The following is a 57,671-nucleotide window of genomic DNA, read 5'->3' on the forward strand; positions in this document are numbered from 1 at the left end:
GCCGACAAATCCAGCGAATGACATCACCAAGAGCGAGTCTGTCGAGTAGCAGGTCAGACCGGCCCCGGAACCACCACCACTATCCTCAATGTCGAGTAGGTCGCCGTCCTGCTGGCCCCGTCCCGCTGGCCGAGTAGGTTCTGCGCCCTTGCTCGAGCAGGTCGCCGTGTCGTTGGTCGACTAAGTTGCCCGTGGACGTATCGAGACCTGTCGTGCCTGCCCCTGACTTCCGCGCTGCCACTGGCCCGCGTCGCCCCCGCGCATTGCGGCAAAATGTGGGTGCGAAACTCCCACACCCACGATTTGCCGCAACGCGAGGGCCGCCGGAACCGCCACGCGGGACCTGTGGAAAATCCCTGCAGCCTCGGCAGGATTGCCCTACCGTCTTTGCTATGCGAATTTTCCCTCGACAGCGCGCACGCGCCGTGACCGGGATGCTCGCGGTCGCCGCGTGCGCACTACTGCTGACCGGATGCGCACAGCCAAGCCCCGTCGTCACGCCGCACACCACCTCGACCGTGAAGCCGCTCTTCGCCTCCGACGCGGACGCCCTCGCCGCCGCCACGAAGGCCTATGCCGCGTATCTGAAGATTGCCGACCAGATATTTATGGACGGCGGGGTCAATGCAGATCGGTTGACAACCGTTGAGACGGGGGAACAGCTGAAGGCAGATCTCCGCGGCTTTGCCAGCGTTGAGAAAGACGGAATTCACAGTTCAGGCGGGACCACATTCGATCAGGTGAAGTTGCAACAAAATGACGCCGATGCCGTGGTGGTGTACGTGTGCGAGGACGTCTCTGGAGTCGACGTCATCGATCATGAGGGTAAATCGCTTGTGAGGAATGATCGGCCGAACCGAGTCCTCTATGAGGCCACTTTTGACGGGAGTGCTGGTGCGAATACTGGGCTCCTTTTGTCCCTTAAGCGGCCATGGGGAGACAAGTCGTGTTGAGCATCTCGACTGCGTTGACTGTCTTGCTGCTCGGCAGCGCTCTCATGAGCCCCGTCGGATCCGAAGCTCACAGTTTGGATCCGTGCTCTTTCCTGGAATCGCAGACAACGGGCTGCCCCGAAGCAACCGCCCAAATCAACAACGGCGGCGTAGACGTCTCGGCGTCGAAGGGCACGCCTGGCAGCGGAAGCGGGTCCAGCGCGGGCAAGGGCACGGGCAAGGCAGCCGACGCACCGCCGCCTCCTCCGCCGCGACCGCCGAACACCAGGGAGCCGCGCGACTACTACACGGTCACGCTTCCGGTGAACATCTCCGACCTCGTGAACTTCAAACCGGCGCCCGGTGTCGACCACATGGAGCCGAACGGGTGGATGATCGTCGGCCTCGACACCAACTTCTACGCCACGGCGCAGTCTCAGGTGCTGAGCGGCGAGCTGCTCGGCCAACAGGCATCCGTGCGTTTCACCCCGGTTGGGTATCGCTGGAGCTACGGCGACGGCCAGGCTGCGAGTCTCAGCACGCGCGGTTCCACTTGGGCGGCCCTGGGCATCCGCGAGTTCGACCCAACCCCGACCAGCCACGTCTACACGCAGCCGGGCGGCTACGACATCGACCTCACCGTTTACTTCACCGCCGAGTACCGATATGCGGGCGCAATCTGGGTGCCGGTGGTCGGAACCCTCGCAGTACCGGCGAACCGATTGCACGCCATCGCGGGCGACGCGAAAACGGTGCTCGTCGAGCGCGATTGCAGCGTGCCTCCACGCGGCCCGGGATGCTGATGCCGGGGCGAGGGAGGCTCTAAGTCTTCCGTCGGGACGCTCACAGCACGCGCAAATAGAATGTTCAGGTTGGCGATGGATGCTAGCAGCGCTTGGAAGGAGCAGCACCACATGACCGACATTCCACAGGACCCGAACGAGGGCTCCACACCAGCAGAAGACGCAGCCCAAGCGGGAATCCCCGCCGAGACTTCTCCCGCGACTGCAGCGGAAACTCAGGGTCAGGCTCCCGAGCAGACCACGCCGAGCCCAGATGCCCCAGAGCAGGCAGCACCCATCGCCGCAGAGGGTGCACAGGCAGAGGCCACAGGGGGCGTAGTGCGGGCAGAGGCCGCAGCGCAGCCCGCGCAGACCCAGTCCACTTCAGAACAGCCAACCGCGGCCCAATCCACTTCAGAACAGCCAACCGCAGAACTTCCGCCGGCAATGGCCGAGGCAGCAGCCCCAACGAGCCCCGCCGGACCGCCCACCGGATCCGGCCCGGCACGCAGTTGGGCAGCTCCCGCACCCGCAGCCTCGCGGCGCCGCTCCAGGACAGTCGGCCTCGTGGCCGCGCTCGCGGTCGGCGCTCTCGTCGGTGGTGTCGCCGGAGCGGGCGTCTACGCGCTCGCGACGAACGGCAACCAGGGCGTTCAGGCCACCACGAGCACCGCGGTCAACCCGGCGAACATCACGGTCAACGACCGTGACAACGCGACCCTCATCACCAAGGTCGCCGCTCAGGCCACCCCCTCGGTCGTCACCATCAGCGTCACGGGCACGAACTCGGCGGGCACCGGATCCGGTGTCATCCTGAGCAAGGACGGCTACATCCTCACAAACACCCACGTCGTCACGCTCGACGGTGAGGTCGCACATGCCAAGGTCAAGGTGGAGACCTCGGACGGGCACCTCTACAACGCCAAGGTCATCGGTACCGACCCGATCTCCGACCTCGCTGTCGTCAAGGTCGATGGCGTGAACGACTTCCAGCCGCTGCAGTTCGCCGACTCGAGCAAATTGAACGTCGGTGACACCGCGATCGCGATCGGCGCACCGCTCGCCCTGTCGAACACGGTCACCAACGGCATCGTGAGCGCGCTGAACCGCAGCATCACGATCGCGTCCTCTGCCGTGCCAGACAACAACGGCGATAACAATAACGACAACAACGACAACAACGGCAACGGCCCGTTCGACTTCTGGCAGTTCGGAACGCCGAACAACGGCCAGCAGCAGAGCACGGCGCAGAGCTCGATTGCCCTCGCTGTCGTGCAGACCGATGCGGCGATCAACCCTGGCAACTCGGGCGGTGCGCTGCTCGACACCGACGGCAAGGTCATCGGCATCAACGTCGCCATCGCGAGCGCCGGGTCAGGATCCTCCGGGTCCTCGGCCTCGGGCAGCATCGGCGTCGGCTTCGCGATTCCGTCCAACTTCGCCAAGCGCATCGCGAACGAGCTCATCGCGGGCGGCAAGGCAACGCACGGCCTGCTCGGGGCATCCGTTTCGGATGTCGCGGATGATCCGTCGACCGCCAACAGTTCCGTCGTCGGCGCGAGCATCGTGGATGTCACGAGCGGCGGAGCTGCGGCGACCGCCGGCCTGCAGAAGGGCGACATCGTCACGAGCTTCAACGGCGTCCCGATCGGCGGCAAGACCGACCTCACCGCGCAGGTGCGAGTGCTCGCCGCGGGCGCGAAGACCCAGTTGAACTACGTGCGGAACGGCAAGACCTACACGGTCAATGTCACGCTTGGCGCCCTGAAGTAGGCGTGAACCGCGCAGACGACGGCACGGAAACCCCGCACCAGGGGTTTCCGTGCCGTCGTTTCGCTGCTGGTAGGCTCGTCATCCACCCACCTCACTGCATTGGATTACATGACCGCCACAGGAAAGGCCCTGCCGGGAATCTCCTACGTCATGCCCGTGCTCAACGAGGCCTCCTACGTCGAGAACGCCGTGCGAACGGTTCTTGCCCAGGACTATGAGGGCGACAAAGAGATCGTGCTTGCCCTCGGGCCGTCAACGGATGGCACCGACGAGCTGGTGGAGCGCCTCGCCAAGGCAGACGCCCGCATCCGCACCGTGCGGAATCCGGATGTGGACATCCCGGTCGGCCTCAACCTCGCGATCGCAGCCAGCACCAACCCGATCATCGTGCGGGTGGACGCGCACTCGGAACTCGAGCCCGGATACACCCGCGCCGCCGTCGAGACCCTCGATCGCACCGGAGCCGCCAACGTCGGCGGCGTGATGCTCGCCAGAGGCAAGACCCCGTTCCAATCCGCCGTCGCCCGCGCCTACAACAGCAAGTTCGGGCTCGGAGGAGCGCGTTATCACGGCGGAGCCACGGAGGGCCCGGCGGAATCCGCGTATCTCGGGGTATTTCGCAGGGAGGTCCTCGAACAGGTCGGTCTCTTCGACGAGTCGATCCGCCGTGGAGAGGACTGGGAACTCAACCTGCGCATCCGCGCCGCAGGGCACCTGGTCTGGTTCGACCCGAGCCTCGAGGTCAGCTACTGGCCGCGCGAGAACTGGCGTAAGCTCGCCAGGCAGTTCTTCGCCACCGGCGTGTGGCGCGGCGAACTCGTGCGTCGCTACGGTGGGCGCAATCCGTGGCGCTTCTTCGCACCGCCGCTGCTCGTTCTCGCGGTCGTGGTCAGCCTCGTGGTCGCGGTGCTCCAGCTCACGGGCGTGCTACACGGCTGGCTGGGCCTCGTCCTCAGTGTCGTCTACCTGGCTCCGATCGCCTACCTGCTGCTGATCCTCTGGGTGAGCCTCGTTCAGGATGAGGTGGCGGCGTGGAAGAACCGCTGGCTGTTCCTGCTCGTGCTGCCCACGATGCACCTGAGCTGGGGCACCGGATTCATCGTCGCGCTCCTGCGGGGCGCGCGCGAGATCACCGACACCTCCCGCACCGGAATCTGAGCGACCCGCCTCAGCGCAGCAGGCCTTCGCGCAGTACGCGCGCGATGACCCGCTCGGCCGCGTGACCGTCGTCGCGGGGGTTGAAGCGCTCCCGCCACGCGGCGTACCGCTCCGCGTATTCGCCCCCACGGGCATCCGCGCTGCGCACAAGCGCGACCAGGTCGTCGGCACTGCGCGCGACGGGGCCGGGAGCCACGGGGATGAAATCGAAGTAGAACCCGCGCAGCACCTCGCGATAGCGATCGAGGTCGGGTGTGAAGAAAAAGATCGGCTTGCCGGTGACGCTGAAGTCGAACATGACCGAGGAGTAGTCGGTGATGAGCGCGTCCGCGACGAGGAACAGCTCCGACACGTCGGGGTAGCTCGTCACGTCGATCACGCCGCCCGCGTGCACGTCGGTTCCGGGCTGCAGGCTGCGGGAATGGCCGCGGATGAGCGTGACATACTCCTCGCCCAGCTTCCGGGTGAACGTCGACACGTCGAGGTGGTCGACGTGGCCGGGGCGGTCGTCGCGCCAGGTGGGGGCGTAGAGCAGCACCTTCGTGCCATCCGGTATCCCGAGCTTCGCGCGCACGACCGCGGCATCACCGGTCAGGAGCACGTCGTCCCGCGGATATCCCTCTTCCCAGATCGGCCCGCGAAAGAGATAGGCGCGGCGGAAGATGCGACTCGCATAGGAGTTCTGCGACAGCAGGATGCTCCAGCGCGCGCGTTCGCGCAGCGTCGCCAGAGCGGCTCTCGGTCGCAGTCCGCGGCGGGTGAGAGCGAGCCGCTTGAGCATCGTGCCGTGCCAGGTCTGCAGCACCGACTGGTAGCGGCGCTTGCGGTAGCGGTTGCGCAGCCAGTCGTTGATGACGATGAGCCGTGCCGAGCCACGAATGCGCCACCACTCCTCGCTGCCCTCGATAAGCGCGATCGACCCCGGGGGCACCGTCACCGAGGCGTCGCGTACACCCCAGTACCGCGGGATGTCCGGCCGCGCGATCGCGAGCGCCCGGTCGAGCGCGAGCGGGTTGCACGACGCGTTCTGTCCGTAGAAGCTCTCGAAGAGCACCGCGTTGAGCGGCTCGTAGTCCGTGCCCCGGTAGGTCGCCTCGAGCCTCGCCTGCTGTTCCCTGCCATGCTCCTCGTCGGTGAGGGGAGCGGAGAAGGCGATCGCGACCGTGCCGTCCGCGGCGTCGAAGGCGATCCTGAACTGGCCGGGTACGAGGGCCGCCTTGGGCAGGGCACCGGAGAGGTCGAGCGGTGGCTCGAAGCGGTAGGTGCCCGAGGGCGGGGCCGCGGCGGCATTGCCCCAGCGGGACTTCCGCAGCGGCACCGTCGCGGTCCAGCGGCCCCCGTTCTGAACCACGGATGCCGTGAGCCGGATGCGCGCGCCGACAACCGCGAACGAGGCGGGACCCGCACCGGTTCCCTCGATCTCGAGCGTCGGATTCTCACCCGCGTGCAGCACCAGGGCATCCGCGGTGATCGGGGCGCCGACTGGCGTTGCGGTCATGTACGGCTCTCTCAGTCGCGCGAGTATTTCTGAATACACTCTGGCAGTACTCGCGCCGTCCCGGAAGCTGTGACACTCCAGCGCGAGGCGCTCGCTGTGGAGCTCGAAACGACGCCGGGTCTGCGGGTCGTCGTCGAGCCGGGCGAGCAGCTTCAGAAGCGCTGCCCACGACGCCACGGCGGTGCCGCCGCTGAACTTCTCGTAGGGCTCGTAGAGTCCGCGCGTCGCCACGTAGCGCTCCACGTCCGGCGCCAGATACGCGATGGGCCGCCCGGTGAGCGCGAAGTCGTAGGCGATCGAGGAGTAGTCGGTGATGAGGAGGTCGATCGCGGGGAGCGCGGGGGTGACGTCGTTCTGCGCGGCCGCGGTAAGCATCCGAATCCTGGGGGAGGCGGCCGGTCCGCCGTCGTAGGCGCCGACGCTGTGCGGATGCGGACGAAGCACGAGCAGCGAGTCCGTGGCCTCGAGATACCTGGCCAGCGCCTGCCATTCCACCGCGCTCGGGACGCCCGGGTCGGCCTCGCCATCTCGCCAGGTCGGTGCGTACAGCAGCAGGCGGGAGTCCCCGAGTTCCCCGAGGGTGCGCGCGAGCAACTCGCGGGCGGCCGCGCGGCGCGATTCCTCCGACCCGGCCAGCAGCACGTCGTCACGCGGGTCGCCCGTGACGATCACGCGGTTCTCGGGGAGGCCGAAGGCGGTGCGCAGCCTAGCCGCGGAGTACTCGGATGCCGCGGGCAGCATCCGAATCGACGCCGCGTTCCGCCGGTAGAGGCCTCGCAGCACGCGCCGCAGCACCGCGGGGCCACCGAAGGTGACGGGAGAGTCGAGCTGGATGCGTTTGAGCGGGATGCCGTGCCACAGCTGCACGATGAACGCGCCGCGCGTGCCGAACCGGTTGGCATCCCCGAGGCCGTGCGTCACCGCGACGAGCTCGGCGCGCAGGGTGCGCCCGAACCCTGCCCAGCTCGAGCGCAGTACGCTCGGCAGCCCGAGTGCGTGCGCACGGCGCAACTCGTCTGCGTCGCGAGCGAGCCAGGTGATTGAGAGCGCGGGGTCTTCGTGTGCTGCGTGGAGCGCGAGAGCGAGCGACCCTTCACCGAGACCCGAGCCGCACGCGAACACCCAGCTGCCGCGGCGGCGTGGCACAACGAGACTGGCTATGCCGCCGAGGGCATACAAGGGAGCGGACAGGAGCTTCTTCGCGTTTCCCCTGGCGAATGTGAAGCCGGCCACGACTCGTGTGCACCCTCCGACTTCGGCGGCAGAGTCCCCGCCGTGCGTGCTGAACTGATCGGTTTGAGCCTAGCAGCGCGCACTGTTCCTTCCTTGGGAGAGATGAAGCTGGTTCATAGGAATGGCTGGTTTAATCGACGAGTGAGCTTAAGCAAAGACCTTCGAACCGCCGTGAAGGTCGTCCGAAAGTTGATGCACTCCCGGGCCGCGCGCCGGGAACTCGCGCTGCGTAGGCTCGAACTTCCTCGCCCGGCCGCCGGCAGCATCCAGATCGCCGTGTACTTCGCGGATGCGAAGGTCAACATGTACCAGATCCGCCAGTGGTACGCGCCGCTCGCCGAGCTCGCGCAGGAGCATCCGGTGGCGATCATCTCACGTTCGCCCACGGCGGCCCTCACGCTCCTGGAGGAGTCACCGATTCCGGTGGTCTACCGCCGCACGATCGCCGACCTCGAGGGCTTCATCGCCGAGCAGGATCTCAGGATCGTGTTCTACGTGAACCAGAACTCGAAGAACTTCCAGATGATGCGCTATGGGCGCATGTGGCACGTTTTCATCAACCACGGTGAGAGCGACAAGATGTACATGACCACGAACCAGTTCAAGGCCTACGACTACAGCCTCGTGGCGGGGCAGGCCGCGCGCGACCGGCTCTCGCGCAAGCTCTGGGACTTCGATGTCGAGCACCGCACCATGATGATCGGACGCCCCCAGGCCGATCACTTCGCGGGCGCACTGCCGTACACCCCCGACGACCGCACGGTCGTGCTCTACGCGCCCACCTGGGAGGGCGATCGGGATGCCGCAGCCTACAGTTCGATCGTGTCCCACGGCGAGGCGCTGGCTGGTGCCGTGCTCGCGAGCCCGCGGCACCGGCTCATCTATCGTCCGCATCCGCGAACCGGCGTTCTCGACACCGAGTACAAGCGTGCGAACGCGGCGATCATCGCGGCGATTGCGGCCGCGAATGCCCGGGATGCCTCTGCCCAGCATGTGTACGACAATGGCCCGACCCTGGGCTGGCAGCTTGCCGCGGCAGATGTGGCGATCACGGATGTCTCCGCCATGGTCTACGACCGCCTCGCGGTGGGCAAACCACTGCTCGTCACTCGCCCCGTGGCCGCGACGGCAGACATCGATGAGAACGGCTACCTCGGCTCGGCGGAGTGGCTGCACAGCCGGGATGCGTCGAACGTGCTCGCGCTCGTGGACCGGGTGCAGCACGACGAGGGGGCGCGCAAGAACCTCGAGTTCTGGGTGGAGCGGCACTTTGGCGACACCACGCCCGGAGTGACGACGCAGCGGTTCCATGCGGCGGTCGAGGCGCTCATCACCGAGTGGGAGCGGCACGCGCTCGTACACGCGCAGGATCGCCGGAGCCGGGAGTCCGACCCTTTCGACGAAGACGACGAAGACGACTGATCGCCCGGCTCAGCCCCCGTCGACTGGCATCTCCACCGGTCGAGTAACGAGGCACGAACGTATCGAGACCTCACCGACGAGTGAGTCGACCCCGAATCTTCGCGATACGACCCACTTGCGCTCCGTCGTCGCGCACTCGCAGTACCCGCACTCCCGCCTCGAGATTCAGCGGGAAGGTGAGCGGGGCCGGCCCGAACGCTTCCCGTGAGCTCGCGACGACCTTGCGCCCGAGCAGGTGGTTCCCTGTGCCGCCGATGACCGCACCGATGCCGAACGGCATGACCCGTCCGATGGCCCCGGTCGTGGTGTTGCGGGCGAAGCGCCGAATGAACGATCGCTTCACGCCGTCCGCGATCTGCCCCATGAATGCCTGCGGCACGTTCCGCCCGATCACGCTGCCCCAGAACTTCGTTCGAGTGACGCCCTCACCCGTCACTTGCGCCGCGAGATTCTTCACGAGATCGCTGCCCGAGGTGCCGAGCATCATCGCCATCACGATCGTGCGTGCGCGGTCGGGGTCGGTCACGGCGATGCCGTGGATCTCGGTGACGGACTGTGCGAAGAGCGCGCTGGCCTCGAGGAACCCGGCCGTCTCGACGCCGGTAAGCGCTAATCCGATTCCGGTGCCCACTCCAGGAATGACCGCGCTCGCCCCGACGCCTGCACCGCCCGCCGTGACCGCGGCGAGGTAGCGACGCTCCAGGATGCGGATGACCTGCTCCGGTGTCGCATCCGGGTTGCGTCGACGGATGCTGCGCACATGAGCCAGCACGACCGGCCGCTGCGTCGTGAGCAGTCGGTCGAAGCCGCGCACCGCCATCGGGTGCTGCGCCGTCTGCTGTGGGTCGATCTCCTCCACGGAGCCCCTCTCGGTCGGGAAGTCAATCCTAAGGCTGGTCGACGTGACCGGAACGGGTTACAGCAATTGCTTTCTGCGCAACGTCAGCTCGCGCCTCGCGCGCTGCAGGATCGCGTTGTCGAAGGGAATGGCAGCATCCGACAGCGCATCGTCGAGGTTGCTTGTCGAATCGAGCAGCCGGTCGAGGATGTCACCAGCCGCTTTCTCACGCATGCCCAACTTCGCAGCGAACTGCAGGAACAACCGACGCGACAAGCCACTGCGCTTGCCTTCTATGGACAGGGCGAGAGTCTTGTCACCGTAGAGAACCGTCGAGGGCAGGTCGTACCCCGGTGCGATGCGCGTCTCCCCATCGGGGTGGGTGAGCGCGGAGAGGTTCTTGGCGTGAACGTCGCCGTTTCCGGTGAGCCACGCGAACACGAGTTGGCGGAACACATCGCGCGCCGCAATGGTTTCTGCTGCACACAGGCGGATGAGCGCCTGCGCGGTTCTCTCCGCCGTGGTGTTGTATTTGTCGGCTGGCCAAAGATCCTGAGCCTGGCAGGCATCCTCCACAGCGAGTCGCGTGGGCGCGCCGTTGTGAACGACCCGGTCGAATCGAGTGACGAGCAGGCCTGGCCGCCCCTCGACATCGCGCACGACAGCTGCGTCGACCGTGGGAATTCCCGCGCGTGCGGACAGCGCGATGAAGAATGCCTCGTTCTCGACAACGTGCGGATACCCGGGTGGGTCGAGCTTGAGAATAAAGCGTTCGTGGGCCCTGCGTACCGGTAGCGACAGCACCCGCGCCGACACCTTGTCCTGCACCCCCGCGATCCCGATGGGGTCAATGATTCCGGCGTCTCGCAGAAGATCGGAGAAGCGGATGTCGCTGAAATTCTTCTCGACAGTAGCGATAGCTTCGACATCGCCGGGTTGGTCACCGGCTGCCACCACCTGCACATCGCCGATCGGATCGGCACCAACGGCCACGAGCAGCGAGAGTTCGTCATCGGCGGAAGTCTTGATGGTCTGACGGAGGTTGGTCAGGCGGCGCCCCTCCGGGAGGAGACCGGCGAAGTACGGCGGTACGGCGCCAGCCGCAGTCACTCGCGGCTGGTCGGTGAGCGGGAGTGTCGATGCGATGGCGGTGGCAACGGCTGAACCGAGGTAGTCGGGCAGGTAGCTGAACTCAACGCCCCCGGTGGTGCGGGCCAGGGTCGCTGCGTGGCGTCCGGCCTTGAAGACATCCGCGCGCTCGGTCGTCATGCCGTGCCTCGCACGACGGTGCGCAGTTCGAGCCCGAGCGTGTCGAGAACCGCGAGGAGCGTATCGAGGCGCACGGTGGGTTTGCCGCGCTCCAGCGAGGAGAGGAAGCGCACGGAGACGCCGGCAAGTGCCGCAAGTTCTTCCTGGGTGACGCCCAGCTGCTTCCTGCGCAGGGCAATCGTCCGGCCCAGATCAGCGGGTTTGCTTGAGTTCACTGCGCCTCCAAGGTGCACGATCGTGCTGATCCACCGAGGCTAGCGCGCTGTGGTCGATTAATCTAGCAAAATGTGCACGGTCATGCGCTTTTTGCATGATCAAGGTTGCGGAGAGGAGCTTGTGAGTAGTTTATGCACGATCGTGCAAGTTGGTAGTACCAAGAATGGTAAGGTGCTACTAAGGTATGACTAGGGTAGCATAGGGTTATGAAACTCAGCGTGAGCCTCCCGCAGGACACCGTGGCCTTCGTTGACGAGCAGGTGAAATCAGGCGCATACGCCTCGAGATCGTCAGCTCTGCGCGCAGCGGTCAGCCTCCTGCGTCAGTCGACCATGACCGACTCGTATGCGGCTGCGTGGGACGAGTGGGAACAGTCCGGCGAAGACGCGCTCTGGGATGCGGTCGCGGCAGATGGACTAGCCGAGTGAGGATTGCCCGGGGCCAAGTGCATCTCGCCTCACTCGATCCCGCCGTTGGCTCGGAGCAAGGCAAAGTACGGCCGGTGGTCGTCGTCAGCAGCAATGCAGCGAACGACTCAGCGAACCGGCGTGGCCGTGGTGTTGTCACCGTGGTTCCCGTCACGACAAACGTCCGTACCGTGTATCCATTTCAGACCTTGCTTCCGCGGGAGCTGACCGGCCTCCCCGCGCACTCGAAAGCGCGAGCGGAGCAGGTTCGTTCGATCAGCACGGATCGACTTGTGCATCAGATAGCGACGCTCTCTGCCGAACTCATGGCGCAGCTCGATGACGCGCTGCGCCTGCACCTTTCGTTGTAGGGCCGTGTTAGCGGCTGGTTCCCGGCAGTCGCTCGAGTAGCGAGGGGATCAGCTGAAGTGCACACCGCTCCCGCCGGGCTTCGTCGACGCGGTTGTCATCGGTGATGCAGTGTCGAGGATGTCGAGGGGCGGCAGGGACTTCACGATGCGCACCGTCTCGACGCTTACGCGGGTGATGCGCTTGACCAGGTCGACGATGTAGCGCGGGTCGCCGTGCTCCTTGCCCCAGTCGTTCGGGTCGTTGACGATGCCACTCGGCTTGTCCTTCTTGATCTGGTATCGCTCGAGAATCCAGTCGAGCGCGCTGCGCGAGCCGAGCATGTATTCGTGCGCTTCGTCCGGGATGCCGCGCAGCTCCAGGTGCTCGTTCACGACCACCCGAGACTTGTCGAGCTTCGGCCGCTTGCCGCCGTAGTGCATCTTCACGACGTGGAACAGTTCGTCGCCCTCACTGTGGGTTGAGTAGGCCGCCCGCGGCCGTATCGAAACCTCCCCGTCCACAACCTCCTCCAACGCCCAGGGCTCAATCTGCTCGTACCCCAGATGTAGCTCCGACAGCTCCCGCCCGGCCTTCGCGAACGCCCAGAAGTCCTTCACCTTCGGGATGCGCGGCAGCATCTTCTTGAGATCGGACGCGAACCGCTCCCGGTACTCGGGGGAGTGCAGCAGCCCATACACATAGAAGAAGATGTCATCCTTCGTGACCTCAGCGCCGTACGTCGCCCGATAGTCCGCGAGGATGCCGTCGGTCACGTTGTCGACGCGCGTGTACTCGTCCGTGTTGTCGCCATCGAGACCCATGAGCTGGTTATCGTCCGCGACGTGCTTCTCGTACGAGTAGCGCGGGAAGAACTGGCCTCCCTTGCCGTACATGTCCAAGGACGGTATGACATCCACCATTAGAAAGGCAGCTACGGATTGCGAGTGAACGCCGTTGGCAAAAATTCCCAGATTGACGTCGGGAAAGAGTTGCGCCATCTGACCCGGCCGATGAATGAGCGCCTTATCCAAGTACAACTTCTGACGGAAGAAGGGTCGATACATGGCGTCGACCACGCGATCGTCGCTAATAGACAGCGGGGAGCCCGTCGGCAGTTTGGATATCAACGACGAAGTCCAGCTGATACGTGAAGCGTCCTTCGTGACATCTGAGAACGGATTACCCAGGGACTCATTGAATGTCGCTGCTGTACGCCTCGCCGACTGGAGAATAGTCTCGCGCGACGAGTTGAATACCCAGGCGTCGCGCCCTGACTGCAGCCCAAGTGAATAAGTCGTGAGAACTCGGGCAGCGCCCGCCGTACTCGTTCGTTTGTCGCTCAGTAGCGTGAACGCCTCGAACTCGTCGTTGCGCTGGTTGATCCAGTCGCCGTCCTCATTCGGCACGAGGTTGTCCCACGGCACCTCATCCACGGTTCCGAACTTCTTGACCGCTGTCAGCTTCTGCTCGCGCGTGAGGTAGTCGCCCACATCGCGGTAGTGAAGCGCGCCGGCCTCAGTGGCATCCGGGTTCTTGACGAGCAGGGCGATGACGATCGTCGTTCGCGTTCCCTGGCCGAAGACACTGTCGCGCTCTTTGCGGCGCTGCTCGCCGGCGGTGCGCGCGTTCCCGCGCAGATTGAACATGTACAGCTCGCTGAACTCCTCGGCCAGCACCTTGCGCACTCCATCGGCGGTGTTCCCGTCGAGGAAGCCGCCGTTGGTGACGAAGCCGACCACGCCCCTGTCACCGATGCGATCCGAAGCCCAGCGGATCGCCCGAATATACGAGTCGTAGAGGTTGTTTTTGTTCTGCGCGCTTGACTGGGCCGCGTAAGTGTTCTTGATCCGGGCATCCAGTGTTGGATAGCTCAAGTTCTGGTTGTCGTCGTTGCCCGACGACTGCCCCACGGAATACGGCGGGTTTCCGACGATGACCGTGATCGTCAGCGATTTCTGCTTGATCACGCCCGCGTTATTCTCGACGAACACGCCTTCCTCATCGATGGTGTCATCCGCCTCGAAGTTCTGGAACGTGTCCGTGAGCAGCACGCCGTCGAACGGCACGTAGTTGCCGCCCATGCGCGAGTGATATGCCTCCTCGATGTTGACGGCGGCGACGTAGTAGGCGAGCAGGTTGATCTCGTTGGCGTGCAGCTCCTCGCGGAACTTGTGCGGCAGCTGCGCATCCGAGATCAGATCAGAGTGGATGAGCTGCGCGATGAACGTTCCCGTGCCCACGAAGGGGTCGAGCACGTGCACGCCCGCAGCTCCCAGGGAGCTGTCGAACTGCTCGCGCAGGATGTCGTCCACGCTGCGCAGGATGAAGTTCACGATCTCGGTCGGCGTGTAGACGATGCCGAGTCGCTCGCTGGCCTTCTTCATCGCGACAGAGAAGAAGCGCTGGTAGAGCAGCTTCAGAAAGTCCTGCTTGCCCGAGGCGTCCTTGATGCCGCGCACCCGCATCCGCACGCTCTCGTAGAAACCGTCGAGCCCGGCCAGCTCGGTGTCGAGATTCGCACCGTGCAGGGCGTCGAGCATCCCCTGCATCGCCTTGGCGACCGGGTTGTGCTTCGTGAAGCTGAAGCCGTCGAAGAGCGCGTCGAGCACAGGCTCGGTGATGAGGTGCTGCGAGAGCATCTCGAGAGCATCGTGCTCGGTGACGCTGCTGTTGAGATTGTCCTGCAGTCCCTTCACGAAGCGGTCGAACTCGCCGCGCACCGCGGGGTTCGACTCGAGCAGGCCCTGGATGCGCAGGGTCTGCGCCGCCGCCACGTCTGCGACGCTCGACGCCCAGTTCTCCCAGTACTCGCGCTCGCCGACCCGCTGCACGATCTTCGCGTAGACGGCGGTGCGCCACTCCTCGCCGAGCGGCGTGAAGTCGAGTGCAACCTGGGTGACCGTGCCGTCGGCATCCGTCACACCGTCGCTCGGCTCGAACGACCTCATGCCGATGACCTGAACCTGGTCGTCTTTCGTCGCCCGGTTCAGCTCGAACTGGTTGATCTTCGCCTCGAAGCGCTCGTCGTGAGCGCGGAGTGCGCGAAGCACCTCCCACACGACCTTGTATTTCTTGTGGTCGTCGAGGGCGACATCCGCCTCGACGCCCGCGGGCACCGCGATCGGCAGGATGATGTAGCCGTAGTGCTTGCCCGCGAGCTTGCGCATCACTCGGCCGACGCTCTGCACGACGTCCACCTGGCTGTCGCGCGAGTTGAGAAAGATGACGGCATCGAGGCTCGGAACGTCGACGCCCTCGCTCAGGCAGCGGGCATTGTTCAGGATGCGCGTGGTGTTGCCCGGCGCATCGTCCTTGAGCCAGTCGAGCAGCGCGGTGCGCTGCATCACGTTCATGGTTCCGTCGACGTGCTCCGCCTGCATGACGAGCGGGTTGTCGCCGCGCTGGAGCGACTCGGGCAGTGAGGCGTTGTCATTGAGCATCGCCGTGACGCGCTGCGAGTCCTTGATCGAGCGCGAGAACGCCACCGCGCGACGCATGGGTGCGCGGTCGTCCTCGGCGAGCCCCTCAACGCCGGATTTGGAGAACGCCTTGTAGATGCCGGCGATGCGTGCGGCGTCATCGAGGGTCAGCTCGTTGTTGTCGTCGGCGAACTGCTGCTGGAACTCGGCGGAGACGGCATCCTGGCTCACGGCGAGCACGAGCACCCGGTAGTCGGTGAGCAGATCGCGCTCGACCGCGGCGCCGAACCCGAGGCGGTGGAACTCGGGGCCGAACACCGCGGTGTCGTCCATACTCGCGAGCTCGACCGCGGCATCCTTCGCCTTGGACTTCACCGATTCGCCGAAGATCTTCGGCGTCGCCGTCATGTAAAGGCGCTTGCGGGCGCGGATCTTCGTGTTGTCGTGCACGCGCACGAAGTGGGACTCGTCTTTACCAAACACGCCGGTCGTGCGGTGGGCTTCGTCGCAGATCACGAGGTCGAACTCGGCCAGGCCGGCATCCTGCGCCGCGCTAATGACGTCGATCGACTGGTAGGTCGAGAAGAAGACCGTCAGCCCCTCGCTGTTGCTGCCCTTCTGCACCTCAGCGATGAGGCTCGGGGCGTTCGTCGTCGCGGGAAAGGCGAGGTCGGTGAGGGTGAAATCCTCTGAGTTGCGGCCGACCTTGTTGTCTGAACAGATCGCAAAGGCGCGCATCGGACGATCGGACTCTGCCGCCCACTCGCGCAGGCTCTGTGAGAGCAGCGCGATCGACGGAACGAGGAAGAGCACGGAGCCGCCCGGCTGGACTTGACGCTCGGCGATCCGCAGGCTCGTGAAGGTCTTGCCGGTGCCGCAGGCCATGATGAGCTTGCCGCGGTCGTGCTCGTCGAAGCCGCGCATGACGTCACCGAGCGCCTCGATCTGGTGCGTGCGCAGTTTCTTCGGCTCGGCGGGCTCGAGCGTGCTCGGGTCGGTGAAGCGGTACTTCGACCAGTCGATGCCCGAGTCTTCGAGCTCGTTGATGCCGATCCTGGTCGTGGGAATCTGCTGGTCGAGGAGGGCATCCGTGGCGTGCTTCGACCACTTGTTGGTCGTCGAGACGATCACGCGCGAGGTGAACGGATGCTTGCCGCTCGCCGTAAAGAACGAGTCGATGTCCTCTTTGCTCAGGTAGTGCTCCGGTGCGAAGAACTTGCACTGGATGGCGCAGAGCTCGCCGCTGTACCGCTCGCGAGCAACCAGGTCGATGCCGGTGTCGACCTTGCCCCCGCGGCCTGGCCACTCCTGCCAGAGCCACACCTCGTCGTACTGGGCCGCGTAGACGGGGTCGGTGGCAAGGAACTCGCGGATGAGCCGCTCGAAATAGAAGCCCTTTGTGCGCTGATCGGGTGCAATGTGGGCGTACTCGTCGAGCAGTTCGTGGATTGTGGTCATGCGTCAGCACCCCGTCGTCTGCCCCGATGGGGGCCTCAAGGCATGCCGCTAGTAAGGCATGAACTCTTGAGGCATTAAAGCATGAGTGACGATGGCTCTGGATAGTGGTGCTGCGGGCGCGTAGTCATGAGTGATGGCCGACACACACTCCGAAGCCGCCCGGATTCTGGGCGAGCGGGTGCGGGTATACCGGCAGGAGCTGGGGCTGAGTCAGGAAGACATCGCGGACCTGGCCGAGATGCACGTGACGAACCTGGGCAAGATCGAGCGCGGGCAGTCGAACCCGAGCCTGACCACGATCATCCGGATCTCAGGCGTGCTGGATGTCGACCCGGCCGAGCTTGTGCGCGGGCTCGGTCTCGACGAGATTCCCCCGCGCGCTCACAGGCTCACCGCCGCAGACCTTATCCGCGAGCGGAGCAAGCGCGAACGCTAGCGCCTGCGCTGGTGTACGCGGCTAGAAGCTCACGCGCCAGAGGTATTCGCCGCCCCACGGACGGAACCACCGCACGATCACCACGCTGCTGCGCGCGAGGTCGTCGCCGCGCAGGGTGAACTCGATGAAGTCGCCGGGTTGCAGCCTGCTCGGGATGCCCGCGAGCAGCACCCCGGAGCCGAGGAGCGTCAGCGAGATGCCGCGCAGCTCCTCCGTTCCGTCGTTACTCAGGCGATAGACCGGAGCGCAGTCGCGATCGAGGTGGAACGGAACCAGGTAGGCGGACGGTGGCGGGATGTCGGGAACCAGTCTGAGCATGTCTGCACGCTAGGGTGGGCATCCGACGACCGCGCCGACCCTGTGGATGGCCGGAATCAGCGGTTGGCTGTGGGGGAGTAGAACACCACTCCTCACCCAGGCGTGGCGCGAGTTCTTCGTCCACAAAGACCGTCTGCGGTGCCCCTCCCAAGCCCATCAACCGCTACTTTGCCGTTGAGTCTCGGGAAAGGGATATATACAATGAAGCTGATTGAGGATATACGACGTGAGGGAGGGGCAGTCATGACGAAACGTCTCGTAGAGATCGATGATGAAGACCTCCGTGTGGCACAGGAGCTCCTGCAGGTTTCGACGATCAAAGAAACCGTTGCGCTGGCGCTCAAAGAGGTCATCGCACTCGATGCGCGGCGCAAGTACATCGCGTTGCTGCGCGATGGGCACCTTGAGCTGATGGCAGACAAGGATGAGCGGCGCCGCGCATGGGGGCAGTAGCGACGCACATTATTGATAGCAGCGCGATGTCGCGCACGCGTGAGCAGGAGGTTGGGGCGGTTATCGGTTCGCTCATTGATCTCGGCCGCGTGGCCACCTGCGCGGTGTTGGACTTTGAAGCTCTTTACACTGCCCGCAGTCCGAGCGAGTATGTCGCAATCGGTGAACTGCGACGAGGTGCGTTCGAATATCTACCGGTCAACGATGCGGAGTGGTCGCGAGCCTTGGAGGTGCAGGCCGTGCTCGCATCCCAGTCGCGGCTGCGCGAGGTGGGGATGGCCGACCTCCTCATCGCCGCCGTTGCCGAACGGCACGGGCTGACCCTGTTGCACTATGACGGCGACTTCGACACCATCGCCGAAATAACCGGCCAGGATGCGCGCTGGGTCGTTCCGCGGGGCCAGACTCCGTAGTATGCCTTTCTACGACGAACAGGGCGCGCCGCTCGACCGGATCTATCTGGTGCAGCGATCACCCCGGCACTTTCAGTTGCTTCGGCCCATCAGCTTTCTCGAGGCCGGTCGGCCTGAGTCGCAGCGCGTCGAGGTCCCCGCGCATGACCCCGACCTCCCCGCGGTCGGCGACAACCAGACCGACCTCGCGTCGGTGCCGCCGTTCCTGTGGGGGCTCGTCGCCAGCTACGGGCGGCAAAGCGCCGCGGCACTGCTGCACGATCACCTCAGCGACGAGGCGCGTCGCGGCGACCCGGCCACGCGCATCCGCCGTCGGCGGGAGGCCGACCGGCTGTTCGGTGTCGCCCTGCTCGACAGCGGCATTTCGATACTGCGGATGCTGATCATGCGGTCGTTCGTGAGCGTGCAGAAGTATGTGGAGTTCCGTCGTTGGCAGGCCTCCGCCATGATCGCCCATGCGGTACTCGCGATCGCCGCTGTCTACGCCGTGATCGGTGCCGTCGCGGGGCTGTGGACAACGCCCCTCGGGTCATCGCCGTGGGTTCTGTTGTTCGTTCTGCTGCCCGCGGTGACGACGGTGGCCTGGGGGCGGGATACGGTCACGATGATCGTGGTCGTGTACGCGGGAGCGATCTTCGCCCCGTTCATCCTGGCGGCGTTCATCGCCCAGTTCTTCCTGTTGCTGGTGGAGGGCGTCGTCTGGCTGCTGGCAGGCAGGCGCAGCCCCGTTCCCGTCCTCGGACCCACGATCCTCGCCAGGCACAGGCCGTAGCCCCGAGACGCCAGCGCGGTCAGACCCCGTAGTCGGCGTTATAGCGCGCGAGCACCTCTTCGATCGAGGCGTCGAGCACGAGCGCACCCTTGTCGAGGTAGAGCCCCCGCGTGCAGAAGCGCTTGAGGTCTTTCTCGTTGTGCGAGACGAAGAACATGGTGCGGCCACCCGCCAGCATCTCCTCGATGCGGCGGTAGCACTTCTCCCGGAATGCCTTGTCGCCCACGGCGAGCACCTCATCCACGAGCAGGATGGGTTCCTCGAGTCTCGAGATCACGGCAAAGGCGATGCGCACCCGCATCCCGCTCGAGAGGTGCTTGTAAGGGGTGTCGAGAAAGTTGCCGATCTCGGCGAAGTCGATGATCTCGTCGAAGCGCGCATCAATCTCGTGGCGCTTCATGCCGTGCAGGCCGGCGGTGAGGTAGACGTTGTCGCGCACCGAGAGGTCGTCCACGAACCCGCCCGTGATCTCGATCAGGGGAGCGACCCCCGAGTTCACCTGCACGGAACCCTCGTCGGGGAACATCACCTCGGCGACGAGTTTCAGCAGCGTCGACTTGCCCTGGCCGTTCCGACCGACGACACCGATCGCTTCGCCCGCCGCGACACTGAAGCTGACGTCTCGCAGCGCCCAGAACTCGCTCGAGCGGGTTCGGCGCGTGCGACCGGCAAAGAGGTCCTTGAAGTTGCGACGCGACAGGCGGTTGCGGCGAAAACGGATGCCGGCATTCTTCACCTCGATCACGGCCAGCGCCTGGGCTGCGGATGTCGTCTCGGCCACCTAGATTTCCTTCAATACGGCGCGAATCGTGCGCCTGAACACGAGCAGGCCGATGCCGAAGATCACAAGGCACATGATGGCACTCACGATCACATCGAACCAGTGGCCCTGGATCTCCAGAGGAAAGAACGCGGAGCGATACAGCGCAAAGATTCCCGACAGGGGATTGAACGCGGAGATGATGTGCAGGCCGTGGGGCAGGTTGGTGAGGCTGTAGATGATCGGCGACGCGTAGAACAGAAAGCGCAGCGCGAGCTTCACCGCCCGCTCCATGTCCCTGAAGAATACGACCAGTGGCGCGACGATGAAGCCGATGCCGAGCGTGAGGATCGCCTGCATGATGATGGCCACGGGCAGCAGCAGGATCTCGCCGTGCACGACCGCCGGGGTGTCAGTGAACTCGGAGAGGATGACGAAGATGGCGATGACGGGAAGGCTGACGACGAACTCGATGCCCTTCGAGAGCACGATGCGACCGACCCAGATGGTGCGAGGGATCTTGGTGGACCGGATGAGTTTGGACTCGCGCAGGAATGCCCTGGTGGCATCCGAGACGCTCCCGTTGAACCACATCCAGGGCAGTAGCGCGGTCAGGAGGAACACGATGTACGGCTGGTGGCCGATCCCGCGCGGGAAGATCTGCGTGAAGACGAACCAGTAGATCGCCGCCATGACGAGGGGGTCGAGGATCGACCAGAAGTAGCCGAGCGCCGAGGTGGAGTAACGCACCTTCAGGTCGCGGGTTGTCAGCAGCCAGAGCGAGTGCCGATAACGTGCCAACGCCGATTTACTCGGGCGAGCGTCGAGAGCTGCACTCACGCGTACCGAATCCTCACGAGTCGCGCACCCCCGTGCGCTCCACGTCAGACGAAGAGGTTTGCGCGCTCCAGGTCTTCGGCAAAGTCGATCTCTACGGCGTAGAGGTCGGAGATGTCTACCGGCTCAAATCGTAGCTTGTCCTGCTCGATCGCCAGCTCAATTCCGCGCTCGAAGTAGTCCTGGTCGCCGACGCGAACGAGTTGGCGAAGCAGGGCGGCCTTGTCGCGGGCCGAGACGTAGTTGATTCCGACGGCCTCGCCGAGCCCGCCCTTGACGGTCTTGGAGAGTTCGGTGATGTAGCCCTCGGCGCCCACCGTGTACTTGACCTCCTCATCGGAGACCTTCGAGGTGTTGACCGAGACGAAGGACTGCTCCTGCTCGATGAGCGTGGCCGCGCGCCGCAGGGCCTCTGGATCGAAGACGACGTCGCCGTTCATCCACAGCACACCGCCATCCTTGGATGCCCGCAGTGCGCGCATGAGACTCTTGGACGTGTTCGTCTGGTCGTACTGCTCGTTGTAGACGAAGGATGCGCTCGGGAACGCCTCGACGATGTGCTCGAGCTTGTAGCCGACGACGATGGTGATGTCGGCCTTCGGGCCGAATGCGGCGTGGATGTTGTCGAACTGCTGCTGCATGATGCTGCGGCCGTCGCCTAGCTCGGTGAGCGGCTTCGGAAGTGAACGCCCAAGACGGCTTCCCATGCCCGCTGCCAAAATGACAATCTGCGTGCTCATGATCGGTCGATCTCCTTGGTTGCCTGGTTGTCCTGTGCGGCAGTTCTCTATATTTCAGGAATTTCCTATGAATTTCCCGAACATCCTGAGGAGATCGGCCCACATGAGGCCAGCTAATTGCACAAGCCTTGATTTCACCAAGGCCAAGATTTCACAAAGGATTTACCGCACAGCTGTACTGTCGACACCTCGTCGTGCTTCACCAACTGTACCGAGGGGGCCGTCGTTTGGCTCGTTTTCGCCCGTCTTGTAGTCAATTCGTAATGGAACCGAGTCTTGTGGACTGTGGCTCAGGCGGCGTTGATACGGTTGGCGGGTGGATCCAGAAACCGACGACCGAGAGCCCATCGTTCCAGGAGTCGACGCGGACACTCCCGCCCAGAATTCTGCAGCCGAACCTGCAGTGAAGAAGCCCGCAGCAAGGAAGCCTGCGGCCAGGAAGCCGGCGGCGGCGAAGAAACCCGCGGCGAAGTCGGCCGCGACGAAGTCATCGCCCCGGAGCACCTCGTCGCGCAGCACCTCAACGCGCAGTGCCTCGACTCGCAGCACCTCGACTAAGGCCGGTGCCGCCAAGCCCGCAGCATCCGAGTCTTCTCGTGCACAGTCGCCCGCCGCTGCCGCAGTGAAGACCACCGCCGCGCAGCCCGCGACCAAGAAGCCTGCCGCGAGGAAGCCTGCCGCGAAGACCACAAACACGAAACCGGCGGCCACCGCGCCAGCGGTCGACGCGTCCGCGGCCGAGAATCCCGAAAGGATCGAGCAGGCGACGAAGGATGCGTCCCGACGAGGTCCGCGGGAGACGGTTCTCAAGATCGCGGGGCTCAGCAAGCATTTCGGCCAGACCTTTGCGGTCGATGACGTGTCGCTCTCCGTGCAGGCAGGCACGGTATTCGGCATCGTCGGCCCGAACGGCGCGGGCAAGACCACGACGCTGTCGATGGTCACGGGCCTGTTGCGGCCGGACTCGGGCACCGTTGAGGTGCACGGCGCGAACGTCTGGACGGATCCGGCCAAGGCCAAGCGCAACATGGGCGTGCTTCCCGATCGGCTCAGGCTGTTCGACCGGCTCACCGGCAACCAGCTCCTCTATTACGCTGGCGTGCTGCGCGGCCTCTCCAGCGCGACGGTGAAGGCGCGCTCGGCCGACCTCGCCGTCGCCTTCGGGCTCGAGGAGGCACTCGATCGGCTGGTTGCGGATTATTCGGCCGGCATGACCAAGAAGATCGCCATCGCGGCCGCGATGATCCACTCTCCGCGGCTTCTCGTGCTCGACGAGCCGTTCGAGTCCGTCGACCCGGTCTCCGCCGCGAACGTGATCGAGATCCTGCAGAGATATACGGATGCGGGCGGCACGGTCGTGCTGTCCAGCCACAGCATGGATCTCATCCAGAGGATCTGCGACTCCGTGGCGATCATCGTCGACGGCAAGGTGCTCGACTCCGGAACGATGAGGCAGGTGCGCGGCACGAGATCACTCGAGGAGCGCTTCGTCGAACTCGCCGGTGGTCGCAGGAGCGCGGAGGGCATGGAGTGGCTGCACACTTTCTCCGACTGAAGCTGAGGCTGCTCGGCAACACCCTGCGGCGCAGCCCTATGCAGGTCGTCGGCATCGTCCTGGCGCTTCTCTACGGTCTCGGCGCGGCGATCCTCGCCGTGAGCGCACTCGTCGCCCTGCGCTTCGCCGAGGCGGGAATCGCGGGGTCGATCGCGACGATCATCGGTTCCGTTCTCATGCTCGGCTTCCTGCTCGTGCCCCTCGCGTTCGGCGTGGATGACACGCTCGACCCGAGGAGATTCGAAACCCTCGGCATCCCCGCATCCAGGCTCGCCGGCGGACTCGCGCTCGCCGCACTGATCGGGGTGCCCTCGCTCGTGATCATCGTGATCGCGATAGCGCAGGCGACCACGTGGTCGCGGGGCCCGCTTCCGGAGCTGCTCGCGGTTGTCGGGGCCGTGGTCATCGTCGCCAGCTGTGTGCTGGGGGCCAGGGTCACGACATCCATCGCGGCATTCGCGCTGTCGAGTCGTCGAGCACGAGAGGCGACGGGCTTCGTCACCATCGTCGTGATCGTGTTGCTTGCACCGATCGTGGTGTACCTCACCTCGCTCGACTGGGCGAAGGATGGCGAGGCCGTGCTCGCGAACATCGCCCGCGTCGTCGGGTGGACGCCGCTGGGTGCCGCGTGGGCCGCCCCAGCGGACGCCGCGCTCGGAAACGAGGGCACCGCGCTGGCCAAGGCGGCCATCGGGATCGCCTGTGCGGTTATCCTGTGGTTCGCCTGGCGCGCGCTCGTCGCCACGATGCTCGTGACCCCCGAGCGCGAGCCGCAGGCGCACCACGAGTCCGGGCTCGGCTGGTTCAGTCGGATGCCAGACACTCCGGCAGGCGTGATCGCCGCGCGCAGTCTCCACTACTGGTTCCGCGATCCCCGGTACCGCATCTCGCTCGTCATGGTGCCGATCGTGCCCGTGCTGCTCATCCTGCCGCTCTACACGGCGGGCGTGTGGTGGCAGAACCTCGCGCTCATCCCTGTGCCGGTCATGTGCCTGTTTCTCACCTGGTCGATCCACAACGACGTCGCGTACGACCACAATGCGATCTGGCTGCACGTGGCATCCAACACCTCCGGCTGGGCGGATCGCTTCGGGCGCACGGTTCCTGCGCTCGTCCTGGGCATTCCACTCATCCTGATCGGGTCGCCGATCTGCGCGGCGCTCTTCGGCGACTGGACGGTGCTCCCGTCGCTTCTCGGCCTGGGCTTCTGCGTGCTGTTCATCGGTCTCGGGCTCTCGAGCGTCACATCCGCCCTGTTCCCGTATCCCGCGGTGCGGCCGGGCGACGGGCCGTTCATGCAGCCGCAGTCGAGCGGAACGGTCGCCGCGCTGGCCCAGTCGCTCTCCTTCTTCGCGATCATCCTGATCTCGCTGCCCGTGGTCGCGCTCGCCTGGCTCGGATTCATTTTCGGCATCTGGTGGCACCTCGGCGCCCTCGCCCTGGGTCTCGCGATCGGCCTCGCCGGTTTCTTCGTCGGGCTGAACTGGGGCGGCAGAATCTTCGCTCGGCGTGCACCGGAACTGCTCGCGTTCATGCTTCGGAACTAACATCGTTGTATGAGTGGCGATACACAACAGGGCGGCGGCGGAACGGACACCCTCGACCGTGAGCTCGAGGAACTCCTCACCAGGGAGCAGATCGAAGACGGCGACCACGAGCGCTTCTCCCACTATGTGAAGAAGGAGAAGATCCTCGAGTCTGCGCTGAGCGGCAAGCCGGTCATCGCGCTGTGCGGCAAGGTGTGGACCCCCGGTCGCGATCCGCAGAAGTTTCCGGTGTGCCCGACCTGCAAGGAGATCTACGACAGCATGAAGAAGTAGCGCTGCCGCTTCTGCGCAGCGGATGGCCGGGATCGGATTGCGGCAAAGCGCGGGTGCGCGGCGCTGACACCCGCACATTGCCGCAACGCGCGGTGATTCCGCCAGCGAGGGCGGCGGGGCAGCCGCCGCTAGGTGTAGTGGGTCGGGATGACCGGCTCGCCACGACCGAGCCGCAACGCCTCGCGGGGGAGTTCGGCGATCGCGGCAGCACGGTGCTCGCGGGCGAGTGCGGTTCCCGCGGTGCCACGGTAGCGCTCATCCGCCACTCCGTCGGTCATGAGCGGAACGAGCAGGGCGCGATGATGGGTGTCGGCCACCTCGGGTTTGTCGACGTGGATGAGCTCCTCCGTCGCGAGTCCGGCGTCGTCCAGTACGCGCACCGGATGCTTGCGGCCGCCGATCGAGATCTTCTCCGGCGATCTCTTGGCCACAGAATGCCACGCGCCATCGGCATCCGTTCTCGCCACGAGCTTGTAGACGAGGCCAGCCGCCGGATGCCCGGAGCCGCTGACCACGGAGGTGCCGACCCCGTACGAATCGACCGGTGCCGCGCGCAGCGCCGCGATCGTGTATTCGTCGAGGTCGTTGGTCACGGTGATCTTGGTCGTGACGGCACCCAGGGCGTCGAGCTGCTTGCGAACGGCTGCAACCAGCTCGGGCAGGTCGCCGCTGTCGATGCGCACGGCACCGAGGGACGTGCCCGCCACCTTCACGGCGTTCTCGACGGCCGCCGCGACATCGTAGGTGTCGACGAGAAGGGTCGTGTTCGAGCCGAGCGTGGCCACCTGAGCGCGGAATGCCTCCTCTTCGCTGTCGTGCAGCAGGGTGAAGGAGTGCGCGGCCGTGCCCATGGTCGGCACGCCCCAGCTGCGTCCGGCCTCAAGGTTGCTCGTTGCGACGAACCCCGCGATATAGGCGGCCCGAGCGGCTCCGACGGCGGCCCGCTCGCTCGCCCGACGCGAGCCCATCTCGGCCAGAGGGCGCCCGCTCGCGGCGGAGACCATCCTGGCCGCGGCGCTCGCCACGGCTGTGTCGTAGTTGAGCACGCTGAGCACGAGGGTCTCGAGAATCACGGCCTCGGCGAAGGTGCCCTCGACGACGAGGATGGGGGAGTTCGGGAAATACGTTTCGCCCTCCTGGTAACCGAAGATCGAGCCATGGAAGCGATAGTCGGCGAGCCAGTCGATGGTGACCGCGTCGACGACGTCGTTCTCGCGCAGCCAGTCGAGTTCGGCATCCCCGAACCGGAAATCGGTGATGAGGTCGAGCAGTCGACCGGTTCCCGCGACGATGCCGTAACGCCTGCCCGCGGGCAGCCTGCGGGCGAAGACCTCGAAGACGCACTCGCGTTCGTGGGTGCCTGCGCGGATGGCCGCATCCAGCATGGTCAGTTCATAGCGGTCGGTCAGGAGTGCGCTGCTCACGTGTCGAGCCTAGCGAGCCGTCCAGACTGCTGCCGCTAAACTTGGGCCTCGTGACTGACGCGCCCATCGGCATCTTCGACTCCGGGGTGGGCGGGCTCACCGTGGCACGCGCCATCATCGACCAACTTCCCGCAGAGTCGATTCTTTACGTCGGAGACACCGCACATTCGCCGTATGGTCCGAAGCCTCTCGCGGAGGTGCGCGGCTACGCCCTCTCGGTCATGGACGATCTCGTGGCGCAGGGCGTGAAGCTGCTCGTGATCGCGTGCAACACCGCATCCGCCGCCATGCTGCGGGATGCCCGCGAGCGCTTCACGGAGGGCTACGGCATTCCGGTGGTCGAGGTCATCCAGCCCGCGGTGCGCTCGGCCGTGCGCAGAACCCGCAACCACCGCGTCGGCGTGATCGGCACCGAGGGCACGATCAAGTCGCGCGCCTACGAAGACGCCTTCGCCGCCGCCACCGATCTCGAGATCTTCACCCAGGCCTGCCCGCGCTTCGTCGAGTTCGTCGAGGCCGGGGTTACCTCGGGCTCCGAGCTGTTCGAGGTGGCGGAGGCCTACCTGAAGCCACTCAAGGACGCGCAGATCGACACGCTCGTGCTCGGCTGCACCCATTATCCGCTGCTCTCCGGCGCGATCCAGTACGTGATGGGCCGCGACGTCACGCTCGTCTCGAGCGCCGAGGAGACCGCGTACGACGTCTACCGCAAGCTCGTGAAGCACGGCCTGCAGCGCCAGGCGACGGATGCCCCCCGCTACGATTTCGAGGCCACCGGCGGCAGCCAGAGCGAGTTCCTCACTCTCGCGCGGCGGTTCCTCGGCCCCGAGGTCTCGACGGTGGAGCTCGTCGAGACCGGCACCATCCACCTCCCGCCACAGCCAGCAGAACAGGACACCACTCCATGAGCGAGACACGTATCGACGGCCGCAGCACCGACCAACTGCGCGAGATCACCATCGAGCGCGGCTGGAGCAAACAGGCCGAGGGCTCCGCGCTCATCTCCTTCGGGAACACGAAGGTGCTGTGCACGGCATCCTTCACCAATGGCGTGCCGCGCTGGCTTGCGGGCAAGGGCAAGGGCTGGGTCACGGCGGAGTATTCGATGCTGCCGCGCTCGACCAACAGCCGCATGGACCGGGAGTCGGTGAAGGGGAGGGTCGGCGGTCGCACCCACGAGATCTCCCGCCTGGTGGGCCGCTCGCTGCGCGCGATCATCGACACGAAGGCGCTCGGTGAGAACACCATCGTCATCGACTGCGACGTTCTGCAGGCGGACGGCGGCACCCGCACCGCGGCGATCACCGGCGCCTACGTCGCTCTCGTCGACGCGATCGAGTGGGCGCGCGAGAAGAAGTTCATCGCCCAAAGGTCCACGCCGCTGATCGACAGCGTCTCCGCGGTGAGCGTCGGCATCGTCGACGGCACCCCCATGCTCGACCTCGCATACACCGAGGACGTGCGGGCCGAGACCGACATGAACGTGGTCGTCACCGGTCGCGGCCTCTTCGTCGAGGTGCAGGGAACCGCGGAGGGCGCCCCGTTCGACCGCGACGAGCTGAACTCGCTGCTCGACCTCGCTCTCGGCGGAACCGAGACGCTGACCGCGCTGCAACGCGCCTCCCTCGCATCGTGAAACTCGTTCTCGCCACCCACAACGCGCACAAGGTCGACGAGCTGCGGCGCATCCTCGGTTCGCAGCTCGACGGGATCGAGCTCGTGGGCTACGACGGCCCCGAGCCGATCGAAGACGGCGACACCTTCGAGGCGAACGCGCTGATCAAGGCGCGGGCGGCATCCGAATTCACCGGCCTTGCCGCGCTCGCCGACGACTCCGGCATCTGCGTCGACGCGCTCGGCGGCGCTCCCGGCATCTACTCCGCGCGGTACGCGGGCACGCGGGACGACACCGACAATTATCGACTGCTGCTGGCAAACCTCGGCGACAACCCGAACCGGGCGGCGAGCTTCATGTGTGCCGCGGCGCTCGTCGTTCCCGCGGGCGTCGGAGCGGATACCGGGGCCGAGCCGTTCGAACACGCCGAACTGGGCGTGTGGCCGGGCGCGATCGCGCGACAGGCCTCCGGCGTCGGCGGCTTCGGTTACGACCCGATCTTCGTTCCGGACGGCCTCACGGTGACCTCGGCGGAACTCACCGCGGACGAGAAGAACGCGATCAGCCATCGCTCTCGGGCCTTCGCGCAGATCATGCCGATCGTGCGAGTGCACCTCCTCTAGCGTCGCTGCGGCGAATCGTTGGCGATTTCCGCCCTTCCCGGCGATTCTTGGGGCGGAAACAGCCAACGATACGGGCGCGTGCAAGGGCGTGAGAGGGGCGTCGGATGACGGGTAGCGTTGAGAGCGCCATGACTAGTGATGAGATCAGCCCCATTCCCCTCGATGATTCGCTCGAGGCGCGCATCGCGCTCGCCGTGAAGCGCTACGGCGAGGAACGCGTGACGGCCATGGCGGTCGGCCTGCTGCGGGCTCGCAACGAGGGTGCAGACATCCTGCTCTACCTCGGCGGGCGTCACGCGCAGGGCGTGCTCGACGGCGCCCCGGCCCTGTACTGGCCGGAGCTGTGGGGTGCTCGCGCCCTCGGGTACGTGTGGGGCGAGGGTGAAGCGGCGGAGGCCGCGACATCCGCCATCATCGCCGGACTCGGCAACCAGGCCTGGCGGGTGCGCGAGATGTGCGCGAAGGTCTGCGCGACCCGCGTGATCGGCGACCCGGCGGCCCTGTCGGCGTTGCTGACGGATGAGGTGCCGCGAGTGCGGTCCGCGGCCACCAGGGCGCTTGCGGAGGTCGGCGCCGTGGAGCACCTGGACCTGCTCACACCGATGCTGAAAGACCCGGACAAAGACGTGCGCCGCGCGGGACAGCGCTCTCTCGATCGCCTGCGCGAGGGCACGAGGCCGTCAGCGGGCTGAATCCCGTCTGAACTCAGGACTCAGACCCGGAACGCAGAGCTCAGGTGTCGGGGTTCTGGTCGAAGGCACCCTTGCGCAGCATGAGCTCCTCCGGGCTGAGCGGTGTCACGCCCTCGCGGTTGGCCTTGCGCGCCTTCCTCGTGGACTGCACGTAGTGGTAGACGGTGGGAATCAGGGTGATCACGACCGCGCCGACGAGGATGACGTCGATGTAGTTGCTGACGAAGTCCGCGACCGGCGGGATATACCCGAGCAGGTAGCCGCCGACGGTGAGGCCCGCCGCCCAGATCACCGCCCCGATCAGGTTGTAGAACGAGTACCTGCGGTAGTTCATGTGGCCGACGCCCGCCGCGACGGGCGCGAAGGTACGCACGATCGGCACGAAGCGGGCGAGGATCACGGCAAGGCCACCGAAGCGCTCGAAGAAGCGGTTGGTGCGCCGCACGTTCTCGATGCTGAACAGGCCGGTCTCCTTGCGTTCGAAGACGCGTGGACCCGCTTTGTGTCCGATGAGATACCCGACTTCTCCCCCGAGGAACGCCGCGAACCCGATGGCTAACGCGACCCACCAGATGTCGATCTGGATGAGCTGCTTGTCGCCCGGGAACGCGAGAAGCCCGGTGATGACGAGCAGGGTGTCGCCCGGAAGGAGGAACCCGACGAGCAGGCCGGTCTCCGCGAACACGATGAAGGCGACGCCGACGAGCGCGAACGCTCCAAAGCCCGCGATGAGCGTGTTCGGGTCGAGCCAGGGGATGAGGGCCGAGTGCACCACGTGGTTGTTCTCCAGTCGTCTGTTAGTGACAGGCTAGTTGGTTGGTCATAGTTGATGCTGTGGGGTTTTCCCCCAATTGATTCCGTGCGGGAGAAGGGACTCGAACCCTCACGCCTTGCGGCACAGGAACCTAAATCCTGCGTGTATACCAATTTCACCACTCCCGCGGCTGGTCAATTGTAGCGAGCAGCCAGCGCGGATCTGGTGGGAATCGCGATCGAGACGAGCCCCAGCAATACGGTCGCCGCGATGATCACCAGATACACGACCGGCTGGATGGTGGGGATCGGCTGGCCGGAGACGCCGACCGCGATTCCGAACAGCGGTGGTATCGCGGCGAGAGTTCCCGCGACGGCCGCGATCCCGCCGATCAGCACGGATTCGATGAAGGTCATCCGCTGTACCTGGCGGTTCGACGCACCGATCAGCCTCAGCAGGGTGAACTCGCGTCTGCGCTCCGCCGTGGCCATCACCAGCGTGTTGATGACCGACAAGGCGATGTATCCGAAGATCACCGCGAGGGCGACGATATTGATCCATGACTGCGAATCCCGCGCGTCGCCTCCCGCAGCGGTGATGGCATCCCGCGGCTGCACGACCAGTCCAAGCGATCGAAGGGCGCTCGCTGCGCTCGTGTGAGCTGCGCTCGTGGTGGACACGAGAAGGTAGTCATCGAGCGCGGTGGTCGTGTGCGGTCGCACGGTACTCGCCGCCATCGTCAGGTCGCCGAAGCCGAGCCCGCGCGAGTAGACGGCGACGACCGTGGCGGTCATGGCTGTGCCATCGCCGAGGTGAAGCTTGAGCGGCTGCCCCACGGCCAGCGGCTGGCCCACCACCGCGCCCGTCACGGCCGCGGTGTCGGAACTCACCGCGACCGTGTTCGGCTCCGACAGCCGGGTCAGGGATCCACTCTTCACGCCGAGGTCGAGGGTGTACTCGAGAGCGGCAGGGTCGATCCCCTGGAGGGAGTATGACGACACCTCCTCGACCAGCGGGGTGTCGACGAGCGCCGTCGACCGCACCACCGGGTTCACGGCGGTCACGCCGGGCACCGTGGCGACCTTGCCCGCCAGCTCGGGTGAAATTCCCGCGGCAGAGGTGACCAGGTAATCCGAGCTGACCCCCTTCACCGTCTGCTGCGACGCCTCTGCAGAGATGGTCGTCGGCAGGAAGAGTTGCACGGACGCGAAGGTGATGGCAAGCGCGAGCGGAACGATGGCGGAGGCCAGTCGGCGCGTGTTTGCCCGCGCGCTCGCCCGGGCCAGCATCGCGGCACCCGAGCGGCCAATGCGCAGGAACGGGCCCACAATGCGCAGGGCCAGCCCCACGATCCAGGGGCCGAGCAGCGCCACAGCAACGATGTTCAGCAGGGATGCGGCCGCTGCGGCTGTGAGACCCAGCAGTCCGGAGAAGACCAGCGGCAGTGCCGACGCGGCGAGACCCAGCGCGAGGAGCAGGACGCCGGTGACCGCCCTGCCCTTGCCCAGACCTCTTTCTTCTGTTGCGGATTCGCGCAGGGCGTCAACCGGAGCTATTTTCGCGGAACGCCGCGCGGCGATCGCAGCGGCACCGAGGGCCGTGGCTAGGCTGATCGCCGCCGCGGTGAGCGCGGGAATGGGGCTGTATGACAGCGCGAAGTCAGCGGGGATGACGTGCGCCTGCACAAACTGATCCTTCAGAAAACCGGCGAGCAGGAATCCTGGAACCGTTCCGAGGAGCGCCGCGGCACCCGCGACGACGAGCACCTCGCGGGCGACGATCGCGTGGATCTGCAGGCCGTGCGTGCCGATCGCCCGAAGCATGGCAAATTCGCGGCGACGCCCGGCGGTCGACAGGGACAGGGTGCTCGCAACCACCACCAGCGCGATCATGAGCGAGACACCCATGAAGGAGCCGCTGAGTTCGGTGATCCGGGCACGAGCGCCGAAGGAGTCGAAGGACTCGAGTTCACCGCGGGCCATTCCGGTGTAGGTCGTGACGCCGGGAACCTTCTCCGCGATCGTGGACGCGAGGCTGCCCGCATCCGTTCCGGGTTTCGCGATCACCCCAATCGTGGCCACCGTGCCGTGGTGCGGCCACAGCTGCTCAGCATGAGCGTCGCTGAAGAAGACCGCAGGCGTCGCATCGCCAGGCTTCTCGCCCTGCGCCGCGTCGTGGCTCGTGCCTGACACCGCGTAGTTGCCTGACACCCTGTAGTTCTGGGCGACTCCGCCGTAGGCGAGCTGGATGCCGCTTCCGGGCTTCAGTCCGAACGAGTCGTCCAGCACGACCTCGTCTGCACCGCGCGGGGCACGCCCGCTGGTCAGCTCGTATGGAGCAAGCGCTGCGCTGGACCAGCCGTGCGCGTCGACCTCACGCTGTGCGCTCGTGGTGAGCGGGATCGTGACATCGGCGATGGCGCGGTCGACGCCCGGGATGGCCGCGACCGTGGCGACGGTCGCATCCGGTAGTCCGGCGCGCTCACTGAACGGCACGGGCGGTTTGGTCGACGACGAGCCGGGGGTGCGGTATGCGGGAAGTTCCTGCGAAGCACCGACGATGACATCGGCGCCCGCGTAGCGCACCGGAGCGATGCCTCCGTTGCGGCCGGACTCGAGGAGAACCCCGAGCGCGGTGAGCAGGGTGGAGGCCAGCAGGATCGCGAGAAAGACGCTCGTGAGGCCGCGACGGTGATAGCGAATCGAACTGAGTGTCACGTGCCACATGGTCACCACTGCCCCAGGGTCGTCATCCGGTCCGCAATGGTCTGCGCGTCGGGGGAGTCGACCGACCCGGCCAGCTGGCCGTCGGCGAGGAACAACACTTTGTCGGCATACGATGCCGCAACGGGATCGTGGGTGACCATCACCACGGTCTGCTGGAGTTCGGATGCCGTGTTCCGCAGCAGGTCGAGCACCTGGTGGCTGGTGCGGGAGTCGAGCGCTCCCGTTGGCTCATCCGCGAAGACCACGTCGGGTTTCGCGATGAGCGCGCGGGCGATCGCCGCGCGCTGCTGTTGCCCGCCCGAGAGCTGCTGCGGGCTCCTGTCGGTGAGGTTCGTGAGGCCGACGGCCTGCACGATGTGGGCGAACCAGGCCTGGTCCACCCGCCGTCTCGCCAGCAGCAGTGGCAGCGTGATGTTCTGCGCGACCGAGAGGTGGGGCAACAGGTTATAGGACTGGAAGACGAATCCGACGTGGTCTCGACGGAAGGTCGTGAGCCGGCGCGGCCTGAGCTTCGAGATCTCGGTGTCTCCGAGGATGACGCGCCCCGAGGTGGGCTTGTCCAGCCCGGCCGCGGAGTTCAGGAACGTGCTCTTGCCCGAGCCGGACGGGCCCATCACCGCGGTGAACGAGCGCGCGGGAACGGTGAGGGTGACCCCGCGCAGGGCGGCGACCTGCTGTGACCCGGATCCGTAGACCTTGGTGACGTTCTCGAGCTGCACCGCGGGCTGGCGATCGCCGGGCGCTCCCGCGAACGTCGGCTCGGCATCCCTGGTCATTTCACGCTTATTGAATGGCATGAAACCGAAACTACGGATGTCGCGCCGCGCGGGCGATCCAGCCAGGCGGCGTCTTCATGGTGTAGCTGGCTATACCGACAATGCGCCCTCGCTCCGACAGTATGGAACCCGTGAGAACTTCCTGGGCATCGCGATGGCGGTCGCTGCCGCGCCTGCTGGTCTATCTCGCGGTCGAGGCGTGCTGGGTGCCTGTATCCCTTGCCGTACTCGTTCTTGTCGTGCTGACGCTGCCGTTCCTGCCATTCGGTGCCGGCCGCGTCGTGGTGCCGTTCACCGCGAGAGTGCTCGACAGGGTGGCCTATCTCGCGAGCGAGCGAGGCACACGGATCGTGGCCATTCCGGCGTGCGCGCGCCGTGACGACCTTGCGGGTTCGCACACGAGCGATGACGTGCGGAAGATCGTCGCCTCGCCCACCACGAGGCGCCAGCTGGGGTGGCTGCTCGTGCACCTGACCATCGTGCTGCTTGTTTCCTTCCTGGGGTGCTGGCTGGTGATCGACGGCCTCATCCTTCTTCTGACGCCGGCCTACTGGTGGCTGTTCGCCGCGTCGAGCCCGTTCAACGTCAATTTCGCGGTGACGAGCTGGCCGCTGGCCTTTCTCGGCACGCTCCTCGGCGTGTTCTATCTGGTGCTCGCGTGGTTTCTCGTTCCGTGGTTCGCGCGCCGCATCGCGAGCAGCACCATCGGCATCCTCGAGCCCAGGCACTATGCAGAACTCAGGACTCGCATCAGCGCACTCTCGACCAGTCGCGCCGCGGCCCTCGCGGCGCACTCAGCGGAGCTTCGCCGCATCGAGCGCGAGCTGCACGACGGCGCGCAGAATCGGCTGCTCGGCGTGGTGATGATGCTCGGATTGGCGCACCGGGCGTTCGAGACCGACCCGGCATCCGCGTTGCCGTTCATCGAACGCGCGCAGGATGCCGCGTCCGGAGCGCTCGCGGAGCTGCGGAATGCGGTGCATGACGTGTACCCGCCGGTGCTGGACGAACTCGGGCTCGCCGGTGCGGCATCCACCCTGGCGAGTCGTTCGGTCATCCCGACCGTGCTCGAGGTCTCGGGGCTGCGGCGTGCGCCCGCGGCGGTGGAGGCTGCGGCCTATTTCGTCATGGCCGAGGCACTCTCGAACGTGGCGAAGCACTCCCAGGCGAGTCATGCGAGCGTGACCCTGCACACGACGCGCGAGTTTGACCAGGACGTTCTCGTGCTCGAGGTGACCGACGACGGCAGGGGAGGCGCAACGGCCGACGGCGCGGGCACAGGGCTCGCAGGAATTGCGCGGCGCGCGGCGGCGTTCGAGGGAACGCTGACCGTGGACAGCCCGGCCGGCGGGCCGACAACAGTGAGGGTGGAGTTGCCATGCGGATTCTGATCGCCGAAGACGACGCGCTGTTGCGCGAGGGGCTCACGCTGCTGCTGCGCAACGAGGGCTTCGAGGTGGTCGCCGCCGTCGGCACTGCGGAAGACCTGCTCGCGGCGTCCGAGACGGTGGAGGCCGACGGCGCCGTTCTCGACGTGCGGATGCCGCCGACCTTCAGTAACGAGGGCCTGAAGGCGGCGCTCGAGCTGCGGTCCCGCACCCCCGGTTTCCCCGTGCTCGTGCTCTCGGCCTACGTCGAGGACGAGTACGCGAGCCGCCTGCTCGCCGGGGGCTCCGAGGGCGTGGGCTATCTGCTCAAGGAGCGCGTAGGCAACATCGGGCAGTTCGTGGATGCGCTGCGCCGCGTGATCGGCGGGGCTACCGTGATGGATCCGGAGGTGATCGCCCAGCTGTTCACCCGTCGCCGGGCGGATGATCCGATCCGCACGCTCACCCCGCGCGAGCACGAGGTTCTGGCGCTCGTGGCGCAGGGCCTCGGCAATCACGAGATCGCGCAGTCGATCACCGTCACGGAGACCGCGGTGAGCAAGCACATCGGCAACATCTTCGCCAAGCTCGGCCTCTCGCCCGACGACAGCGGCAACCGCCGCGTGCTCGCGACCCTGGCGTACCTGAACTCCTGAGGTTCGGGGCGTCATGTGGGCCCCTGTGGATAACCTCAACGCGGTCTTCGCGGTCTGCTCCATGATGTTCGGATGTCGAAGGCCGTATCGATCATCACCGAGCAGGTGCGCGAGCGCGTGCGCCGCGACGGCATCGATCTCGGCGGCGACCACGCACTCGCCCAGCGCTACGTCCACGACGAGGTTCAGCGCTACAGCGAACGTGCCCTGGGAGGCTCGCTCCCGCTGCTGGCCGACGAGGCGCTCACGACGCGGCAGATCGTCGCCACCCTCACCGGCTTCGGCCCGTTGCAGCCGTTCCTCGACGACCCGGAGGTTGAGGAGATCTGGATCAACGGGCCGAGCCGGGTCTTCGTGGCCCGTGGCGGCATCCCGCAGCTCACGAGCGTCGAACTCGACGGCAGCCAGGTGCGTGACCTGGTCGAACGGATGCTGCAGTCATCCGGCCGCCGCGTCGACCTCAGCTCGCCCTTCGTCGACGCGTCCCTGCCCGACGGCAGCAGGCTGCACGTCGTCATTCCCGACATCACGCGCAAGCATTGGGCCGTCAACATCCGCAAGTTCACGAAGCGCATCGGCGAGCTGCAGACGCTCGTCGCGCTCGGCTCGATCACCCAGCAGGCGGCAGAGTTCCTGCGGATGTCAGTCCTGGCGGGGCAGAACATCCTGGTTTCCGGCGCGACCCAGAGTGGCAAGACCACCCTGCTGAACGCGCTGCTCGCCTCCGCGCGGCCGAGCGAGCGCATCGTCACAGTGGAGGAGACCTTCGAACTCGACCTGAGCGCTCGAGACACGGTCGCGATGCAGTGTCGGCAGCCGAGCCTCGAGGGCACGGGCGAGATCACCCTGCGGCGACTGATCAAGGAGGCACTGCGGATGCGCCCCGACCGCCTCGTGGTCGGCGAGGTGCGCGAGGCCGAGTCGCTCGACCTCCTCATCGCGCTTAATTCGGGCCTGCCCGGCATGTGTTCCATCCACGCCAACAGCGCTCGGGATGCTCTCACCAAGCTCTCGACGCTGCCGCTGCTCGCGGGCCGCAACATCGACTCCTCCTTCGTGATCCCCACCGTGGCATCGAGCATCGACATCGTCGTGCACTGCGAGCTCGACCGAAACGGCTCGAGACGCATCACAGAGGTACTCGCGACGAGTGGCAGCGTCATCGAATCCGCTATCGACACGACCACGATTTTCGCGATGCAGCGCGGCACGCTCGTGCCGACGGGAGGCTACCCGATGAAAGCCGAGAAGTTCAGGGCGGCAGGCTTCGACCCCGCTGCCGTGTTGTCAGGCGATGCCACGCTCCCCGAACGTGCGGTACGGCCGGAGGACGCGACGCTGTCAGGAAGTGCCGCATGACGATCCTGCTCGGTTGCTCCTGCGGACTGGGCCTGCTCCTCGTGGCCTCGCCCTTCCTCTGGCCCGCGCGCGCGAAGCGGGAGGCTCGTCGCGGCGGAATCTCGGCCCTGCTGCGGGAACGTCTCGCCCAGGCCGGAATGCCTTCGGCATCGCTCGCGGCCTTCGTCGCCGTCTCCCTTCTCGTCGCCCTGCTCGGCGGAGCGGTTGCCTTCGCGCTCGTGCCCGTCGCGGCGCTTGCCGCTGCGGCCGCACTCGTCGCCGCGGTTCTCCCGCTCACCGTCGTGAACTGGCGCGCGCGGTCGCGCCGGCGTGCCACGCGCGTGATCTGGCCGGATGTCGTCGACCATCTGGTCTCCGCTGTGCGCTCCGGTCTCGCCCTGCCCGACAGCGTTGCTGCTCTCGCGCACACCGGACCCGCGTTCACGAGGGGCGCTTTCGTGGGGTTCGAGCGAGACTATCGTCGCACCGGCAACTTCGCGCTCTGCCTCGACGAGCTGAAGGCCACACTCGCCGATCCGGTCGCTGACCGCATCCTCGAGACTCTGCGGATGTCGCGCGAGGTCGGAGGCAGCGAGCTGACGACCGTGCTCCGCAATCTTGCGGCGTACCTGAGGCAGGATGCGGCCATCCGCTCCGAGGTCGAGGCGCGGCAGTCCTGGGTGAAGAACGCCGCGAAGCTCGGGGTCGCGGCCCCGTGGGTGATCCTCCTGCTCCTCGCAACCAGGCCGGAAGCCGCCGCCGCGTACAACACGGCGGGCGGGGTCGTGCTCATCGTCGGTGGCCTCGTCGTGAGCGTCGTCGCCTACCGCCTCATGCTGAGTCTCGGGCGGATGCCGGAAGAGCGCAGGTGGTTCCAGTGACGTCGCTTGCCGCCTGGGCCGCGGTCTGCGGCCTCGCGCTGGGAGTGGGGCTCTGGTCGCTCGCGAGCCTCGTGCCGCGACTCGGGCGCCCCCGCCTGGTCACCCGCATCGCCCCCTACCTCGCCGACGTCTCACCGCAGGCGCGCGAGATGCTCTCGCGCGGTGCGACCGATCCGCTCCCCGTCATCGGCATGCTCCTCTCGCCGTTTCTGCTCCGTGGCCGGGCGCTGCTCGGACGCGTCCTGGGTGGGGCGGCAACGATCGAACTACGGCTGCGCCAGTCCGGGTCACCCTTGAGCGTTGAGGCGTTCCGGTCACGCCAACTGCTCTGGGGGCTCGGCGGTATCGTGTTCGGACTCGCCGCCGTCTTTGCGATTGCCCGGAGCCACGCCATCGCGCCAGTGCTGGGCATCGTCATCGTCGTCATCGGTGGCGCGGCCGGCGTCGTGCTGCGCGATCACCTGCTGCAGAGGGCCGCCCGCGCTCGGCTGCACAGGATCGCGAACGAACTGCCGACCGTGCTCGAGTTCCTCACCCTGAGCCTCTCGGCCGGAGAGGGAATCCTGGATGCCCTGCGCCGCGTCTCGCAGATCAGCCAGGGTGCGCTCGCGGGTGAGCTGGCGAGGGTGGTGGCGGACGTCAACACCGGGATCCCGCTCGCCGAATCCCTTCGCGCACTCGACAGCGGCATCCGGCTGCCCGCGCTGTCGCGCTGCGTCGAACAGATCACCGGCGCGCTCGAACGAGGCACACCGCTGTCCGAGGTGCTGCGCGCCCAGGCCCAGGACGGCCGCGACGACGCCAAACGCGAGCTGCTCGAACTCGCGGGCAAGAAAGAGGTCGCGATGCTCATCCCGCTCGTCTTCCTCATCCTGCCCACGACTATCGCATTCGCTATCTTCCCCGGGATCTTCGTGCTCCAACTCGGCTTCTGAGCCGCAGACCGCATCAACAGATAAGGAACCATCATGGCCAGACTGCACACCCTCGCCGCACGAATAACCGAGCGCCTCGGGCGTGACGAGCGCGGTGACGTTCCCGGATGGGTGCTCATCACGCTCATGACCGCAGGCCTCGTGATCATCATCTGGGCGATCGCCGGGCCTGCGCTCAGCAACGTGTTCCAGCAGGCAATCTCCCGCGTGCTCAACTTCTGAGCCCCGCGAATCACCGAACTGTGCTGCGACACCTGCGCGACGACGACGGCTCTGCCGTCGCCGAGTTCGTCATGGTCGGCGGCCTGCTGACCGTGCTCACCCTCTCGGTGATCCAGCTCGGCCTCGCGCTGCACATCCGCAACACCGTTCTCGACGCCGCGGCAGAGGGCGCGCGGTACGCGGCCCTCGCCGACAGCGGCCTGCCGGACGGCGTGGCGCGCACGCGCGACCTCATCACCACCGCGATCGGAGCGGCGTACGCAGAGGACGTGACGGCGAGCTATCGGGACTATCTCGGGCATCCGGCAGCAGAGGTCACCGTGCACGCGCCGCTGCCACTCGTCGGCCTGGTCGGAATCGACGGAGGGCTGGAGGTGACGGGCCATGCTTCGGTCGAGACTCTGGGCTGACGACGACGGCAACGCTCCGCTCGAATTCATCACCGCAGGGCTGATCCTGCTGCTGCTGCTCGTGTATCTCGTGCTCGTGGTCTCGGCGCTGCAGGCCGGATCGCTCGCCGTCGAAGGCGCGGCGCGGCAGGCCGTGAGGGTGTTCGTGCAGGCGCACACGGTAGACGAGGCCGAGCAACAGGCCGAGCGGGCCATCCAGTTCGCTCTCAGGGACTACGGTCTCGACGCGCACGACGCAACGGTGTCGATCACCTGCGAGCCGAACCCAAACGCGTGCCTCACGAGACTCGGCACGGTCACGGTGAACGTCGCGGTGTCGGTTCGACTACCGCTCGTGCCCTCGGTTGTCGATGTCAGCGTGCCACTGGCCGTCCCGCTCAAGGCGACTGCCACCGAGCAGGTGTCCCGCTTCTGGAGCGGTTCGTGACCCGCCGATTCCGAGCCGGGATGCGAGACGACGAGGGCTCGATCCTTCCGCTCACGATCTTCTACGGATTCCTCTCGCTCGTGCTCATTCTGCTCGTGGTCGCCGCGACTTCCCTCTACATCGAGCGCAAGCGGCTGTTCACCGTGGCCGATGGCGCCGCTCTCGTCGGCGCAGAGGCCTTCCAGCTCGACGCCGTCACGCAGACACCCGCCGGGTTCCGTCCAACCCTGACGTCAGCGGATGTCGCTGACGCCGTCTCCGACTACCTCGCCTCGGCCCCGCACCGCGACTTCGAATCCCTGCACATCGACCGCGCCGAGACCGTCGACGGCCGCAGTGCCACCGTCGAGCTCTCCGCCTACTGGCGTCCGCCTGTCGTTTCCCTCTTCGTGCCCGACGGCTTCCGCCTCGACGTCACCGCCCTCGCCCGCTCCGTCTTCTATTGACTGATTGTCACCGTCCAGGTCTGTGTTGTGGGTCACTCGATGCTGACGCGAGCGGCACCTTTATCGAGGCGCGTAGCGGTGCGACGCGTGGTATTCGTGGTCCGATGGATTCCGCGCGAATGACGAGTGTTCCGTGTGCCGGGCGTGAGCCGTGATGAGATACCGTTCCCACGGTCACGGTTGCGCCGGCCGCGATAGTGACAACGCCACGATCGCGTGAAAGCTGGAACTCATTCACGGCATAGAGTTCCACGCGACCGGTGAAAGTGGCCGTGCCCGTATTGGTTATTTCCACTGGAGCCCACGCGGAGGTCGCCCCTCGTGGTGCTCGCAGAGAGATGGGCTTTGCGGAGAGCGCAGCACTCGCCGTCGTATCGGGGGAGAAATCATTCATTGCGGATAGCTCCTCGTCGTTGTAATCGAACATCGCCTGGTTCTCCCAGGCGTTCCCGGAGGTCGGGTCGGCTGGATCCCATCCATTGCCCGCGATGTCGGTCCAGGCGGGCTCCCAGTACACGGCTCCGAGACCGCGGCCTCCCGGCGCCGAGGCCACGACATCCTGCACCGCGCGGAAGTTCGCGGCCTGCCCCTCGGGGGTGGCAGGGTAGCCGGTCACGAGTTCCGAGGGCTGGTCGATGGTGTTTTCCCAGGCGGGATTAGGGTTGTCCTCCAGCGTGAACGGGTAGGCGGTTTCGACGACAAGAACGTCTTTGTCGTATTTCGCCGAAAGTGTGGTCACCGCGGACTGCAGGTCCGCCAGCGTGCCGTGCCAATAGCCGTAGTAGCTGAGCCCGATCAGGTCGTAGGGCACGTGGTGCTCGGTGATCGCATCGAGCCACCAGGTGAGACTGCCGATGCCGTTATTGATGTTGGTCAGATGCAGGATGGTCTTCGTCGTCGGACTGACCGCTTTTACCGCATCGTGACCCGCTGTCAGGAACGCCGCGAGGTTGTCCCATTGGGCACCGGTCACACCGTCGTTGGGGTCGACATCCCATGTCTGGCCGAGCGGCCAGAGCATCCCGGAGTTGATTTCGTTGCCGATCTGCGCTGCGTAGGGGGTGATTCGGGAACGCTTGAGTGCGCGCATGACGCCCTCCGTGTAGTCGTATAGCGCCGTGGTCATCTGCGCGGCCGACATGTCTTTCCAGGCCGCTGGGATCGTCTGCTTGCCGGGGTCTGCCCAGGTGTCCGAATAGTGGAAGTCCACGAGCACCTGCATTCCGGCTGCCTGTGCGCGCTTCGCCAGCGCGACGACATGCGCGGTGTCGTTGTAGCCATCGGGCGGGTTCACCCACGCCTTGATGCGCACGAGATTTGCTCCGGCATCCGCAAATGCCTTCACCGGGTCGACTCGATGGCCGCTGTTGTCTTTGTAGACGGCCCCCATCGCCTCATTTTTCGGCACGCTCGAGAGATCGGCACCGCGGATGCTGCGGTCCACTGTTCCGCGGCTCAGCGATACGTCATCCATGCTCGCCCACGAGCCAGCCGCACCCGAGGTTTTCAACTGCAGCGTGCAGCTTCCGTTTGAGACATAGGCGCTCACCGCCAGCTCCAGCCAGGCGTTGTCAGTCTCGGTCGACGGAACTGTCGTTGACCCGTCGACACCACACCCGACGAGACGGATCGATGAAGAGTCGACAGCCCCACCGGAGAGTACGTGTGCTCGCATCGTCCACCAGCCTTCGCTCAGCCCCGTGATCGTCTGCGAGGTCGTGACCGTCGCGGATTCGGCAAGCCATTGCGTGAGTCGATGGTCTGATAAGTACCCGGCGGTTTCGATCTTCGCGGCACCCTGTTGCCCGACGCTCGTCCAGCCTGTCAATCCAGACTCGAAGCTCGCGTTGGCTACCGTCGCGGAGACGGATCCCGAGGGGCTGCCGCCAGCCGGGTTTGCGACGGCACTGGGGGCGATCAACCCGATCGAGAGCGCGGGCGTCATGAGTAGGGCGGCGATCCCGGCGATCGAGAGGCGGTGTCCAGGGCGGTTGGCGTGGTGCGGGTTCGTGAAGTGCATAAACGTCCTCCTTGACGTGTCGGCACGGTTGGTGGGGCGCGCCTTCCCCCAGAATCAGCGGATGTGACGTACCACCCGAACTTCGCCAGGGGGGACGGTCACCGAACCACCGGTTGCCGTGTCGGTCAGCAGCTCGTGTCCCTCGGCGGCTATCGAGACCGGTGCGTCGCCATGGTTGATGACGAAAAGAAAGTCCGCTTGATCGCTTGAACGCTGTACTGTCTCGACCCCGATCGGCGGCTCATGCGTTGCGACGCCTGCGCCATCCAATACCTCGATGACAAGCGATTCGAGATCGGCACCATCGAGCTTGGTCGATACGTACCACGCACGTCCGTCCCCAAAGTCGTTGACAGTGATCGCGGGCTTGCCTGCTGCCGGGCCGTCGCTGAACTGGGTCACAGCACGGGCGGTCGTCAGGTGTATGTCGTCAGCCCAAACGGAACCTACCGCTCCGGAGTCGAGCACCGCGGTTTCGCCCTCATGGAACGGCAGGAACTCGTGGATATCGATGCCCAGGGCATCGCGAAGCGCACCGGGTGCGGCGCCAGGATAGACGGCGTCGTTTTCGTCGACTATGCCGGAAAAGTACGACACAAGCAGGCTGCCGCCGCCAGCGACGTATGCACTCAGGTTCTGCGCCGCTAGCGGCGTAACCAGATACAGGCTCGGTGCGATGACTGCGTCATAACTGCTCAAATCGTGGCCGGGATGTGCAAAGTTGACCGTGACACCGCGGTTCCACAGGGCGGTGTAAAACGCTTCGATGCGTTCGCGGTGGTTCAACTCGATGCTCGGGCGCCAGTCAAGGTCCTGTGCCCAGAACGATTCGGTGTCCCAGAGCAGTGCAACCCTCGCCGATACCCTCGTGCCCGCGAGCTCGCCCAGCACATTCAGTTGCTCGCCAAGGGTGCACACCTCTTTCCAGATGCGGGTATCGGTGCCGGCGTGCGGCAGCATCGCCGAATGGAACTTCTCTGCTCCTACCCTGGACGCGCGAAACTGGAAGAACATGACGGCGTCGGCTCCACGGGCCACGTGGGCCATGCTGTTTTGCGTGAGTTCGCCCGCTCGCTTAGCGATGTTGCGAGGCTGCCAGTTGACCGCGCCGGTCGAATGCTCCATCAGTACCCATGGGCGACCGCCGGCCAGGGATCGGGTGAGGTCTGCATCCATCGACAGCAGGATGTGGTTGTCGCTGCGTTCGGCCACGAGATAGTGGTCGTTCGAGACGATATCCACCTCGCGCGACCAGCGCCAATAGTCGGGGGTGAGGCAATTGGTTGCCATGAAATTAGTAGTTATCGGCACGTCGGGGGAGTACGTGCGGATAGCGTCGCGCTCGGCTATGAAGCATTCGAGCAGGGCGTCGGAGGTGAAGCGGTGAAAGTCCAGCTGCTGCGCTTGATTCGAGACCGTCGCCGAGCGGCGTGGTGCGTCGATCTCGTCCCATTCGCCGTAGCTCTGTCCCCAAAATGCCGTGCCCCACGCGGCGTTGAGAGCGTCGATGGTGGCGTATCGCTCCTGAAGCCAGCGCCTGAAGGCAACCACCGAATAGTCGTCATATGATTCGCCGACTGGGGCACCATACTCGTTGTGCACGTGCCACATTGCCAGCGCTGGATGTCGTGCGTAACGTCGCGCCAGCTGTTCGGCGATGGCGACGGATGCCCGTCGATATTCCGGAGAGCTGGGGCTGACCATGCCGCGTGAGCCACCGCCGAGGATCACGCCATCGCGGGTGACCGGGCGTGCTTCTGGGTACTTCTTCCAGAACCACGCGGGCGGGGCTGCCGTAGGGGTGGCCAGATCGACATCGATACCTGCTTCGGCGAGCAGATCCATTACCTCGTCAAGCCAGCCGAACTCGTACTCGCCCTCGCGCGGCTCTACTTTGACCCAGGAGAAGATGCCGAGGCTGACCATGTTGACGCCAGCCTGCTTCATTAAAGCGATGTCCTGCGGCCAGGTCTCGCGCGGCCACTGATCCGGGTTGTAGTCCCCTCCATAGCGAAGCGGCGTCCCTGTGTTGCGTCGTATGGACGCCGCGGGGTGCTCGCTCCCGGCCGGCTGCGCGAACCCGGGCGTGCGTGTAGATGGACTCGGAACACCGGCGTCGGTCGTGAAAGCGGGGCGGCTAGGTGGCATTCCGAACAATCTCCTTTTGACTGTGTACGCTCCCAGTTTTAGCACAGCATAAACATCCTGTCACGACTTGTTTTCAACTGTTGACATGGAACTAGGTTTGTGGGTTACTAGGAGCGCTCACAGTCCGAAGCTACCTTTACTCGTGGCGGATGATGGTATCGAGCAGAGAACACGCATGTCCCAATGCACCGTACGAAAGCTTTCGACAAGGAGGACGAATGCACAGATCACTACGCGTGACCGCTGTTGCGGTTGCTGCCGCAGCGGCACTGCTGATGACCGGATGCTCCGCAGGAACATCCGACACTTCGAATGACAACTCGAGCCAGAAGGTGAATCTCACTTACTGGGCCTGGGCGCCAAATCTCGACAAGGTGGTGGCGATCTGGAATAAATCGCATCCGAATATTCACGTCACGGTGAACAAGCAAGATGGGGGCGACCCCGCCGTGACAAAGCTGCTGACCGCTATCAAGGCGGGCAGTGGTGCGCCGGATCTCATGCAGGTCGAATATCAAAAGCTTCCGACTTTGGTGTCGGCCGGTGCGCTGACTGACCTCTCGAAGACCGACGCCGGCAACCTCAAGGATCACTTCTCCTCCGGGGTGTGGGACTCCGTCACTCTCGGTGGAGACGCGCTTTATGCGATTCCGCAAGACACCGGGCCGATGATGTTCTTCTACCGGGAAGACGTGTTCAAGAACCTCGGTCTCTCGGTACCGACCACGTGGCAGGAGTATGCCGAGGATGCCGCCGCCATTCACCAGGCCGATCCGAAGAAGTATCTCGGAACGTTCTCGTCAAACGATGCGGGGTGGTTCACGGGCCTGGCCCAACAGGCCGGTGCGTCATGGTGGGGAGTTGACGGTAAGGCATGGAGCGTGAATATCGACTCCGCCGCAACGAAGAAGGTTGCCTCGTACTGGGGCAAGCTTGTTCAGGACGGCGTTATCGACAACCAGCCGATGTACACCCCCGCCTGGAACACCGCTTTGAACGACGGAACGCAGGTGGGTTGGCTCAGCGCGGTCTGGGCGCCCGGAGTGCTCAGCGGCAATGCCAAGGACACTGCGGGCAAGTGGGCGGTGGCCCCCATGCCTCAGTGGGATGCATCGAGCCCTGCCACGGGAAACTGGGGCGGCTCGTCTACCGGCGTGACCTCGCAGTCCAAGCACGTCAAGGAAGCGGTGCAGTTCGCTACGTGGCTGAACACCAACCAGGAGGCAGTCAAGGCGCTGGTCACCCAGACCGGCATCTATCCGGCAGACACCGATGCGGCTGCCAGCGCGCTGAGCACCGCGCCGGAGTTCTTCAGCAACCAGCCCGACTTCTACAAGGTGGCGGCTGAGGTGGCCGCGACCGTGAAGCCGTTCACCTATGGCCCCAACGTCAATGTCGCATTCAGTGCGTATAACGACGACTTCGCAAAAGCGGCGCAGGCCAAGAGCCAGGCGGCATTCGTGCAGGCTGTCGAACAGATGCAGAAGACTACGGTCGACGATCTGAAGAAGAGCGGATTCACCGTCAAATAGTGTCGACGGCGGGGAGGGCATACGCTCTCCCCGCCGATCCGCAAGGTCGGCTTTCAGACCTTCTCACTCAGCAAGGAGAATTCGGTGACAGCACCGACCCCAGTCGTACTTCGGCAAACAGCGCACACCAAGAAGCGTCCCTCGCCCGCTCCGACGTCGCGCCGTTTGCGGCTGCGTTCCCGAGTCTTCACGCCTTACGCGATGCTTGCCCCGGGAATCGTACTGTTCGTGCTGTTTATGGCTGCGCCTATCGTCTATACCTTCGTGCTCAGCCTGCAGAAGGAGATGGTCACAGGGTTGGGCCTCGGCCCCGGGTCGCACAAAACTATATTTGCGGGACTCGGCAACTATGTCAGCTCTCTGACCGACCCCGAGCTGGCGGGCAGCGTGGGTCGGGTGTTGCTCTATGGACTTATCGTCATCCCGACGATGTTGATCTTGGCGTTGCTTTTCGCACTGATGCTTGATTCGCACCGCACTCGCGCCGGCCGGTTCTCACGCATCGCGATTTTCCTGCCGTACGCAGTGCCCTCGGTCATCAGCTCGTTGCTGTGGGGCTTTCTTTACCTGCCCTCGGTGAGCCCATTCTTCAACATCGCCGGTGGATTGGGTGTGCAGCTACCCGACATCCTCTCGCCCAACGGCGTGATCTTTGCCATCGCGAACATCGCGGTGTGGGGCGGCGTCGGTTTCAACATGATCGTGATGTTCACGTCTCTCAAGGCCGTGCCGAGCGAAATCTACGAGGCGGCGACGATCGACGGGTGTAACGAGATACAGATTGCCTGGCGCATCAAGATTCCGATAATCGCGCCCGCCCTCGTGATGACCGCGCTGTTCTCGATGATCGCCACCTTGCAGGTGTTTGCGGAACCGACCACGCTACGACCGCTGACCAATAGCCTTTCGACGAGTTGGTCACCGCTGATGTTGGTCTATCGAGATGCGTTCACCCGCAACGACATTTATTCAGCAGCGGCCACCAGCGTGCTGATCGCGGCCGGAACATTCATCATCTCGTTCATCTTTTTGCGTGTCGTCCAGAGTCGGGCGTTCGGCCAGGAGGACGTCTCATGAGCGCAGCCACAGCCACTTCTCCTCGTGCTGGCAAGCGCACGGGACCGGGTACCAAAGGCACACCGAGCGTGGTGTCCACCGGGATACTGTTACTCGGTGCCGTTTACTGTCTGTTCCCGGTGCTCTGGGTCATCATGGCCTCGACCAAGGACGGGTCCGAACTCTTCTCCACGCTGACACTCGCGCCCAGCGGCCACTTGTGGCAGAACATCGTGCAGCTGACTCAGTACCGCGATGGATTGTTCTGGATCTGGATGGTGAACACCGCACTCTACGCGGGTGTCGGTGCGATCATCTCCACCTGGGTGTCCGCGCTGTCAGGGTATGTCCTTGCAAAGTTCACCTTTCCCGGCAAGGGTATGGTCTTCAAAATCCTGTTGATGGGTGTGTTGGTACCCGGCGTGATTCTGGCAATCCCGCAGTACTTTCTGCTCGCCCAATTCGACCTCACCAACACCTATTGGTCGGTGCTGCTTCCTCAGATCATCAGTCCGTACGGCATTTATCTTGCTCGCATCTATTCGGCTGCGGCGGTGCCGACTGACGTCGTCGAGGCCGCCCGCACCGAAGGCGCGGGGGAGATGTTCATCTTTCATCGCATCGCCGTTCCAATGCTGCTTCCCGGCTTGGTGACGATCTTCCTGTTCCAGTTCGTGGCCGTCTGGAACAACTTCATGCTTCCCTACATCATGCTCGGCAACGATCACCTGTTCCCGATCACAGTCGGGCTGAACGGCCTGCTCAACCAGGGCGCAAGCGCGCCAGCCATGTACACCCTGGTGATTACCGGTGCGCTGTTGTCGATAGTTCCCCTGGTGATACTGTTTCTGGTTCTACAGCGCTACTGGAGGGTGGATCTGGCAGCGGGCGCGGTCAAGGCGTGAGGGCGAAGGTGGAGTCTGTGAGTCGGGTCGAAGCGCTCCCGGCCCCGGCTCGTGCCGCCGCTAGGCTCATATCGTGACACCTTCGCCCGCCCGCCGCCGCCCGACTGTCTACGACGTCGCCGCCGAAGCTGGCGTCTCGCGCGGAACGGTGTCGCGCGTGCTGAACGGCGGCCACTGGGTGAGCCCGGATGCGGCCGCCGCGGTGGCCAGTGCGATCAAAAAGACCGGGTACCGGGTCAACCCGCACGCTCGGAGCCTGGCAACGAGCCGTGCGAACTCGGTTGCGTTCCTGCTCACCGAACCACATGAACTTCTGTTTGAGGATCCAAATTTCGCTGTGCTGATGAGAGGCGCATCCGAGGCACTGGCGCGGAAGGATATCTCGCTGGTACTCATCATGGCTGGGACCGAAGACGAGCAGCGGCGCGCGCAGGATTTCATTACCGCCGGTCACGTCGACGGGGTTCTTCTGGTCTCGTCGCACAGCACCAGGCGTGGCATCATGGCTGAGCTCGTCGCAGCGAAGGTGCCCGCTATCGCTTGTGGCGTGCCACTGGGATTCGAGCGCAAGATGGGCTACGTCGCCGCTAACGATTACGACGGTGCGATCGACTTGCTCGATTATCTGACCGCGTCGGGGCGTGACCGCATCGCGACGATTACCGGACCGCAGGACACTTCGGGCGGTATTCGCAGGCTAGAGGCGTACCGCGCTCATCGCGGAGCAGATCTCGATGAACGTTATGTGGCCTTTGGCGACTACAGCAGGGCAAGTGGCCGGGAAGCGATGCGTCAGCTTCTCGAACAGGCTCCCGATCTCGATGCGGTGTTCGCGGCGAATGATGCGATGGCAGCGGGCGCGCTGGATGTGCTCAAGACGGCGGGGCGGCGCGTGCCAGAGGATGTCGCCGTCGTCGGCTTCGATGACGCCTCCATTGCTCAGACGACGGTGCCGAGGCTGACCACGATGCGGCAGCCATTCGACCGCATCAGCGAGGAGATGGTTCGCTTGTTGTTGGGTGTGATCGAGGGGGAGCGCCCTGCGACGATCATCCTTCCGACGGATCTCATCGTGCGCGAGTCGGCCTGAGGCGTGATCCGTAGGCGTCTTGTTAGGCCGCAACTGCGATGTGAAGAGACCGGCCTGACGGATACTCCTGCTGCAGTCGGCGGATGTCGCTGCCCCGCTCAGCTTCACCGATCGCAGCTGACCCAGCTACATGCGGACTGCCGCTGCGCCGCGAGTGAGGCGAGCCTGGTACGGTTACACGGCGTAGCGTAGTATCGCGGCCAGCGCCTCGCCGCGGGGATGTCCTCCGAGCGAACGGCGAGTACCTCCCCGTCGGACTTGAGCACGCGCGCGGCTATCTCACCCAGCGCGTCGTAGTTCTCCGCGGTCGCCGAGTCGGCAAGGGTCACGGTGCCGTCGTCGGCGATCGTGCCGGGCATCGTGCGCGTGATGTCGATCATGATCGAGTGCACCGCGCCGAAACTCGCGGCGCGGGCCGCGCTCGCGATATCCGTTGTGGCGCGCCCAGCGCTGTCCCGGTCCTCGAAGAGATCACGCCACGCCGCCAGCTCCCTCGCATAGACCTCGTCGAAGACCGACCGAGCCTCCCGCGCGAGCTCCGAGTCGCTCATCGCAGCGCTCGATGAGATCACTGCGTCCGCCAGCCGCGGGTAGGTGTTCATCGCGCGGTAGATAGCGAGCATCGGTTCGCTCGCCGCCACTACCAGCGGGAGGCCGCTGCCCCGCAGGTGATCCCGTACCAGAGAGTTCACGCGTCGAGCGAACTGTCGTTGCGCGCTCGCGTCGCCCAGCGTTCCCTGAGCTCGCGCTCGCGGAAGACGGTCGGCGATCGGCTGAGTCTTGAACGGCTCGCTGCTCTCGGGTAGCCCCGGAATCGTCAGCGTGGTCGCAGGAACGTCGGCGGAAACCTCAACGACCCGCGCCTCACCCTCGGTGAGCAGCAGCACGTAGCCCGCGTTCGGGAACGTGACCGCACGCAGCAATTGGGCGAGCTGAAATCGATCGGACACGTGAACCTGACGGTCGAGCTCGCTGGCGAGGCGGTAGTGACGGATGTGGTCTGGCGTAACGAAGACCGCGAGACTGCGGGCCTGGTAGCGCCAAAACTCACCGTCGTCGATCAGCGCGTTCAAATGCTCTTCGATCGCCTCGATCTGCTCCGCGCTGCCGCCCTGCTCACGCAGAACAGTGATCGCCTCGCGGGTCAGATTTTTCAGTTCGATCCGGGAGGCTTCTGCTTCGCCACGGATCGGCGAAGTCGGCAAGTAGAGCGAGACGCACTGGGCATCGCGTCGCTCGCTCAGCGCCACTAGATCAGATGATGTCGGGATGTCAACGTAAAGCATTGTGTGCTCCTCGGCAGTGGTCCTGGTGCTGTTAATCCCTTTCGACCGTAACGGAGCAACATGGGCGATACCCGCGAAGAAACTCGACGCATCGTGTCTTCGGGCTAGGAACGCAGGCTCCTGAGCCCGGCACGGATCTCGTCCACCAGGATCTCAGGCTGTTCGAAGGCCGCGAAGTGGCCGCCCCTGGCGGCCTCACCGTAGTGGATGAGGTTGGTGTAGGTGTCTTCGATCCAGCTTCGCGGCAGGCGCGGGATGTCGCGGGGGAACACGGTCACCGCAACCGGAAGCGTAAGTTTCGGGCCGGCCATGCTGCTTCCCCTGTTCTCCCAGTAGATGCGGGCCGACGAGGCGGCGGAGTTCGTGAACCAGTAGAGCGATATCGCGTCCAGGATCGCGTCCCTGCCGAGGGCGTCCTCGGCGAGCCCGGTGTTGTCGGTCTTCGACTGGAACTTGTCGTAGATCCAGGCAGCCTGGCCCGCCGGCGAATCCGCCAGCGCGAATCCGATGGTCTCCGGCTTCGTGCCCTGGAGGTGATTGGCTCCGCCCATATCGCCGGTGTACACGGCGAGAGTGTCCACGGCGTACTGTTCCTCCGGCGACAATGAGCCCGGGATCTGCGCGGGAAAGGCGTACTGGCTGTTGAGGTGGATGCCGAGGAGTCCTTCGGGTCGAAGGACTCCGAGGGCCGAGGTGACAACGGCACCCCAGTCGCCACCCTGCGCGACCCAGTTCGTGTAGCCGAGCCGCTTCATGAGCTCCGCCCACGCGGCCGCGATACGCATGACCGACCATCCGGTTTCTGTCGGCTTGCCCGAGAACCCGAACCCGGGCAGCGATGGGATGACGACGTCAAACGAGTCCTCGACCCTGCCCCCGAACGCCACCGGGTCGGTCAGCGGCCCGATCAGCTTCAGGAATTCGACGATCGACCCGGGCCATCCGTGCGTCAGGATGAGCGGCAGCGCCTTCGGATTCTTCGACCTGACGTGGATGAAGTGGATATCCAGCCCGTCGATCTCGGTCAGGAACTGCGGGAAGCGGCCCAGCTCGTTCTCGAATCGGCGCCAGTCATACTCTCGTCCCCAGTAGTCGATGAGCGATCGCGCATTCTCGAGGCGCACGCCCTGCGACCAGTCCGAAACGGTTTCCGGGTTCGGCCAGCGTGTCCTGGCCAGTCGGTGCTTCAGATCTGCGATCTCTGAGTCGGGGATGGCCACGGTGAAGGGGCGGATGAGGGGCGTTGTTGTCGAAGTGATCATTGCTGGGTTCTCCCGAACTCTGATTCTCAGTGCAGTGGTCTGCTGCACAGTAGTTCTTTGCACGGTGGTGTGCAATGCACAGCGGTGTGCAATCTAGCTCATTGCACACCGCTGTGCAACAATGAGTCCGTGCAGATCGATACCACGCGCTCGCATGCCCTGGCCAAGACGCGAGACAAGATCCTCGATGTCGCGCGTGAGGTCCTGGGGGAGAATCCGGAAGCGGGCATGGGCGACATCGCCTCCGCCGCGGGCGTGGTTCGGCGCACCGTCTACGGCCACTTTCCGTCCCGCGGCGATCTCGTGCGAAGCCTCACGCAGCAAGCCGCAGAGGAGATCACCGCGGTGCTGGCAGAGGTGGACTCAGCCGATGCGGCGGCAGATGCCGCCTGGGTCGACTTCGTCGCCCGCTTGTGGCCGCTCGCGCACCGCTACCGCGTGCTCGTGGCGTTGCGTCGCGGCGAATATGGCGACGAGATCCACGCCCTGCTCGGCCCGGTCGACACGGCGCTCGCCATGCTCGTGCAGCGCGGCCAGGACCGCGGCGTCTTCGCACGGCACCTGCCCGCCGCCATTCTCGGTCAGCTCGCCTTTGCCACGGTGTTCTCCATCGCCGGCAATGAGTCATCGGCCGGAGGGCTCGGCGCCCGCGCCGCATCCATTACCGTTCTGCTGATGTTGGGAGTACCTGAGCCACGCGCGCTGGCGCTCGCGAACGAGCATCCGCCCGACTGAGCCTGACGCACCATAGAATTCCGCCGACCGTGCCTCTCTGCGCCGAGCGCGCCCGCCTGCGCGCGATCAAACGGGCACGCCCGGCGTGGATGGGCACGCTCGGCGAAAGACCTAGTCGCTGCCGTGGGGCACGAAGAGGGCCGCGACGCCGATGCCGATCATCATCACGCCGCCGGTTCCGCTGAGTTTTGCGATGCGCTTTGGGGAGCGAGCGAACCAGTCGCGGGCGGCACCGGCGCTGAGCGCCCAGACCCCGTCGCTCACGAGGCCGATCGTGATGAACACGAGTCCCAGGATGATGAGTTGCAGCGGCAGGTTGCCCGCCCTGTGGTCGACGAACTGCGGCAGGATCGCGATCATGAACACGACCGCCTTGGGATTCGACACTCCCACGAGAAAGCCCTCGACGAGCGTTCGCGGGTGCCCGCGGTGCGTCACACCGGCCATGGTGTGCTCGGCCACCCGGTTGCGATGGCGAATCGCCTGGACGCCGAGGTAGATCATATATGCGCCCCCGGCGATCTTGACCACGGTGAAGGCCACGATCGATTTCTCGATGATCGCGCCGACGCCGAAAGCCACGGCGACGGCGATCGTGAAGATTCCCACCGCGTTGCCGACCACGCTGAGCAACCCGCCGATGCGCCCGAGCGCGAGGGAACGACCGATCACGAAAAGCACGCTGGGGCCGGGCAGGATGATGAGCAGGAACGCGGCGACGGAGAAGGCGAGGAGGTTCGCGGCAGGAATCACAGGACGATGCTATTGGCCGCGAGGCCTGCGGGGCACATACCGCGGCAGATATCGCCACAGCACTCCTGCGCCGATCAGACCGAGCACACCCATCACGCCGCTCGCGACGGCGATCGAGATCACTCCGGTGATGCCCGCGACGGCGAGCGGAGCGACCGCGCTGCCGAAGTCTCCCGTGAAGCGCCAGGCCCCGAGGAAGGGCGCGGGGTTCCGCTTGTCTGCGAGGTCCGCGCCGAGGGTCATCAGGATCCCGCTGCCGATCCCGTTCGCCGCAGAAAGGAACATCGCCACGATGATGAACCACTCCACGTTGCTGGGGAGGTCGTGCGTCGTTGCGAGCACAAGGTGGCCGATCCCGAGTCCGATCATCGAGGGGAGAGCGCTCCACAGGCGGCCGAAGCGGTCCATGATCTGCCCGCTCGCGTAGAACAGACCGAAGTCGATCGCGCCGGCGATTCCGATGATCAGCGCCGTGTTCGCGTCCGAGATGCCGATGCTCACTGCCCACAGCGGCAGGATCACCTGGCGGCTCGAGCGCACCGCCCCGATCAGCGCGGCGCCAGTGCCCACCCGCAGCAGCACGCCACGGCTGTTGAAGATCGTGCGCAGGAGTCCGACGGATTCGTCTGTGATGAGTTCCTGGCCCTCGCGCAGTCCGGTGCTCGCCCTGTTTGCCGCGAGGGTCGCGGCAGGGTCGGGCAGGATCATGAGCGTGATCGCAGCCCCGAGACATCCGACCACCTGCACCCAGAACACCGACTGGGTGTGCCCGGTGAGGTGGATGACCGCGGCCGCGATGAACGGACCGGCGAAGTACCCGAACCGGAACGTTCCGCCGAGCGTCGAGAGCGCCCGCGCGCGAAACGCCTGCGGAACGAAGCTCGTCATGAACGCGTGCCTGGCCAGCGCGAACACCGCGGTCGAGAGCCCGACGAGCAGGATGCCGACGCCGAGAATCCAGGGATTCGGCGAGAACGTCGCCGTGATGAGGCCGATGATCGCGAGAAGCGAGGCGTAGATCATCGCGTTGCGCTCGCCGATGCGGCTCACGATCCATCCGCTCGGTACGTCGCCGAAGAGTTCGCCGACCATGATCATCGAGGCGATGAGGCCGGCGAGAGCGAGGCTCGCGCCGAGGTTGTTCGCCACGATCGGGATGATGGGCATGATCGCGCCCTCACCGATCGAGAACAGCAGCGTGGGCAGCAGCGCGGGGAGTGCGATCGAGCGGAAGCTGAACGGCTGCTCCTGCTGACTGGTCACTTGTTCGATGTTATCGGAGGTGGGGAACGAGATAGGGCCGGTCGAGATAACCCGTTGGGGGTCTCGATACACGAGCTCGTTCCTCGCGCGCTACTCGACCAGCTGATGGCTCCGGCGCGCACTCCGGTAGGCTTGCTGCGACATGGACGAGCTTGATTTTTCTGCAGAGATCGCCGACCTTCGCTCCACCTTTGCGGACATCCGCGCGGTCGTCGGGGTCGAACGGCTCGAGACCGAGATCGTTTCGCTGAGCGAGCAGGCCGGCGTGCCCGACCTGTGGGACGACACCGAGAAGGCGCAGCGCATCACGAGCGACCTCAGCCACCGGCAGGCAGAACTCGCGAAGATCACGAGCATCCAGTCGAGGCTCGACGACCTCGAGGTCATGGTCGAGCTGGCCAACGAAGAAGCGGATGAGGCCGCGGCGGCCGAGGTGCGCACCGAGCTCGCGAGCATCCAGAAGCTTCTGGGCGACCTCGAGGTGCAGACCCTGCTGAACGGCGAGTGGGATTCCCGCGCCGCCGTCATCACGATCCGCGCGGGTGCCGGAGGAGTGGATGCCGCCGACTTCGCCGAGATGTTGCAGCGCATGTACCTGCGCTGGGCGGAGCAGCACGACTACTCTGCCAAGGTGCTCGACACGAGCTACGCGGAAGAGGCCGGTATCAAGTCCACGACGATCGAGGTGGATGCGCCCTACGCGTTCGGTACCCTCAGCGTCGAGGCGGGAACCCACCGGCTGGTGCGGATGAGCCCCTTCAACTCGGCGGGCAAGCGCCAGACCTCCTTCGCCGCGGTCGAGGTCATTCCGCTCATGGAAGACACCGACCACATCGACGTCTCGGAGAACGACATCCGCGTGGACGTGTTCCGATCGAGCGGCCCGGGCGGCCAGTCGGTCAACACGACGGATTCCGCGGTGCGGATCACGCACATCCCCACCGGAATCGTCGTCTCGATGCAGAACGAGAAGAGCCAGATCCAGAACCGTGCGGCCGCGATGCGCGTGCTGCAGTCCCGGCTGCTCGTCGCCCAGAAGGAGCAGGAGGCCGCCACCAAGAAGGAACTGGCCGGCGTCATCACCGCGAGCTGGGGCGACCAGATGCGCAGCTACGTGCTCGCGCCCTACCAGATGGTCAAGGATCTGCGCACGGAGTACGAGGTCAACACCCCGTCACACGTGTTCGACGGCGACCTCGACGGCTTCATCAACGCCGGTATCCGCTGGCGCAAGCAAGACCACGGCTGAGCAGTCTCAGCCGCCGACGTACGCCGCGAGGTGTTTTCCGGTGAGGGTCGAACCCGCCGCGACGATGTCGGCCGGCGTTCCCTCGAACACGATGCTGCCGCCCGCGTGACCCGCGCCGGGGCCGAGATCGATGATCCAGTCCGCGTGCGCCATCACCGCCTGGTGGTGTTCGATGACGATGACCGACTTCCCGGACTCGACGAGTCGGTCGAGCAGGGCGAGCAGGTTCTCCACGTCGGCCAGGTGCAGGCCCGTCGTCGGCTCGTCGAGCACGTAGACGCTGCCTTTCTCCGCCATGCGCGTGGCCAGCTTGAGCCGCTGTCGCTCGCCACCGGAGAGGGTCGTGAGCGGCTGGCCGAGACTCAGGTAGCCGAGTCCGACATCCGCGAGGCGTTCGAGGATGGCGTGCGCCGCGGGGATCCTGGCCTCGCCCGCCCCGAAGAACTTCACGGCCTCGGCCACCGGCATAGCGAGCACCTCGCTGATGTCGCGGCCGCCGAGGCGGTAGTCGAGCACGGACGCCTGAAATCGTTTGCCCTCGCACAGCTCGCACACCGTGCTCACCCCGGCCATCATCGCGAGGTCGGTGTAGATGACGCCCGCGCCGTTGCAGGCCGGGCACGCTCCCTCGGAGTTGGCGCTGAAAAGTGCGGGCTTGACGCCATTGGCCTTGGCGAAGGCCTTGCGGATGGGTTCGAGCAGCCCCGTATACGTGGCCGGGTTGCTGCGCCTCGAGCCCTTGATCGCGCCCTGGTCGACTGTGACCACGCCCTCGAGCTTCGACACCGAGCCGCCGATCAGTGAACTCTTACCGGAGCCGGCCACGCCGGTCACGACCACGAGCACGCCGAGCGGGATGTCGACATCCACGTCCTTGAGATTGTTGGTACTCGCTCCGCGCACCTCCAGCACGCCGGCGTGCTCTCGCACGGAGGGCTTGACGCGCGCGCGATCGTCGAGGTGACGCCCGGTGAGGGTGTCGCTCGCGCGCAAGCCGTCGACGGTTCCTTCGAACATGACCTCGCCGCCAGCGCTGCCCGCGCCGGGACCCAGGTCGATCACGTGGTCGGCGATGGCGATCGCCTCGGGCTTGTGCTCGACCACGAGCACGGTGTTGCCCTTGTCGCGCAGGCGCAGCAGGAGTTCGTTCATGCGTTGGATGTCGTGCGGGTGCAGACCGACCGTGGGTTCGTCGAAGACATAGGTGATGTCGGTGAGGGAGGAGCCGAGGTGGCGGATCATCTTGGTGCGCTGTGCCTCGCCGCCCGAGATCGTGCCGGTCGGGCGATTCAGGCTGAGGTAGCCGAGCCCGATCTCGACGAAGGAGTCGAGGGTGTCGCCGAGGGATTCAAGCAGCGGCGCGAGCGTCGGTTCGTCGAGGCCGCGCACCCACTCGGCGAGGTCGCTGATCTGCATGGCGCAGGCATCCGCGATGCTGATGCCGCGAATCTCCGACGAGCGTGCGCCCTCGTTGAGCCTGGTGCCGTCGCACTCCGGGCAGGTGGTGAAGGTGACCGCGCGTTCCACGAAGGCGCGGATGTGCGGCTGCATCGCCTCCTTGTCCTTGGCCAGCATCGTCTTCTGGAGCTTGGGGATCAGTCCCTCGTAGGTGAGATTGATGCCCTCGACCTTGATCTTGGTCGGCGCCTTGTAGAGCAGGTCATCCAGCTGCTTCCTTGTGAAGTCGCGGATCGGCGCGTCCATGTCGAAGAAGCCGCTCCCGGCGAAGATGCGCCCGTACCAGCCATCCATGCTGTACCCGGGTATGGTGAGTGCGCCTTCGCCCAGCGACTTGCTGTCGTCATACAGGGCGGTCAGGTCGAAGTCGGTGACAGAGCCCATCCCCTCGCAGCGCGGGCACATGCCGCCGGTGATGCTGAACTCTCGCCGTTCCTTCGTGGTTTTGCCGTCGCGCTCGAACGTCACGGCGCCGGCCCCGCTGATCGAGGCGACGTTGAAGGAGAACGCCTGGGGCGATCCGATGTATGGCTGGCCGAGGCGGCTGAACACGATCCGCAGCATCGCGTAGGCGTCCGTCGCGGTGCCGACCGTCGAGCGGGGGTTGGCGCCCATCCGCTCCTGGTCGACGATGATGGCCGTGGTGAGCCCGTCGAGCAGGTCGACGTCGGGACGGGTGAGCGTCGGCATGAAACCCTGCACGAAGGCGCTGTAGGTCTCGTTGATCATGCGCTGGGATTCCGCGGCGATCGTGCCGAAGAC

General features: G+C 65.5%; 53 protein-coding genes and 1 tRNA gene (1 of these 54 running past the window's edge). 33 read left to right on the top strand and 21 right to left on the bottom strand.

Annotation, left to right across the window (positions count from 1 at the left end; all coding sequences use genetic code 11):
• Nucleotides 1-425: 425 nt before the first annotated feature.
• The 4 genes from ABUA28_RS11710 (at nt 426) to ABUA28_RS11725 (ending at nt 4,645) form a co-directional block, all read left to right on the top strand.
• The gene (locus ABUA28_RS11710; protein WP_349904363.1) at nt 426-953 is read left to right on the top strand and encodes a hypothetical protein; all 528 of its coding nucleotides are present in this window, start codon (nt 426-428) and stop codon (nt 951-953) included.
• A 74-nt stretch (nt 954-1,027) separates the two neighbouring features.
• Nucleotides 1,028-1,735, top strand: a complete 708-nt coding sequence (locus tag ABUA28_RS11715) for a PKD domain-containing protein (RefSeq protein WP_349904364.1) — start codon at nt 1,028-1,030, stop codon at nt 1,733-1,735.
• 111 nt (nt 1,736-1,846) lie between these two features.
• Entirely contained in the window at nt 1,847-3,487 is a 1,641-nt protein-coding gene (locus tag ABUA28_RS11720; RefSeq protein ID WP_349904365.1) for a S1C family serine protease, read from the top strand.
• 108 nt (nt 3,488-3,595) lie between these two features.
• Nucleotides 3,596-4,645, top strand: a complete 1,050-nt coding sequence (locus ABUA28_RS11725) for a glycosyltransferase family 2 protein (protein ID WP_349904366.1) — start codon at nt 3,596-3,598, stop codon at nt 4,643-4,645.
• Nucleotides 4,646-4,655: 10 nt separating this feature from the next.
• Here the strand turns inward: ABUA28_RS11725 and ABUA28_RS11730 are convergent, their stop codons facing one another.
• Nucleotides 4,656-7,376, bottom strand: coding sequence for a CDP-glycerol glycerophosphotransferase family protein (locus ABUA28_RS11730; protein ID WP_349904367.1), 2,721 nt, complete (start codon nt 7,374-7,376; stop codon nt 4,656-4,658).
• Between the two features lie 141 nt (nt 7,377-7,517).
• On the opposite strand from ABUA28_RS11730, the gene ABUA28_RS11735 reads away from it, so the two are divergent.
• A complete protein-coding gene (locus tag ABUA28_RS11735) occupies nt 7,518-8,798 on the top strand; it encodes a CDP-glycerol glycerophosphotransferase family protein (protein ID WP_349904368.1) in 1,281 nt (426 codons plus the stop codon).
• 70 nt (nt 8,799-8,868) lie between these two features.
• On the opposite strand, the gene ABUA28_RS11740 is transcribed toward ABUA28_RS11735, so the two are convergent.
• From ABUA28_RS11740 to ABUA28_RS11750, 3 genes are read right to left on the bottom strand one after another with little or no spacing between them, the layout of a single operon-like run.
• A complete protein-coding gene (locus tag ABUA28_RS11740) occupies nt 8,869-9,657 on the bottom strand; it encodes a hypothetical protein (protein WP_349904369.1) in 789 nt (262 codons plus the stop codon).
• A gap of 57 nt (nt 9,658-9,714) precedes the next feature.
• On the bottom strand, nt 9,715-10,905 hold the full coding sequence (locus ABUA28_RS11745; RefSeq protein WP_349904370.1) for a type II toxin-antitoxin system HipA family toxin: 1,191 nt from the start codon (nt 10,903-10,905) through the stop codon (nt 9,715-9,717).
• Nucleotides 10,902-11,120, bottom strand: a complete 219-nt coding sequence (locus tag ABUA28_RS11750) for a helix-turn-helix transcriptional regulator (RefSeq protein WP_349904371.1) — start codon at nt 11,118-11,120, stop codon at nt 10,902-10,904. Before ABUA28_RS11750 ends, ABUA28_RS11745 begins: the two co-directional genes overlap by 4 nt.
• A 207-nt stretch (nt 11,121-11,327) precedes the next feature.
• On the opposite strand from ABUA28_RS11750, the gene ABUA28_RS11755 reads away from it, so the two are divergent.
• Both ABUA28_RS11755 and ABUA28_RS11760 read left to right on the top strand, forming a co-directional pair.
• Nucleotides 11,328-11,549, top strand: coding sequence for a ribbon-helix-helix domain-containing protein (locus tag ABUA28_RS11755; protein WP_349904372.1), 222 nt, complete (start codon nt 11,328-11,330; stop codon nt 11,547-11,549).
• 17 nt (nt 11,550-11,566) lie between these two features.
• Nucleotides 11,567-11,899 (top strand): type II toxin-antitoxin system PemK/MazF family toxin, encoded by a 333-nt coding sequence (locus tag ABUA28_RS11760; RefSeq protein WP_349904373.1) that lies wholly within the window; start codon nt 11,567-11,569, stop codon nt 11,897-11,899.
• 48 nt (nt 11,900-11,947) lie between these two features.
• Here the strand turns inward: ABUA28_RS11760 and ABUA28_RS11765 are convergent, their stop codons facing one another.
• Nucleotides 11,948-16,756 carry a DEAD/DEAH box helicase gene (locus ABUA28_RS11765; protein WP_349904374.1) on the bottom strand — a complete coding sequence of 1,603 codons (4,809 nt, stop codon included), beginning with the start codon at nt 16,754-16,756 and terminating at the stop codon, nt 11,948-11,950.
• A 133-nt stretch (nt 16,757-16,889) separates the two neighbouring features.
• Here ABUA28_RS11765 and ABUA28_RS11770 point away from each other — a divergent pair, with 133 nt between their 5' ends.
• The gene (locus ABUA28_RS11770; protein ID WP_349904375.1) at nt 16,890-17,192 is read left to right on the top strand and encodes a helix-turn-helix domain-containing protein; all 303 of its coding nucleotides are present in this window, start codon (nt 16,890-16,892) and stop codon (nt 17,190-17,192) included.
• Nucleotides 17,193-17,213: 21 nt separating this feature from the next.
• Here ABUA28_RS11770 and ABUA28_RS11775 read toward each other — a convergent pair whose 3' ends face one another.
• Nucleotides 17,214-17,510 carry a hypothetical protein gene (locus ABUA28_RS11775; protein WP_349904376.1) on the bottom strand — a complete coding sequence of 99 codons (297 nt, stop codon included), beginning with the start codon at nt 17,508-17,510 and terminating at the stop codon, nt 17,214-17,216.
• Nucleotides 17,511-17,711: 201 nt separating this feature from the next.
• Here ABUA28_RS11775 and ABUA28_RS11780 point away from each other — a divergent pair, with 201 nt between their 5' ends.
• The 3 genes from ABUA28_RS11780 to ABUA28_RS11790 are packed head-to-tail and all read left to right on the top strand — an operon-like array spanning nt 17,712 to nt 19,148.
• Nucleotides 17,712-17,963, top strand: coding sequence for a hypothetical protein (locus ABUA28_RS11780; protein WP_349904377.1), 252 nt, complete (start codon nt 17,712-17,714; stop codon nt 17,961-17,963).
• Entirely contained in the window at nt 17,951-18,376 is a 426-nt protein-coding gene (locus tag ABUA28_RS11785) for a PIN domain nuclease (RefSeq protein ID WP_349904378.1), read from the top strand. Before ABUA28_RS11780 ends, ABUA28_RS11785 begins: the two co-directional genes overlap by 13 nt.
• Nucleotide 18,377: 1 nt before the next feature.
• On the top strand, nt 18,378-19,148 hold the full coding sequence (locus tag ABUA28_RS11790) for a DUF1353 domain-containing protein (RefSeq protein ID WP_349904379.1): 771 nt from the start codon (nt 18,378-18,380) through the stop codon (nt 19,146-19,148).
• Between the two features lie 19 nt (nt 19,149-19,167).
• Here the strand turns inward: ABUA28_RS11790 and ABUA28_RS11795 are convergent, their stop codons facing one another.
• From ABUA28_RS11795 to ABUA28_RS11805, 3 genes are read right to left on the bottom strand one after another with little or no spacing between them, the layout of a single operon-like run.
• Nucleotides 19,168-19,929 (bottom strand): ABC transporter ATP-binding protein, encoded by a 762-nt coding sequence (locus tag ABUA28_RS11795; RefSeq protein ID WP_349904380.1) that lies wholly within the window; start codon nt 19,927-19,929, stop codon nt 19,168-19,170.
• Nucleotides 19,930-20,748, bottom strand: a complete 819-nt coding sequence (locus tag ABUA28_RS11800) for an ABC transporter permease (RefSeq protein WP_349904381.1) — start codon at nt 20,746-20,748, stop codon at nt 19,930-19,932.
• Between the two features lie 44 nt (nt 20,749-20,792).
• Nucleotides 20,793-21,485 carry a phosphocholine cytidylyltransferase family protein gene (locus ABUA28_RS11805; protein ID WP_349904382.1) on the bottom strand — a complete coding sequence of 231 codons (693 nt, stop codon included), beginning with the start codon at nt 21,483-21,485 and terminating at the stop codon, nt 20,793-20,795.
• Nucleotides 21,486-21,801: 316 nt separating this feature from the next.
• Here ABUA28_RS11805 and ABUA28_RS11810 point away from each other — a divergent pair, with 316 nt between their 5' ends.
• Genes ABUA28_RS11810 through ABUA28_RS11820 form a run of 3 tightly spaced genes read left to right on the top strand, consistent with a single transcriptional unit; the run spans nt 21,802 to nt 24,860 of the window.
• Nucleotides 21,802-23,040, top strand: a complete 1,239-nt coding sequence (locus ABUA28_RS11810) for an ABC transporter ATP-binding protein (protein ID WP_349904383.1) — start codon at nt 21,802-21,804, stop codon at nt 23,038-23,040.
• Complete coding sequence (locus tag ABUA28_RS11815; RefSeq protein WP_349904384.1) at nt 23,016-24,587, top strand: hypothetical protein; 1,572 nt, start codon at nt 23,016-23,018, stop codon at nt 24,585-24,587. Before ABUA28_RS11810 ends, ABUA28_RS11815 begins: the two co-directional genes overlap by 25 nt.
• Before the next feature lie 9 nt (nt 24,588-24,596).
• Nucleotides 24,597-24,860 carry a DUF3039 domain-containing protein gene (locus ABUA28_RS11820; RefSeq protein ID WP_349904385.1) on the top strand — a complete coding sequence of 88 codons (264 nt, stop codon included), beginning with the start codon at nt 24,597-24,599 and terminating at the stop codon, nt 24,858-24,860.
• A gap of 128 nt (nt 24,861-24,988) precedes the next feature.
• On the opposite strand, the gene ABUA28_RS11825 is transcribed toward ABUA28_RS11820, so the two are convergent.
• Nucleotides 24,989-26,284, bottom strand: a complete 1,296-nt coding sequence (locus tag ABUA28_RS11825; RefSeq protein WP_349904386.1) for a nicotinate phosphoribosyltransferase — start codon at nt 26,282-26,284, stop codon at nt 24,989-24,991.
• A gap of 50 nt (nt 26,285-26,334) precedes the next feature.
• On the opposite strand from ABUA28_RS11825, the gene murI reads away from it, so the two are divergent.
• The 4 genes from murI (at nt 26,335) to ABUA28_RS11845 (ending at nt 29,214) form a co-directional block, all read left to right on the top strand.
• On the top strand, nt 26,335-27,192 hold the full coding sequence (gene murI, locus ABUA28_RS11830) for a glutamate racemase (RefSeq protein ID WP_349904387.1): 858 nt from the start codon (nt 26,335-26,337) through the stop codon (nt 27,190-27,192).
• Complete coding sequence (gene rph / locus ABUA28_RS11835) at nt 27,189-27,920, top strand: ribonuclease PH (RefSeq protein ID WP_349904388.1); 732 nt, start codon at nt 27,189-27,191, stop codon at nt 27,918-27,920. The genes murI and rph overlap by 4 nt, the downstream gene beginning before the upstream one ends.
• Nucleotides 27,914-28,522: an RdgB/HAM1 family non-canonical purine NTP pyrophosphatase gene (rdgB, locus tag ABUA28_RS11840; protein ID WP_349904470.1), complete on the top strand. Its 609-nt coding sequence runs from the start codon at nt 27,914-27,916 to the stop codon at nt 28,520-28,522. Before rph ends, rdgB begins: the two co-directional genes overlap by 7 nt.
• A gap of 128 nt (nt 28,523-28,650) precedes the next feature.
• Nucleotides 28,651-29,214, top strand: coding sequence for a HEAT repeat domain-containing protein (locus tag ABUA28_RS11845; protein ID WP_349904389.1), 564 nt, complete (start codon nt 28,651-28,653; stop codon nt 29,212-29,214).
• Nucleotides 29,215-29,254: 40 nt separating this feature from the next.
• Here ABUA28_RS11845 and ABUA28_RS11850 read toward each other — a convergent pair whose 3' ends face one another.
• The 4 genes from ABUA28_RS11850 to ABUA28_RS11865 form a co-directional block, all read right to left on the bottom strand.
• Nucleotides 29,255-29,986, bottom strand: coding sequence for a DedA family protein (locus ABUA28_RS11850; protein WP_407075446.1), 732 nt, complete (start codon nt 29,984-29,986; stop codon nt 29,255-29,257).
• Nucleotides 29,987-30,074: 88 nt separating this feature from the next.
• A tRNA-Leu gene (locus ABUA28_RS11855) sits at nt 30,075-30,156 on the bottom strand.
• Nucleotides 30,157-30,162: 6 nt separating this feature from the next.
• Complete coding sequence (locus tag ABUA28_RS11860; protein ID WP_349904391.1) at nt 30,163-32,685, bottom strand: ABC transporter permease; 2,523 nt, start codon at nt 32,683-32,685, stop codon at nt 30,163-30,165.
• Nucleotides 32,686-32,696: 11 nt separating this feature from the next.
• Nucleotides 32,697-33,491, bottom strand: coding sequence for an ABC transporter ATP-binding protein (locus tag ABUA28_RS11865; protein WP_349904392.1), 795 nt, complete (start codon nt 33,489-33,491; stop codon nt 32,697-32,699).
• Between the two features lie 110 nt (nt 33,492-33,601).
• Here ABUA28_RS11865 and ABUA28_RS11870 point away from each other — a divergent pair, with 110 nt between their 5' ends.
• From ABUA28_RS11870 to ABUA28_RS11910, 9 genes are all read left to right on the top strand, one after another.
• Nucleotides 33,602-34,861 carry a sensor histidine kinase gene (locus ABUA28_RS11870; protein ID WP_349904393.1) on the top strand — a complete coding sequence of 420 codons (1,260 nt, stop codon included), beginning with the start codon at nt 33,602-33,604 and terminating at the stop codon, nt 34,859-34,861.
• Nucleotides 34,849-35,493 (top strand): response regulator transcription factor, encoded by a 645-nt coding sequence (locus ABUA28_RS11875; protein ID WP_349904394.1) that lies wholly within the window; start codon nt 34,849-34,851, stop codon nt 35,491-35,493. Before ABUA28_RS11870 ends, ABUA28_RS11875 begins: the two co-directional genes overlap by 13 nt.
• Nucleotides 35,494-35,565: 72 nt before the next feature.
• The gene (locus tag ABUA28_RS11880) at nt 35,566-36,852 is read left to right on the top strand and encodes a CpaF family protein (RefSeq protein WP_349904395.1); all 1,287 of its coding nucleotides are present in this window, start codon (nt 35,566-35,568) and stop codon (nt 36,850-36,852) included.
• The gene (locus ABUA28_RS11885) at nt 36,849-37,712 is read left to right on the top strand and encodes a type II secretion system F family protein (RefSeq protein WP_349904396.1); all 864 of its coding nucleotides are present in this window, start codon (nt 36,849-36,851) and stop codon (nt 37,710-37,712) included. Before ABUA28_RS11880 ends, ABUA28_RS11885 begins: the two co-directional genes overlap by 4 nt.
• Nucleotides 37,700-38,647, top strand: coding sequence for a type II secretion system F family protein (locus ABUA28_RS11890; RefSeq protein ID WP_349904397.1), 948 nt, complete (start codon nt 37,700-37,702; stop codon nt 38,645-38,647). The genes ABUA28_RS11885 and ABUA28_RS11890 overlap by 13 nt, the downstream gene beginning before the upstream one ends.
• A 33-nt stretch (nt 38,648-38,680) precedes the next feature.
• Nucleotides 38,681-38,869, top strand: a complete 189-nt coding sequence (locus tag ABUA28_RS11895; RefSeq protein WP_349904398.1) for a hypothetical protein — start codon at nt 38,681-38,683, stop codon at nt 38,867-38,869.
• Between the two features lie 20 nt (nt 38,870-38,889).
• Complete coding sequence (locus ABUA28_RS11900) at nt 38,890-39,279, top strand: TadE/TadG family type IV pilus assembly protein (RefSeq protein WP_349904399.1); 390 nt, start codon at nt 38,890-38,892, stop codon at nt 39,277-39,279.
• The gene (locus ABUA28_RS11905) at nt 39,254-39,706 is read left to right on the top strand and encodes a hypothetical protein (protein WP_349904400.1); all 453 of its coding nucleotides are present in this window, start codon (nt 39,254-39,256) and stop codon (nt 39,704-39,706) included. The genes ABUA28_RS11900 and ABUA28_RS11905 overlap by 26 nt, the downstream gene beginning before the upstream one ends.
• A complete protein-coding gene (locus tag ABUA28_RS11910; RefSeq protein WP_349904401.1) occupies nt 39,703-40,152 on the top strand; it encodes a pilus assembly protein TadG-related protein in 450 nt (149 codons plus the stop codon). Before ABUA28_RS11905 ends, ABUA28_RS11910 begins: the two co-directional genes overlap by 4 nt.
• A 7-nt stretch (nt 40,153-40,159) precedes the next feature.
• Here the strand turns inward: ABUA28_RS11910 and ABUA28_RS11915 are convergent, their stop codons facing one another.
• Together ABUA28_RS11915 and ABUA28_RS11920 are read right to left on the bottom strand one after the other, a co-directional pair.
• Complete coding sequence (locus ABUA28_RS11915; protein ID WP_349904402.1) at nt 40,160-42,172, bottom strand: glycoside hydrolase family 53 protein; 2,013 nt, start codon at nt 42,170-42,172, stop codon at nt 40,160-40,162.
• A 54-nt stretch (nt 42,173-42,226) separates the two neighbouring features.
• On the bottom strand, nt 42,227-44,119 hold the full coding sequence (locus ABUA28_RS11920) for a beta-galactosidase (protein ID WP_349904403.1): 1,893 nt from the start codon (nt 44,117-44,119) through the stop codon (nt 42,227-42,229).
• Between the two features lie 437 nt (nt 44,120-44,556).
• Between ABUA28_RS11920 and ABUA28_RS11925 the strand changes: the two genes are divergently transcribed.
• From ABUA28_RS11925 to ABUA28_RS11940, 4 genes are all read left to right on the top strand, one after another.
• A complete protein-coding gene (locus ABUA28_RS11925; RefSeq protein WP_349904404.1) occupies nt 44,557-45,852 on the top strand; it encodes an ABC transporter substrate-binding protein in 1,296 nt (431 codons plus the stop codon).
• An 84-nt stretch (nt 45,853-45,936) separates the two neighbouring features.
• A complete protein-coding gene (locus tag ABUA28_RS11930) occupies nt 45,937-46,929 on the top strand; it encodes a carbohydrate ABC transporter permease (protein WP_407075444.1) in 993 nt (330 codons plus the stop codon).
• Entirely contained in the window at nt 46,926-47,813 is an 888-nt protein-coding gene (locus ABUA28_RS11935) for a carbohydrate ABC transporter permease (protein WP_349904405.1), read from the top strand. Before ABUA28_RS11930 ends, ABUA28_RS11935 begins: the two co-directional genes overlap by 4 nt.
• Before the next feature lie 73 nt (nt 47,814-47,886).
• Nucleotides 47,887-48,903, top strand: a complete 1,017-nt coding sequence (locus tag ABUA28_RS11940; protein ID WP_349904406.1) for a LacI family DNA-binding transcriptional regulator — start codon at nt 47,887-47,889, stop codon at nt 48,901-48,903.
• Between the two features lie 104 nt (nt 48,904-49,007).
• Here the strand turns inward: ABUA28_RS11940 and ABUA28_RS11945 are convergent, their stop codons facing one another.
• Nucleotides 49,008-50,189, bottom strand: a complete 1,182-nt coding sequence (locus tag ABUA28_RS11945; RefSeq protein ID WP_349904407.1) for a baeRF11 domain-containing protein — start codon at nt 50,187-50,189, stop codon at nt 49,008-49,010.
• A 104-nt stretch (nt 50,190-50,293) separates the two neighbouring features.
• The gene (locus ABUA28_RS11950; RefSeq protein WP_349904408.1) at nt 50,294-51,451 is read right to left on the bottom strand and encodes an epoxide hydrolase family protein; all 1,158 of its coding nucleotides are present in this window, start codon (nt 51,449-51,451) and stop codon (nt 50,294-50,296) included.
• Nucleotides 51,452-51,580: 129 nt separating this feature from the next.
• Between ABUA28_RS11950 and ABUA28_RS11955 the strand changes: the two genes are divergently transcribed.
• Nucleotides 51,581-52,186: a TetR/AcrR family transcriptional regulator gene (locus ABUA28_RS11955; protein ID WP_349904409.1), complete on the top strand. Its 606-nt coding sequence runs from the start codon at nt 51,581-51,583 to the stop codon at nt 52,184-52,186.
• Between the two features lie 111 nt (nt 52,187-52,297).
• On the opposite strand, the gene ABUA28_RS11960 is transcribed toward ABUA28_RS11955, so the two are convergent.
• Nucleotides 52,298-52,939, bottom strand: coding sequence for a LysE family translocator (locus ABUA28_RS11960; RefSeq protein WP_349904410.1), 642 nt, complete (start codon nt 52,937-52,939; stop codon nt 52,298-52,300).
• 9 nt (nt 52,940-52,948) lie between these two features.
• Nucleotides 52,949-54,202 carry an MFS transporter gene (locus tag ABUA28_RS11965; RefSeq protein ID WP_349904411.1) on the bottom strand — a complete coding sequence of 418 codons (1,254 nt, stop codon included), beginning with the start codon at nt 54,200-54,202 and terminating at the stop codon, nt 52,949-52,951.
• Between the two features lie 142 nt (nt 54,203-54,344).
• Between ABUA28_RS11965 and prfB the strand changes: the two genes are divergently transcribed.
• Nucleotides 54,345-55,451 (top strand): peptide chain release factor 2, encoded by a 1,107-nt coding sequence (gene prfB, locus ABUA28_RS11970; protein ID WP_349904412.1) that lies wholly within the window; start codon nt 54,345-54,347, stop codon nt 55,449-55,451.
• A 6-nt stretch (nt 55,452-55,457) separates the two neighbouring features.
• Here prfB and ABUA28_RS11975 read toward each other — a convergent pair whose 3' ends face one another.
• A protein-coding gene (locus ABUA28_RS11975; RefSeq protein ID WP_349904413.1) for an excinuclease ABC subunit UvrA crosses the window boundary here: on the bottom strand, nt 55,458-57,671 show its 3' portion. It continues 156 nt past the right edge of the window; the window shows 2,214 of its 2,370 coding nt (coding positions 157-2,370); its start codon lies off the right edge, out of view; the stop codon is at nt 55,458-55,460.

It is taken from the genome of Parafrigoribacterium humi (genome assembly GCF_040227205.1).
Lineage (GTDB): Bacteria > Actinomycetota > Actinomycetes > Actinomycetales > Microbacteriaceae > Parafrigoribacterium_A > Parafrigoribacterium_A humi.

What these genes read in the sequence shown, in the direction of transcription:
- ABUA28_RS11745 (WP_349904370.1), bottom strand. Translation starts at nt 10,905, where the DNA reads ATGACGACCGAGCGCGCGGATGTCTTCAAGGCCGGACGCCACGCAGCG.
- ABUA28_RS11945 (WP_349904407.1), bottom strand. Translation starts at nt 50,189, where the DNA reads ATGCTTTACGTTGACATCCCGACATCATCTGATCTAGTGGCGCTGAGC.
- ABUA28_RS11865 (WP_349904392.1), bottom strand. Translation starts at nt 33,491, where the DNA reads ATGCCATTCAATAAGCGTGAAATGACCAGGGATGCCGAGCCGACGTTC.
- ABUA28_RS11935 (WP_349904405.1), top strand. Translation starts at nt 46,926, where the DNA reads ATGAGCGCAGCCACAGCCACTTCTCCTCGTGCTGGCAAGCGCACGGGA.
- ABUA28_RS11885 (WP_349904396.1), top strand. Translation starts at nt 36,849, where the DNA reads ATGACGATCCTGCTCGGTTGCTCCTGCGGACTGGGCCTGCTCCTCGTG.
- ABUA28_RS11905 (WP_349904400.1), top strand. Translation starts at nt 39,254, where the DNA reads ATGCTTCGGTCGAGACTCTGGGCTGACGACGACGGCAACGCTCCGCTC.
- ABUA28_RS11920 (WP_349904403.1), bottom strand. Translation starts at nt 44,119, where the DNA reads ATGAAGCAGGCTGGCGTCAACATGGTCAGCCTCGGCATCTTCTCCTGG.
- ABUA28_RS11720 (WP_349904365.1), top strand. Translation starts at nt 1,847, where the DNA reads ATGACCGACATTCCACAGGACCCGAACGAGGGCTCCACACCAGCAGAA.
- ABUA28_RS11820 (WP_349904385.1), top strand. Translation starts at nt 24,597, where the DNA reads ATGAGTGGCGATACACAACAGGGCGGCGGCGGAACGGACACCCTCGAC.
- ABUA28_RS11780 (WP_349904377.1), top strand. Translation starts at nt 17,712, where the DNA reads ATGAAGCTGATTGAGGATATACGACGTGAGGGAGGGGCAGTCATGACG.
- ABUA28_RS11880 (WP_349904395.1), top strand. Translation starts at nt 35,566, where the DNA reads ATGTCGAAGGCCGTATCGATCATCACCGAGCAGGTGCGCGAGCGCGTG.
- ABUA28_RS11790 (WP_349904379.1), top strand. Translation starts at nt 18,378, where the DNA reads ATGCCTTTCTACGACGAACAGGGCGCGCCGCTCGACCGGATCTATCTG.
- rph (WP_349904388.1), top strand. Translation starts at nt 27,189, where the DNA reads ATGAGCGAGACACGTATCGACGGCCGCAGCACCGACCAACTGCGCGAG.
- ABUA28_RS11725 (WP_349904366.1), top strand. Translation starts at nt 3,596, where the DNA reads ATGACCGCCACAGGAAAGGCCCTGCCGGGAATCTCCTACGTCATGCCC.
- ABUA28_RS11785 (WP_349904378.1), top strand. Translation starts at nt 17,951, where the DNA reads ATGGGGGCAGTAGCGACGCACATTATTGATAGCAGCGCGATGTCGCGC.
- ABUA28_RS11915 (WP_349904402.1), bottom strand. Translation starts at nt 42,172, where the DNA reads ATGCACTTCACGAACCCGCACCACGCCAACCGCCCTGGACACCGCCTC.
- ABUA28_RS11845 (WP_349904389.1), top strand. Translation starts at nt 28,651, where the DNA reads ATGACTAGTGATGAGATCAGCCCCATTCCCCTCGATGATTCGCTCGAG.
- ABUA28_RS11775 (WP_349904376.1), bottom strand. Translation starts at nt 17,510, where the DNA reads ATGCTCAGACTGGTTCCCGACATCCCGCCACCGTCCGCCTACCTGGTT.
- ABUA28_RS11755 (WP_349904372.1), top strand. Translation starts at nt 11,328, where the DNA reads ATGAAACTCAGCGTGAGCCTCCCGCAGGACACCGTGGCCTTCGTTGAC.
- ABUA28_RS11950 (WP_349904408.1), bottom strand. Translation starts at nt 51,451, where the DNA reads ATGATCACTTCGACAACAACGCCCCTCATCCGCCCCTTCACCGTGGCC.
- ABUA28_RS11895 (WP_349904398.1), top strand. Translation starts at nt 38,681, where the DNA reads ATGGCCAGACTGCACACCCTCGCCGCACGAATAACCGAGCGCCTCGGG.
- ABUA28_RS11770 (WP_349904375.1), top strand. Translation starts at nt 16,890, where the DNA reads ATGGCCGACACACACTCCGAAGCCGCCCGGATTCTGGGCGAGCGGGTG.
- prfB (WP_349904412.1), top strand. Translation starts at nt 54,345, where the DNA reads ATGGACGAGCTTGATTTTTCTGCAGAGATCGCCGACCTTCGCTCCACC.
- ABUA28_RS11875 (WP_349904394.1), top strand. Translation starts at nt 34,849, where the DNA reads ATGCGGATTCTGATCGCCGAAGACGACGCGCTGTTGCGCGAGGGGCTC.
- ABUA28_RS11765 (WP_349904374.1), bottom strand. Translation starts at nt 16,756, where the DNA reads ATGACCACAATCCACGAACTGCTCGACGAGTACGCCCACATTGCACCC.
- ABUA28_RS11805 (WP_349904382.1), bottom strand. Translation starts at nt 21,485, where the DNA reads ATGAGCACGCAGATTGTCATTTTGGCAGCGGGCATGGGAAGCCGTCTT.